This is a genomic window from uncultured Tissierella sp. (assembly GCF_902479755.1).
GTDB classification, from domain to species: Bacteria; Bacillota; Clostridia; order Tissierellales; family Tissierellaceae; genus Tissierella; species Tissierella carlieri.
In genome coordinates this window covers 1-57,671 of the sequence record NZ_CABSQO010000010.1, presented here as the reverse complement: position 1 = coordinate 57,671, position 57,671 = coordinate 1, and the positions used below count along the sequence as shown (strand labels likewise).

Genomic DNA, 57,671 nt, shown 5'->3' with positions numbered 1-57,671 from the left:
GGTTCATTTATTTTTATCAGTGCAATTTTAAGGCAATTAATCCTAATTATGAGATTGATGCTCCTACAATTTTGAAAAAAATTGCAACGATTCAATATGATAAAATAATATTACTTCATAACTATTTAATAAACCAGGGTTATAAGGCTATTTGCAAATATCCCAATATTAGCTATCAAGGCAGCAGAAAATCTAAATCTACTCCCCTACTTGTTATAAGCTTTGATCCAAGAGCAAAGGAAACATTTGGATTTAGTCTTAAATTAGCAAGTATAAATAGACTAATCCCGCATATTTATAATCAGCCAGACTTTCTTCAAGAAGATTTTAATAATCGTACCCGCTTATGCACGGGGTGTGGGTGGTGCAACAGCAGAGACGGTATGAATCCTTCAGTTTTTGAGTATAAAGGAGAAACGAAAACCTTATGCTGTTGGTATTCTTTTATTATACATCATCATTTAGATGACGAATTATTTAGAGTCATCAAACAGTATTCTATTTTGCACCAGATGCTAGCAAGCTAGGTTAAAGTATGTATTAGATAAAATTTATAGGGGATATAAATTAGGGTGGATAGCAGTAAGTATCTACCTTATTTTACTTATAGATTTTAAGTTAAACGACAAATATATTGTTGTAAGTTCATAGAATGGGGTATATTGGAAGTAAATGAGAGCATTACTTATTTAGGAGAGATATTATGGGGCAAAATAGTAATATTGATTTTTTAAAAGATGAGGAAAAACTAAAGCTAATTGCAGCGATTGAACAAGCGGCTGTAACTATTATAATGACAGATATAGATGGAAATATTCAATACTGTAATCCGGCTTTTGAACAGATATCAGGATATTCGTTAAAAGAAGTAATTGGAAAAAACCCAAGAATTCTCAAAAGTGGACTAACCCCTAGCAATGTATTTGAAGATATGTGGAATACCATAACTAAAGGAAAAGATTGGAAGGGAGATCTGATTAATAAGAAAAAAGATGGCACAATCTATTATGAAGAGGCTAGAATCACACCTATAACTGACAGTAATGGGAAAATAGTTAATTTTTTAGGAGTAAAACAAGATGTTTCTAGAAGAAAATATTTGGAGGAAAAGTTAAAACAAACATCAATAAGAGATTCATTAACTAACATATATAATAGAGGATATGCATTTGAAAGATTAGGTCAAAGTATAGAACTATTTAAGAAAAAGGAGGAAAATTTTTCTTTAGCATTAGTTGATATAGATTTTTTTAAAAACATAAATGATACTTATGGTCATCAAGCAGGAGACTTTGTGTTAAAAGAATTTGCAGAAATACTTGCTTCAAGTATTAGAACCTATGATGTATTAGGACGTTATGGAGGAGAGGAATTTATCCTAATATTACAGGGAATAGGCAAATCATCCTCAGTAAAGGTGATTAAAAGAGTTTCAGAAAGAATAAAGGAATCTCTTTTTAATTATGAGGATAAAAAAGTAGAGATTACATTTAGCTGTGGAATTGTCGATGCTTCTGAAATTGGGAAAGAAACCATATCATTGCAAAATATGATTTATGAAGCAGATAGGAGATTATATGAAGCTAAAAATACAGGAAGAAATAAGATAATAGTAGATTGATAAGGGATAAATGATCCTCTGATATAGCAAGAGACTCAATCCATGATGAGGACTGAGGATATAAATATTAATTAATCGTATACTATTGTTATATAAATGATGAAAGGTTGAAATGATATGAAGAATAGGATATTGTTGATAATATTAGCGATTACAATTGTTTTAATTGGATGTACTCCAAAAAATTCAGTAAATGTAGATTTAGAAGAAAAGATAAAGGAAAAAGATACAAAAATATCTGAGCTAGAAGATAAAATTAATGAACTTGAATCTCAACTGAACAATGTAAATCAACCTATGTCCAATAATAATCTGCTATCAATAGTAGTAGATGTGATGGATTCTATTAAAAACAAGGATATGGATAGGTTATCATCCTATGTTCATCCTACAAAAGGGCTCAGATTTAGTCCCTATGGTCACATAGATACTGAATCAAGTCAAGTGTTTACAGTGGAAGAAGTAAAAAATCTTAAAGAAGATAATAAGGCATATTTATGGGGACATTATGATGGGTCAGGGGAACCCATTAAATTGAATTTTAATGATTATTATAAAAGATTTGTTTATGATAAAGACTTTGCAAATCCTCAAATCATAGGAAATGATATATCCATAGGAGAGGGTAATACTGTGGATAATATAAAAGATGTTTATCCCAATAGTCATTTTGTAGAATTCTATTTTAAAGGATTCGATCCCCAATATGCTGGCATTGATTGGAGAAGTTTAAAATTAGTATTTGAAGAGGAAAATGGAAAGATGTATCTAATAGCTATAGCTCATGGTGAATGGACTATATAAAATAAGGAGGATAGTTAAACTATCCTCTCTATTTATTTTTGTGATGGTTGAGATGATAATATTTTGCTTTTTAAGAAGGAATTTCACTTGATATGTAGAATACATAGTATAATATGAGATTATAGAAAATGAATCAATACATTAACAATCAAATAATATATAGACTTAGGAGAATAAGATGAAAAATTTAAACATTAATCAATATATAAGGAGCATTGAATTAAATTCTAATAAAATATCTTCTTTTGTAGAGTATCCTTTCTGCCTTCCTGCTATTAGAAGTTTATCTATTTTAGATTTTCATCCTAAGGTTACGTTTATAGTAGGAGAGAATGGAACAGGAAAATCAACGATTTTAGAGGCAGTTGCAGTGGCCTATGGTTTTAATCCTGAGGGAGGAACAAGAAATTTTAATTTTTCGTCAAATGATACTCACTCAGAGTTATATGAATACCTTAAGTTAATAAGAGGAGCTAAGATTCCCAAGGATGGATTTTTTTTAAGAGCTGAAAGTTTCTATAATGTTGCAACAAATATTGATGAATTAGAAAGAGAGTGTCCAGGGCTTTTAAATTATTATGGTGGAAAATCCTTACATAATCAATCACATGGTGAATCCTTTTTCTCCTTATTTATGAATAGATTTAGGGGTGAAGGATTATACATATTGGATGAGCCTGAAGCTGCATTATCTCCCTCGAGACAAATGTCCATGATTAGTAGAATGCATCAATTAGTTCAGCAGGGATGCCAGTTTATTATTGCAACTCATTCTCCAATAATAATGGCATATCCAGATTCAGTTATTTATGAAATAAAACATGGATTTAATAAGGTGAAATATGAAGAAACAGAGCACTATCAAATTATGAAAGCCTTTCTAAATAATACAGAAAAAATGTTAAATGTTTTAATAGAATAATTTTATACAGGGAGGGTTATTTTATGGAGAAAAAATGGATTGCTATATTGGGTAGTCCTAGGCGTGGTAAGAATACAGAAGGTCTAATGGATTACTACATAAAGGAGTTGGAAAAAAGAGGAAGAAAGGTCGATAAAGTAATACTAAGTGAAATTGAGCAAAATAGCTGTAACGGGTGTGAGTATTGTATTAGGAACAATACTTGTCATCATAAGGATGAAATATCTTCAATAATTGATAAAATTAAAGATGTAGAAGGAATAATTCTAGGTTCACCTTCTTACAACTATAATGTCACTTCGTATATGAAGATATTTCTTGATAGACTCTTCTCATTATTTGATTTTGGAAATGGTAGCTGGAGCAGTCAGTTAGATTCAAAAGGAATAAAGTCAATTGTAATCGGTGTTTGTGCTGGTCCAGATTCTTTAAGTATGGGTTTTACAATTGAAGCAATGAAAAGAGTCATGATGGATCATGGTGTTGAGATATTAATAGAAGAAAGTTATTTTGGAACAAAAAGAAATCCAGTAGATAGAAATGAAGAAATTAGAAGCGAGATTATGAGAAAGTTTGACGAGGTATTTTTATCATAAGTTAATTATTTTGTAGTATAATAAAATTATAGCTATGTTAGATTAGCATATAAATTTTATTTATTTGGAGGAATAGGAATGCAAATAGGTTTTTTTGACTCTGGTGTCGGAGGGATTACTGTATTATATGATACACTAAAAATGTTACCTAATGAAAATTATATATATTACGCAGATACATCAAATGTTCCTTATGGACCAAAACCGAAGGATGAAGTTAAAAAATATATATTTAATGCTATAGAATTTATAATAGAACAAGGAGTTAAGGCAATAGTTATTGCTTGTAATACTGCTACAAGTGTAGCTATTGAAGAGTTAAGGGCGAAGTATAGTATTCCAATTATTGGAATGGAGCCTGCTGTAAAACCTGCTGTTGAAAGAAATAGAAATACAAATAAACGAGTATTAGTGACTGCAACGGCTTTAACCTTAAAGGAAGAAAAACTTCAAAATCTTATTACTAAATTAGATAATGACCATATTGTTGATTTATTACCACTTCCAGGATTAGTTCAATTTGCAGAGGGATTTGAGTTTAATGAAGAAATAGTATTACCATATCTTGAAGAACAGTTACTTAAATATGATTTGAATAACTATGAAACTATAGTTTTGGGCTGTACCCATTTCTCTTTCTATAAAGATATATTTAGAAAAATACTTCCAGCAGATATTGATATAATTGATGGAAATATTGGTACAGTAAAACATTTAAAAAGAATTTTAGAAAGAATGGATGCTATAAATGAAGGGGATGGTAATATCATTTTCTATAATTCGGGGCTGAAGGTGGAGAATAAAGAAAAATTAGCTAACTATGGAGAATTATTTAAAAGACTAGATATTATAAACAAATGCGATTAACTTTTTAAATATAGATAAGGATGGTAAACATAGAATGGAATTTCAGATTATCAAAGCTTCAAAAGAGTATAAGAATATTGTAGGAAATTTAATGCAATTTTATTTCTATGATTTCTCTGAATTTGTAAAATGTGATGTTGAAGATAATGGCTTATATAGGGCCTATGAATACTTAGATGATTATTGGAATGAAGAAAATCATCGTTTTCCATATCTGGTTAAGCAAGATGGGAAGTATATAGGCTTTGTATTAGTAAGACTTATCGAATCAGAAGAAGAAAATTATTTTTCAATTGCAGAATTTTTTATTATGAAGAAATATAGAAGAAAAGGAATTGGACAAGCTGTAGCTAATAAAATATTTGATTTACATAGAGGTCAGTGGGAAGTATTTCAAATAGAGACAAATAAACCAGCTCAAGCATTTTGGCATAAAACAATTGATGAGTATACTAAGGGACAATTTAAGGAAAGAAGTGAGAATGGAAAAAAGGTACAGGAATTTGTTAACTAATTTTATATAAGGGGAATTGGGAATGGAAAAATATTTAAATTTTAAAACAACTGGTGATTTTAAGAAAGATATAGAATCATATTTTTTGATGCATGATAAATTAGATAAATATGAGCATACCCTCGATGTAGTTAGAGAGCTCCATAATATTGAAAAACAATTTGGGCCAATAGAACAAGGAAGTGAGATTGCTTGTTATTGTCATGATTTGGGAAGAGTAGTAGACAATGATGAAATAATAGAATTTTGTATGGAAAATAATATTGAAATTACTGATGAGGAAAAGCAGATGCCTTCAATTTTACATCAGAAAATATCAAGCATTATAGCAGAAACTGTATTTAAAATAAGGGATGAAAATATATTAAATGCAATTAGGTATCATGCAACATCAAGGAGACAACCAAGTAATATGGAAATAGAAGTGTTGTTAGCTGATAAGTTAAGTTGGAAAGAAGAAGGATATGAAAAACTTGTAAATGAGATTAGAGAAACTCTGAAGTATTCAAGGGAAAAAGCAATATTACATTACTTAACAGACCTGGAGCTAAACAAAGAAACATTACCTTTATATCACAAGGATTCAAGGGAGGCCTATGAGTACTTTAGTCAGAAATTTTTATAAGAGGTGTAGAATGAAAATATTATATGGAACAACTAACGCTGCAAAACTTGAAAGCATGAGAAAAACATTGAAAGAATTAGATATAGAAGTAATAGGATTGAATTCAATAGCTATTAAAAATGATTATATAGATGAAACAGGAAATAATCCATTAGAAAATGCTAGAATTAAAGCTTTAGAATACTATAGAAAAATTAAGATGCCAGTTTTCTCCTGTGACTCTGGTTTATATATAAAAGGGATTAGAGAAGAACAGCAGCCAGGAGTATATGTAAGAAGAGTAAATGGGAAAGAGTTAACCGATGAAGAGATGATAGAATACTATGGTGGTATTGCAAGAGAAAATGGGGGACAAGTATTTGCTAGATATGAAAATGCAATTTGCCTTGTATTAGATGAGGAACATATATACGAATATCAAGGTAATGAGATATCATCCGATGAGTTTATAATTGTAGACAAGCCTCATCCAAGAAGAAACCAAGGATTTCCACTTGACTCTCTTTCAGTAGAAAAAAACAGTAAGAAATACTATCTAGATATGGATAGAAAAGAAAAGGGAGATAAAATTGGAGATGGATTTAGGAACTTTTTTAGGAAGTGTTTATTAGGATATAAGGACTAATTTTAGGAGGAATATAATGACTAAAGTTATAGGAGCTTGTGGTTGTATATGTAGTGAATGTATGATGTTTGAAAAGGAATGTATGGGATGCCATTCTATAGAGGGGAAGGCTTGCTGGTTACATGAAGTGGGACTTGATATCTGTGATTTCTATGAATGTAGTGTAATAGATAGAAAACTAAGACATTGTGGAGAATGTGAAGAAATACCTTGTGAAAGATTTTGGAAGAATAAAAACCCAAAATGGACAGAGGAGCAACACAGAGAGATTGTAGAAAGTAGAGTTGCTTTACTTAAAGAGCTGGCAAGTAGTAAAGATTATTCTATTAAGCTTATAGATAATGAAGAATTAAAATCCAATATTACTGATTCCGTACTTAGACATTTGCCAGACTGGTTTGGGATAGAAGAAGCTATTATGGAATACGTAGATAAAGTAAAAGAAACAGTTTTCTATGTAGCTTTTGATGATGATAGACCAATAGGACTCTTAAGCTTAAAATTCAACAATAAGTGTACTTCAGAAATATATGTGATGGGTATTTTAAAAGAATATCATAATAAAGGAATAGGAAAAAAATTAGTTGAAAGAGCAGTGAGTTATTCTTTAGAAAATGGCTATAAATTTTTAATGGTTAAAACACTCGGGGAAACTCATCCTGATAAGAACTATAAAAAGACCAGAGAATTCTATGGAAAAGTAGGATTTTATCCTATAGAGGAAATTAAAGAAATTTGGGGAGAACATAATCCATGTTTATTAATGGTAAGGAGTCTATAATGGTTCATTAGTATGAAACAAGTTAGTAGAAGGGAAAGACTTATATGATAGGGGCAACTATGGGTATTTTGGGGATTATATTGACAATGTTTCCAGCTGCTACTCGTGAGTTGGAGTTTACCAATCTAGTTAATAAAAGATATAAAAATTATCATTTTAAAGAAATAATTGAAAAGAATGATATAGTTTTTGACTATATTCTTCGCCAAGGTCCATGTACAACTAGAAATGCTATAGCTATTTTAAAACACCTTGGTTATCCTGTAGAGATACATGAAAAAGCTATGATGGTGGGAGCAGAAAGGTATTTGATAAAACAAAATTGGATGTATATAGATTTTATGGAGGCTTAGATAAAATGGAGATATGGGACATATTAGATGAGAATGGAAATAAAACGGGTAGAACTATTATTAGAGGAGAAAAATTAGAAGTAGATGAATACCATTTGGTGGTTCATATATGGATTATTAATAGCAATGGAGAGATATTGATTCAAAAAAGACCAGAGCATTTAGAATTTGCTCCTGGAGTATGGGCAACAACGGGAGGGTCTGCAGTCCAAGGAGAAGATAGTATTACAGCTGCCTGCAGAGAAACAAAAGAGGAACTAGGCATAGAAATTAATGGTAGTTCTATGCTAGAACCTCTGAGACATAAACGTAAAAATGATTTTACTGATATTTGGGTTGTGAAACAAGATATTGAGTTAAGAGATATCATATTACAGAAAGAAGAGGTGGATGATGTTAAATGGGTTAGTAGAAAAGAATTGAGACAAATGATAGATGAGGGTAGTTTTTTTAGATATAGTAACAACTATTTTAAGCTGCTTTCACAATATATAAGGATATAGTCCAGCTAAGAATTGTCAATAAGTAATTTAAAATGCTTGATATACCAGTTGTGCTAAAAAAGGGGTTGATAACTTGAATACTAGAATTAAAATCAGTAAAGAAAATAAAGAAGAAATGAGAAACCGTATAATGAATTACTTTTCAGAAGAAAGAGATGAAGATTTGGGAGATTTAGCTTCTGAGTTATTACTAGATTTTTTTATAGAAGAATTAGGTCCTTATATATATAATCAAAGCATAGAAGATGCCTATGTATATATGAAAGATAAAGTAGATGATTTATTTGCACTTCAAATTATAAGAAGATAACTAAAATGACCCTTAGTGATGAAAGGAGTTGAATTATAATAATTTAAAAAAGGAGTTAATATTCTGTTTTAAAATAGTATACTAGGAAAACTGTTAAAAAAGTATTGATCATTTTATTATGACAATAAAAATAAAAATAATTAATAGATTAAATATTTTTGAATAAGAGGTGAGAATGATAATAAAAGAATTAGAAATATCTAAAATAGACAAGGTTATGAAGATTTGGCTTGAAGAGAATATGAAAACTCATGATTTTGTTTCCCCAAATTATTGGAAGGAAAATTATAATTTTGTAAAAAATATTTTGCCAGAATCTAATGTTCTTATTTATGAGGAAGAGGATGAAGTAAAGGGATTTATAGGTATTATGGATAAATCTTATATTGCAGGATTGTTTGTTTCAGAAGAATATCAGTCAGAAGGAATAGGAAGCCAATTGATTGAAAGATGCAAGGAATATTATCCGATCCTAAAATTGGACGTTTATGCTAAGAATTTGAAAGCTATAAATTTTTATAAGAAGCATGGATTTAAAATAGAAGAAGAGAAAGAAAATCAAGATACTAAAGAAATCGAGTATTCAATGATATGGAAATTATAAAAATAGTGTTAAAAGCAGGAGATAGAAAGACGAGTTTCGATACAAAACAAATCGAAAACCCTAATACAGCAAGAATTTTTACCCTCTATTTCGTGACTGCAGTGAGCCAAAGTGGCCTATTGCGGAGCTGTTTTATAGCAGCAAAACAGCTCCACTCCCACAAACAGCCTTATCCAGACGCAAGTTCGCTATTCGCCTGCTGCAATGCTCTATGCCCCTGTCACCATAAATCTCAGCTAAGCAAAAAGATTATTCAAAATTTACTATTATTTTTTCCATTTCACGGAAGGGAATCATACTGCCGATAACACTGTTACTATCTCCTGTTATGTCAGTTTCTTTACCAGTTTTTTCGTCAGTCACTCTAATGCCTACAGCTCTTATACCAGTTTCTGCTTCATATTCGCTATACACCTGATACTGATAGTCCCCATTGCTAAAATTAAGATGGTCGAAATCCAAGCCTGCATTTTCAAGTCCTCCGCCTCTTAAATAGTAGGAATAGTTAAAATAGCTAAAGGAATTCTCCCTGTCTTCCGGAAGTTCTAATTCTATGTTATCCCTTGTACCAAATCGGTAAACAATGTAGCTTTCATCTTCTGCTGTGCAGATTGACATTATTTTTTTAGAATCAGCAACCTGAAAACCGAACAACACCTTCTCACCTTCTGCCGAAAAATCCTCCTGCTTAATCAATTCTTTTCCTTCGGCTATTGTACTGTTGCTTTCAAATTCTTCTGTATTTTTTGTATGCTTGAAATCCGTAGGTATCTCCGATTCCTTTTTATCTTTACACCTTGTAAAAAATAGGCACATTAATAACAAGAGCACTATTAATCCTGCCAACTTCTTAATAACCTTCATAAACAACTCTCCTCTCGTAAAAATAGTATATTTACAAACATTCCCATAACTTCCTCTGTGAGTTTGTTTAAAAACAGAAATTTGTTCCTTGATAGTATCGATGCTCAACCTATTTTGAGCTTCGCTTAATATAAATTTGCTTAGTATCAGCCTTCAGTGTTATCAGAAAGATTATACTACATTACTTGCTATACTTCCACACAATTCTGTAAACCTTGTAATGGGTACATATTTCATAAAATCAAGAGGGTAGCGTCATCTGTGTTGACATTGGATGCATTGCCAACAAGCATAAGAGGAGTATAACAAGAAACAAATCGACATGGAGAAAAAACTTTATTTAAGCCACTTTAAGCAATTTGTTATGAACATATATAAGGACTTATAAAGCATTTTTTCTCTATTTAATCAATAAAAAACAGCAAAGTCTATTATAATAGGAGAATGCAAAAAATTGAATGATAAAAGTAGAAATTAATAATACTTGAACCAGAAGGTATAAAAGTATCGTATGCTAATAAGCAATCACTCTTTAAAGAGTGATTGCTTATTAGTTAAAATAAAATTATTGGTATTAGTAAATATATTTTATTATAGGAAGGATTTTGGATAAACATGTAGAATAAATAATATTAGGGATAGTTATTATTAAAAATAGAATAACAAAATCAATTGAAAGGTAGAACTATTATGCATTTAAAATCTGTAGAATATATAAAACCTAAGAATACAAATAAATATCCTTTTAATATTCCACTATTTAAGGATTTTGATATATTAGAATTTAGAACTCCTGTAACAATTTTTGTAGGAGAAAATGGTACAGGTAAATCTACTTTAATAGAAGGGATTGCAGCAGGGGTTGGATCTATAACTATCGGAGATGATTCAATTGATTATGATAAATCTTTGAAGGCAGCTAGGGAGTTATCTAAAAGTTTAAAACTAATATGGAATATAAAAACTAAAAAGGGATTTTTTTTAAGGGCAGAGGATTTTATATCATATACTAAAAGAATAGCGGAGATAAGAAATGAGTTAGAAGAAGAATTAAAGGAAATTGATAATACATATGACGATAGATCAGAGTTATCTAAGAGTTTAGCTAAAATGCCCTATAATAATTCCCTATATGAATTAAAGAAGAAATATGGAGAAGGATTAGAAACTAAATCTCATGGAGAAAGTTTTTTAGAATTATTTAATTCAAGATTTGTGCCTAATGGATTATATATATTAGATGAACCAGAGACACCTCTATCTCCCATGAAGCAACTTGCATTTATATCTATGATAAAGGAAATGGTAGAAAAAAATGCTCAGTTTATTATAGCTACTCATTCTCCAATATTAATGGCTATTCCAGAGGCTGCAATCATATCCTTTGATGAGTATCCTATTAAAGAAGTAAATTATAATGATTTGGAGCATGTGAATTTAACCAAAGATTTCTTAAACAATCCAGGGCAGTATTTAAGACATTTATAACATTAGTAAAGGAGAATTATTATGGAGTTAGAGGTTACGATTAGAGAAGTTATATAGATTTTTATGAGAAGTATAAAATTATCTATCATAAATGTAGGAGTTGGCAAATGAAAACAATAATATCAGAAGAAATGATCTTAGATGATCTAATAAAAACATTTCAGCGTTTATTTGATTTGAATGTATTGGAGTCTACACCAGTAAAAAGAGGATGGTTAAATTTAAAGTGGAAAATTACGACGGACTCAGGACAGTTTTTACTTAAGCAATATAATGAAGAAAGATATAAAATGTATAAAAGAGAGAATCTATTGTTTGCATTCACTCAGCAGGTTAGATTGTATAATAAGGGTATCCGGTGTCCAAATTTGTTATCACATAATGAAGATATTTTACTTGAATCCGATAATGGTGAACGATTTATGGCGATGGAGTTTTGTAAAGGGAAAGTGATTTCACCAGGTAAAGCTAATGTTCATCAAATGTATGATTTAGGTAAAGAAACAGGAAAAATGCATGGATTATTAAATGATGGAACACTAGGTATTAAAGATAATCCCAAATTTATTCCTCCATGCCGTAAGGAGCGTTTAGAACATTGGAATTCAATGTGGGAACAAGCAAAGGAAACTGATAAAATTCAGTTACTTACTTATATAGAGGTCCAACGCAAGGCAACAGAAGATTTAAATATAAAAATATTTGAGTATCTTCAATCAGGATGGGCTCATCGTGACCTCTGGGTTGATAATCTTTTATTTGATAATAACGGATTAACAGCGATTTTAGACTTTGATCGATTAAATTATGATTATCCCCAACTTGATGTTGCTCGTGCTGTTATGTCATGTGCTCTAGACGATAATTTTGATGTATCCCTTGCTTCAGCATTTATTGAAGGCTACAGTGAGGAATGTAACGTAAGTGAGGGGTATTTAACAAATGCATTACAGTTGTTATGGTATATGGAAAGTACATGGTGGACAAATGCTTACATGGATCAGCATAGTTTGCCACCTGCTAGATTCGCAAAAGAAATGATTTGGCTTGCTGAAAACCAAAAAAATTTATCGGATTTATTAGGAAATATTTAATATACATCAAAACTAATAAAACGCTAATTTTGGAAGGAGTGATCGACATGAAACGTCGGGTAATACGAAACAAGGTGATTTATATTTAAAATGAAGCAGTAAATAATATTTTCTCGGTTAAGTTGGCTGATGTTATTTTACTGTTTCAAGGCTAGATAAAACCAATTAAAATTTATTTGAAAGAGGTAGAATAACATGTTAAAACTAAAGTATCTTTTTGATAATAGAGATTTGGCAGAAATGATCTTAGAGAATTGGGAATACGATTTATCTTCGCTTAAACTCTTTGACTACTATAGAATTTCATCAAATGCGATTTATCCATTTCAATATAATGGTAAAACTCGATTACTGAGATTTTCTCCTGTAGATGAAAAAGACAAGAATAATATAATGGGAGAATTAGAATTCATTAATTATTTAAAATCAAGGGAATATCCTGTTTTATGCACTGTGCCTTCAAAGGATAATAAAGAATTAGTAGAAGTGAAGACCCCCTGGGGAAAGTATTTTGGAGTTGTTTTTGATAGAGTTGCGGGGATTCAATTAGGAGAAATAGAATACACACAAGAAATATGCAGAAAACATGGTGAATATTTAGGTAAATTGCATAGACTGTCTTCGGGATATAAGCCTGATAAAAGATTGCGTTGGTCATACGAAGATGTCCTTGAGTGGATTGAAAGGGAATTAGAAAATTTTCCTAATGAAGCTTTAGCCAAACAAGAGGTTAAGATAGTAAGGGATTATTTATCAGAAATACCTAAAGATAGCTATAATTTTGGCTTAATCCACTATGACTTTGAGTTGGATAATGTGTTTTATGACCAATCAACAGATAAATTAAATGTAATTGACTTTGATGATGCCATGTATCACTGGTATGCTATGGATATAGAAAGAGCACTAGATAATATAATGAGTGAAACATCTTGTGAGAATCATTCAATGCTGAGGGAAAACTTTATAATAGGATATAGACAAGAGTTTAATGTTTCCGACGAAATGCTACTGTATATGCCTATGCTAAGAAGATTTGCAAATTTATATGGATATACTAGAGTCCTAGTATCATCCAAGGAAGTTTGGGATAATGAGCCTAAATGGATGCTGGACTTAAGAGCTAGATTAAAGAGTATTATGAAACAAGATTCTATATTTTTTGGGAAACCAATAGAGTAGTAGAGTTTTAGAGGCTGACATCTTGTCAGCCTCTAAAATTAAGATACATTAGTAGCCGGAAAAATATACATTCTCTATTTGTTATGAATTTAAGATTGTAAAAGGAGAGAAGTACATGAGAAAAGAAAATGAAGTAATGAAACAGATATTAGATTTTGCTAACAGTGAAGATAGGGTTAGAGCTGTTATGTTGAATGGTTCGAGAGTTAACCCTAATGCACCTAAGGATATAATGCAGGATTACGATATAGTATTCTTTATAACAGATATTGAAGATTTAAGTTATAAAATAGATCAAAGTTGGATTAGTGCATTTGGAGAGCTTGTTATTATGCAGCAGAATGATTTTGAGGATGGGGCATATATCTTTTTGATGCAATTTAAAGATGGAATAAGAATAGACCTTAGTTTTCAAGATATTAGAAGAATTGAAGAATCGGTTAGAGAAGATACTCTTAGCAAAATACTATTAAATAAAGATGATATTGAACTTAAATTACCTAGACCCAATGATAGCAGTCACTATGTACTAAAGCCTTCAAAAAAAGAATTCGATGAATTATTAAATGAAGCATGGTGGATTCAAACCTATGTTGCTAAAGGAATATGGAGGGATGAATTGCCTCTTGCTAAATATATGTTTGATGTTATTTTAATGGACTGTATAAGAAAATTATTGTCGTGGTATATTGGAGAAAACCATAAATGGAATGTAAATGTAGGAAAATGCGGAAAATGGTTCAAAGGATACTTATCTGATGAGATTTATAATGATTTTATTTCAATATATCCAACTATAGATTATGAACAAATGTGGCAATCACTGTTTAGAGCAGGTAAATTTATTAGGAGAATAGGTGAACCATTAGCTGAACCTCTAGGATATTCCTATCCTATTAAAGATGATATTAATGTAACGGAATACATTACAAAGATTAAGGAGCTGCCAAAGGATGCTAAAGAATTTAGATAAAAATGAAAGGAGAATATAAAATGATATTAAGGTATTTGAAACAACAGATGTTACTTCCCATAAAAGAATATATTATTAATCAACGTGTGAATATTAGAGGGATAGATGTTTTGATTTTGAGTTTCACTATAGAAAGAGATAAAAATAGTTTATGGATGATGTATGAAAATCAGGAGTTATATAGAGATAGATCTGACGATGAATATATAGTAGAGTTTAGGACAAATCGAGAAAAACTATTAAGAGGTATTAATGCTAGTAGTAAATATAAAGATTTACATATAAGACAAATGGAAATACAAGGACATATTGTTAATTTTAGTTCATCAAGTAGCAGTTCAATCTATAATATGGATTCAGAAGGAATAATGCGATTACAGCATTTTGTTGAAAGTGGTTCGATTTCAGATGAGTGGGATGATGTAAATTTAGAAAATCTTGTAATCGCTCAATATAAACAAATGGATGAGGAAACTGCTCCTAATATAGATAATACTAAGGAATTAGACATTAAATTATATGTTGATCGAGGCACAAGAGAAATACCAATACAACATCCATTTAAAATACAGTTCGGCAAACAAGAAATGGGAACAAAAATCGTATATTATGATGAAGAACTTGGCAAAGAGAATTACTTTTTTATAAATGAAATCTATTCTTTTGATGTATATGAGGATATCAAAAAGAAGGTTGAGAAAATTGAAGAGGTAGAAATGCGAGAAAGAAACCTTAAGATTTTTATAGAAGGACTAGAAAGAATTTATCCAAGGGATAAAAATTTAGCTGTTATAAAATATGAAGCAGCAGATAGTACCCAACTTAATTTTCATATGAAAGAGCATCTAGAAGCGGAGCCAATATATAGTGACTCTGCCATAGGAATTATATGGGGATCCAAAGAGGATGAAATTGGAATCAATGGGTATAAGCTACGGGAATGTGTACTTCAACCTATAGATAAGGACTTCAGCGGTGAATTGGAGATTGAACTGTTTTCTCGGATTCTTGAAATACCAGAGGAAACTGTAGAAAGTATAGGATAGGAGCAAGTTTAGATATGAAAAAGATATTTATTATATTGTTAATCTTAGTGTTACCTATTAGTTGTAAACCTATAGAAGATGATACCAAATTATCACCAGTTACAGACAATTTGCCTAAAAAAGAAAAAACCTATATTAATGTGGCAGGCGAAACCATAGAGGAAAGATATCTAACTTTAGAAGGATATAAGAGGATAGAAACAGAAGAAAATAGTTTTGGAGAATTTTTAAGGGCCCAGAGATTGAAACCTTATGGTGAAAAGGTTTTATACTATGATGGCAGAGAGAAAAATAAGAAAGATGTTTATGATAGTGTTTTAGATGTAGAAATAGGAGATAGGGACCTTCATCAGTGTGCAGATGCTATAATGCTTTTAAGAGGTGAATACCTTTACTCAATAGGCAAATATGAGGATATTAGCTTTAACTTCGTATCAGGATTTAAAGCAGAATATAAAAAGTGGATGGAAGGGTATAGGATTAAGATTGAAGGCAACCATGTAAGTTATTATAAAGCAACAGAACCATCCAATACCTATGAAGACTTTAGAAAATATATGGATATGGTAATGGCTTATGCAGGAACTTTATCCTTAGAAAAAGAATTAGAGCCTATTAATATAGAGAAAATAAAAATAGGGGATGTGTTTATTATTGGAGGGAGCCCAGGTCATGCTGTTATAGTTATGGATATGGCTATAAGTGATGAAGGTGATAAAATATTTATTCTTGCTCAATCCTATATGCCGGCGCAGCAAACTCAAATACTTATTAATCCTATGGATAAAAGTATAAGTCCTTGGTATTCACTAAATGACAAAGAGAAACTGATTACTCCTGAGTGGACATTTGAGTTGGATCAATTGAGAAGATTTTTAAATTGAGAAATAGGAAATTAAATAAAGATTTTTTACATCTTTTCATAATTTTATCACAACAATCCCATATTTTTATGATATGATGGATGAAAAGCAATTTTTCAATATATCAATGATTTGAAGAGATATATTAAGAGGCATTTTTTTATTAATTAAACATGGAGGGGTTAAAATATGTTAGGGAAGTTGAGGAACAGAAAAGTTTACAAGTACATAATGATAACAGCTATTATGGTGTTAGTCATAAGTATGGTAGGCTGTAAAAATGAAAAGCTAGTAGATGAGGAGATAGTAGCGAAAGTAGATGGTGAAGCTATAACTAAGAATGAATTATATGATTTAATGGTTGAACAATATGGTACTCAGGCTTTGGATTCATTGATTGGCGAGAAGATTGTTAATGCAGAGCTTGAAAAACAGAAAATTGAAGTTAGTGAGGAAGATATTGAAACTGAACTCAATAAGATTAAACAATACTATGAGAGTGACCAAGCATTTACTGAAGCTATGGCATATTATGGTTACACTTTAGACGATATAAAGAAGGATGTAACTATGAATATTCAAATTAAGAGACTTCTTGGGCCTAATATTACAATAGGAGAAGAAGACATTTCAAGTTATTTTGAACAAAATAAAACTTCATTTGATCAAAAAGAGGAAGTACGAGCACGTCATATACTTGTTAAAACAGAAGATCAAGCAAAAGAAATTAAAGAAAAAATTTCAGCAGGAGAAGACTTTGCTCAATTAGCAAAGGAACATTCTACAGATGAAATGACCAAAGAGTCTGGAGGAGATTTAGGCTTTTTTGGTAAAGGTAAAATGGTAAAGGAATTTGAAGAAGAAGCCTTTGGACTAAGGATAGGTGAAATCAGTAATCCAGTTAAAACTGATTACGGCTATCATATAATAAAAGTAGAGGAAAAGAAGGAAGCAAAAGAAGCAACACTAGAAGAACACAAGGATGAAATAAAGGATATTCTCGTAGAAGCGAAGCTACCTGAGGTATATCAAAACTGGTATCAAGAGAAATATGACGAATATAAAATAGAGAATTATCTTATAGAAGAATAATGATATATTAATGCAGTATGCATAGAAAAATTAATAGCATATGATGAACAATAATTAGAAAGTCTTTCCTTTAAGAAAGGTTTTCTAATTATTTATATAGCTTATCACTTGAATTCAAAATTAATCTATGATACAATTTATTCAATTATATTAGAGGGGTGTGTCAATGAGCAAAATTCTTGCTAAATAAGAAATTTTAATATGCACAAAAATACATTCTTAGGAATGCTTTATTTTAGTGCGTAATTTAGCGAGAACTCTCTTTCAAATATTTATTGACATTTGAGGATGATTTTATCATCTTTTTTTGTACTCTTTTTAGGCTTAATTATGCTGAGGGATTTTCTCTCAGCATTTTTTGTTGGGGGTGAGTGATATGATCAATTTATGGAAGAAAGATAAGTAATTTTTAAGTCAGAATATTTATTAAACGAGGTGGATAGTTTATGAGTAAAAAGAAAACAGCAGTATTATTATATGATGATTTTAGTAACTATGAGTTTAGTGTAATGTTATCAATGTTTTTTCAAGCTGGTAAACCCTATACAACATTTAGTTTAACTAAGGAACCAGTAAAGAGTGAAGAAGGGCTAAATGTAGTTTGCGATGCATTAGTTGAGGATTTAAATATAGAAGAGTTTGATTCTTTGGTATTAACAGGATGCATGGATCTTGAACCCATTATTAATGAAGAGAGAATATATTCGTTTTTGAAGCAATTTGACCTACCTAGAATTAAAATTGCCAGTATCTCCAGCACTCCATTTTTACTTGCAAGGGCAGGTTTATTGAAGAATAAGCGTTATTTGGCTGGGATGTTAAAGGAAGAATTATTAAAACATGGTCATACCACCATAGAAGAATTAGAGGGGATGGTGGATATAGCAGAGTATAGAGAATCTTATGAAGAGATTGGACATTTTATAAAAGATGGGAATATAATTACCTCTGTAGGTGCATTCTTTAGAGAATGGGCAATTGAGTTTGGAAATATGTTAGAATTAGATTTTGAACCAGGATGGTATGGTGATTTTAAGAAAGAATAATGCTGTAATTATAGGCCACTCCTACTAATTAATGTGTAGGAGTGGTCTATTTAACTTATGCCACATTTTGTAGTTATTTTTCCGTAATTATGAATATTAGAATTTGTCGAATATTAGCACAATTAATTCATTGACAAAATCAACTTATTTAAATAAGATTAACATAAATCAATAAGATTAAAAGATAAAAGTATTAAGTATGTATGAGTTTTATAGAAGTTATTTGAAAGGAGGAGATTCTATTGATTTTTTAATTTAGTAAGTCATAATTTTCTTAATACTTTAAAGAAAATGTATGATTTGTCTAGATAATAACTTATTTAATAAGTAGAAAAATTGGTAGAATGAATGATTTGTATTTAAAGAAAGGGGTTAAAAAAATGAAAAGAAAAATGTTATCATTAATTATGGGATTGATTGTTTTTCTTAGTACTTCTTCTATTGTTTCAGCAGGAGAAATATCTAATTTTCAAATGAATAAAGAAGCACTTCTTTCGACTATTAATATGTCGGAAGAGATTAGTAATGCATTAAATGGTATAACTGATGAATCAGTACCGGAAGATATAATGAACCAAGTTGATGTTGGTGTTCAAGTTGTTCCAAAAGATTTATCACGTAGTGAGTTAATGGGTGTTGATGCTAGTGATATATTTGACATCAGCTATACTGTTAAAAATGTAGGTAATATTGTATCAGAAAATGGTGATATAGGTACTATGTACTCATTGACAGCTGTTGCAAGAGGGACTCAAAAAGAAGAGTATGAACCACATACAGAAGATAATGTGGATTGTTACATTACATTAGTATGGATTGACAACTTTGGTGTAAATAATGAGCTTGTAGAGGTTTGGGGTGGATGGTGGCCCAATGGTAGAACATTATATGATAGACAAGTTTGGTATGGGGAGATGAATCGTGTTGGTGAATTTATAGAAGGAAAATATTCCATAAAATATCCGACTTCAAATACTTTTGACTATAGTCCAGGATATACTGGATTTAGTTTTAAAGCTTATTCAATTGTAAATTCAGTTGGTTATCCTAATAATATTATATGTTATGTTAAAACTAGTATGTTTTCATAACTAATAGTTATGTATGGATAGTGTTGATAGTCCCAAGGCAACTATTAAGGTCAGTTGCCTTGGTTTTAATATGAGAAAATTAATTTAATATAATAACTGCATTTATTATTAATTGGTATAAACTATTAGGGGGGAGTTTATGACTAGAAAAGAAGTTATTAAATTATTTATTTCTACCTTCCTGTTATTTGTAATAGGATTTATTTTGGTTATGCTTAGATTAGTCACTACTAAAATTGTAATAAGAAGTATGAAAGACACTCTTTTTTATATTGCTACACAAGTTATTATTATGATTTTATCAGGGATTATATTATATTTTATCACTAATTGGAAATCCCTAAGGGTTAAAAGACCACTTCTATATGGGAGAAAGCATCCTGAATATATAAGGTATATAAAGTGGCGAGGACTGTCCATTGTAGTATTTACATTAATAGCTTTATATTATAGTGAAAATGGATTTACACATCGAGGTCTCATATCTCCAATATTAGCAATGATTGATAATAGTTTTTTTCCTCAGCAATCTAATTTTTTTACTTTAAAATTTTATTTTGTTTCAGGAGACGTAGGTACTACTTTATTTACTCTTATTATGATAGCAACATATATTTTTCTTGAATTTCTTTTCACTGATAAAGTAACAACTGATAAGGTGATAGATGAATAATAAATCAAAATATATTATATATCGGGTTATAACTTGATTAATTGAATAGTTTATAAATTTATTGAACAATAATATATCAGGCATTATTAATGCCTGATATATTATTGTTTATGCCACATTCTGTATGAGTTTTTCCCTATATATATCAATCAATTCTTTTTCCGTCACATTTATACTTGGCTTATCAAATACTATATCACCTTTATCTAGCATTATTATTCTATCTGAATATTCTATGGCATCTTTCATATTGTGAGAAATTATTATTGTTGTCATGGAATATTTGTTTATTAATTCTTTAGTTTTCTGCATTACTACATTTGATGTTTTAGGGTCTAAGGCAGCGGTATGTTCGTCAAGTAAAAGTAAATCTGGATGCTTCATAGCTGCCATTACCAGAGATAAAGATTGTCTTTGACCGCCAGATAAAAATTTTACCTTTGTATTTAACTTGTTTTCAAGACCCAAATCCAAATCCTTTAATAGTTCCACATATTTACCTATATTATTCTTTTTTATAAGCTTTCTCAAAGTAAATTTTTCTCCCTTTTTATCTGCTAGGGACATATTTTCCAGTATAGTAAGGGAAGGGGAGACTCCCATAGATGGATTTTGATATACTCTCCCTATATAAGTTGCTCGTTGTTCTTCTCTTAAGCCTGCTATGTCTTTCTCATTCAGTAAAATTTGTCCTTTATCTGCTAATATACTTCCACCAATGATATTAAGGAGAGTAGATTTTCCACAGCCATTAGAACCAATAATTGCTGTACATTTATTTTCCTCAATTTCTAAATTAAAATTTCTAAAGATATTTATTTCATTATCTGTATTCTTGTTAAAACTCTTTGATAGGTTTACTATTTTTAACATTTTTTCTCCCTCCTTGTTTTTTCATGAATCCTAAAAAATCAGCTGCAAAGTTATTGTAGGATAGAAAAACTATTACAATTATTGCATTTATAGCTCTAAGGTCATTAGGGTTTAAACCTAGGTCTATAGCAATTCCGCCGATAAGTTTATAGATAATTGCCCCTAATATAGCCCTTGTTGTATTTTTTATTCTATTAGAATTCTTTTTAATAGTATCTCCTATTATGATTGAAGCAAGAGCTACTACTATAATAGAATTACCCATGGTTATATCTGCAAAACCTTGGATTTGAGCCATTAAAGCACCACTTAAAGCTACCAATCCATTAGCTAACATTAGCCCTATTACCTTATATTTATTACTATTTTCTCCTAGAGATTTCACTAAAGATTCATTATCACCAGTTGCTATTAGTAAATATCCCGTTTCAGTTTTTAGAAACTGATCTAGTATGATTTTTATTAACAATACAGTTACAGCTAATACTATTAAGGATGAACCTAAATCAAAAACTGAACCATATTTAAACAGCGGAAAATTGGATTTTCCATTTATTTTTAAATTTACAGAATATAGTATAGTCATGGTCAATATTCCTGATAATAATGGCTTTATTCTTAGTTTTGTAAAGAGAGTTGCAGTAAAGAGTCCTGCTAAGGTTCCAAAGAAAAATGCCATTAAAGTACTAATGATTGGATTAACACCCATAGATATAAATTTAGCAAATACAAAGGCTCCAAAAGGAAAAGTCCCTTCTACGGAAAGATCTGCTATATCTAATATTTTATAAGTTAAGAATACTCCCATAGCTAAAATTGCAAATATTAGCCCTTGTTCTAGAGAAGTAATTATTAGGGAATTCATATATATCACCTCATTGTTTAATCATTTTTTATTGCGTCCTTAAATACATTATTATTTTCATCAAGTCCTAAGGAATTTAATGTTTCTTTGTTGAATACTTTCTTAGTATTAGCTGCAGTCTGGGATGGAATATCAGAAGGTGTTTTTCCATCAACTAAAATCTCTTTAGCCATTTTTGCAGTTTGTTTACCTAGTTCATAGTAGCTAATTCCATCGGTAACAAGAATACCGCCACTTACATGAGAATCTTCAGCAGCTACAGTAATTAATTTGTTAGATGTGGCTTTCTCAGAAACTATATTAATTGCAGATGCAACCATATTGTCTGTTATTGTATATATTCCATCTACTTTTTTAACTATAGAATCTACGGCTTGAGAGATATCGGATATACTAGATATTCCAACCTCTACTATTTCAAGTCCCATAGAAGGTGCTAATTCTTTCGCCATTTCAATTTGAATTTGTGAATTTGGCTCGCTAGTATTAAAGACAATTCCAATTTTTTTGATATTGCTATCTAAATCTTTAAATAGTTGCAGCTGTCTATCCATTGGACTGGCATCTGATGTTCCAGTTACGTTGCCATCAGGTTTTTCCATTGAATCTACCAACTCTGCTTTTACAGGGTCTGTTACTGCACTAAATAATATAGGAATATCTGAAGTAGCTTGTTTGGCAGACTGAACCGCTTGTGTAGCTATAGCATATATTAAATCTACTTTATCTTTTACAAATTTTTGAGATATACTAACAGTAGTTGGAATATCTCCCTGTGCATTTTGATAGTCTATTTCTGCATTGATACCAAGTTCTTTTAATCCATCTTCAAATCCTTTCCTAGCATCATCAAGTGCTGGATGATCTGCCAACTGACTAATTCCAATTTTATATACTTTTCCACTAGAAACATTACTTGGTTTACTTACATTTGCATTACAACCTGATAAAACCATAATACTTGCTACTGCTAAAGATACTAATTTACTAACCTTAGATTTTTTCATTTTATTATCCTCCCTTAAAATAATCTTGCCAGATTGAATGCAATTGGATAATTGGGCAAGTAACTTCACGCAGTTTCGAAACTCAAATCTATTCACTCGCTTTACTCGTATAGATTTGGCTCTCATTGCGTTTGACCTACTAAAGCTCACTTCGTTCGCCAAGTTAGGTCATAAAAAAAATCTTTCAATCTCTATAAACATAGCTTTTAGCTATACTTATAGGGACGAAAGATTATATATCCGCGCGGTACCACCCTAATTATGACAAAGTCATCACTCAATCAGACCTAACAGTCTTATCCCCTATAACGATGGGCATTCGGATTCACCTACTGGAAGTTTCTTTTAGTGAATCAGCTCAGGAGTGTATATTACATATCTTGTTATTGTTGGTTTTCACCCTTCCCAACTCTCTTTGAATAATCAATGATATCTTTCTCTCCATCAGAGCATTTTTAATATTAGATAAGATAATAATACTTTATTTTAGTAATGTCAATACTTTTTTGAAAAAATGTTTTAAAAATTTCTGATGGTTTGATATAAAGTCTGATAGAGACTAGTGGTTTAAGTATAGCCAAAAATATTTAGTTTTTGTTAAGGAAGATTATTCTCCTACTTTTACAGCATCTTTAAATAGTAGAAGATTTGAATTTAATTCTAATTCTTCTAAGGTGCTTATATTTACAGTTGTTACAGTTTTTTCTGCTACACCGACTGGTATAGTAGAAACATCTTTTTTATCTACAAGTATTTCTTTAGCCATTTTAGCTGTTTGCTTACCTAGTTCATAATAACTAAGTCCATTTGTTACTAATAATCCGCCTTTTACCTGTGTTTCCTCTGCACAAATAGATATGATTTTTTTATCTACAAGTTTCTTTGATACCAATTCAACAGAAGAGGCTATTAGATTATCACTTAGACCATAGACAGCATCGACTTTATTCAATAATGAATCTATAGCTTGAGGAAGTTCATTTACATTGCTTACTCCAACTGTAACTATTTCTAGACCTTCAGCTGGTGCTAATCTTTTTACTTCTTCTATTTGAATTTCAGAATTTGCTTCAGATGTATTATATAGTATACCTATGGTCTTTATATTAGGATCGATTTCTTTAAACATCTTCAATTGAGAAGCTGTAGGTGCCATATCTGATGTTCCAGTTACATTACCGCCAACATTTTTCCAATCTGCTACTATTTCTGATTTTACAGGGTCTGTTACTGCACTAAATAATATAGGAATCTCTGAAGTAGCTTGTTTGGCAGATTGAGCCGCTGGTGTAGCTATAGCATATATTAAATCTACTTTATCTTTTACAAACTTTTGAGATATACTAACAGTAGTTGGAATATCTCCCTGTGCATTTTGATAGTCTATTTCTGCATTGATACCAAGTTCTTTTAATCCATCTTCAAATCCTTTCCTAGCATCGTCAAGTGCTGGATGATCTGCTAACTGACTAATCCCAATTTTATATACTCCTTCACCAGAAACATTACTTGGTTTACTTACATTTGCATTACAACCTGATAGAAACATCACACTTACTAATACTAAAGATACTAATTTACTAACTTTAGATTTTTTCATTTTATTATCCTCCTTGAAATATAATCAATAGATTTTATAGGATAATTAGCATAGATTGAATGCCATGGAATAATTGGGCAATAAAAAAATCTTTCAATCCTTATAAATATAGCTTTTAGCTATACTTATAGGGACGAAAGATTATATCCGCGGTACCACCCTAATTATGACGAAGTCATCACTCAATCAGACCTAACAGTCCTATCCCCTATAACGATGGGCCTTCGGATTCGTCTACTTGAAAGTTTCGTTTAACGAATCAGCTTAGGAGTGAATATTACATATCTTCTTAATGTTGGCTCTCACCTTTTCCAACTCTCTGTAATTAAGTTAGGATATCTTTCTCTCCATCAAAGCATTTTTAATATTAAGAAATATCATAATACTTTAGTCTGATAATGTCAAGAGTTTTTTTATTAAAATTTTTTTGTCAATAATATAATGCCTTTACATAAGATGTATTTGATTTGAAATGATAAAATGTAAAAAATAGACCTAGATTTGCAAATAATCAGGAGATGTAGTATAATGATGAAGTTAGATTAATTGTTAGAATGTAGTTAAAGTATTTAAAATAATTTTTATAATAATCTTATCCTTATTTTAAAGTTATGATGGTGATTTAGATATAACCATTTACTTTATACCTATATGCCCCGAAAGGGGATTATATTTATTTAATCTTGAATTTTCCCTATGGATTATTTAAATGAATACGAATAATTAATTACTAACTAATATACGATTTGTATATTAGTTTTTTGTGATATAAAATTTAAAAAGGAGGTGTTTAAATGACAACAAATGTTATGTTTGCACTTGTGGGCTTGTTTTTGGTAACTGCTTTTACAAATGTTTTAGCAACACTAAAAACAATATTGATGTCAAAAAAAATTATGAATCCAGTTTATTTGCTGGTTTTTGCTGATGCTATGATTTTTGCAACTATTGTTAGTAAGGTAACTAGTTCTGATGGGATTCAATTTACAATATCATATGCTTTAGGAAGAACAGCTGGAGTTTTTATAGGTGGTAAAATTGAAGATAGGTTAGCCCTTGGTATTTTAGAAGTAGATTTATTTTTGAATAACAAAAATAAGATTATGGAAATAGCAAATAAACTTAGAGAAACAGGATATACAGTCAATACTTTTCTTGTTGGAGGGAATAATGAGGAAAAGAGATATCAAATGGAAGTCATTATCAAAAGAAAAGAATTTAAAATATTTGAAGATATTATAGCAGAATTTAATGTGGTAAATCCAACCTTAAAAGTTAAAACTATAAGTAAAGTAGACGGCAAAATTACAACCACAAGATTTAAAGAGGCTTAAATACTTTATTAAAGGTATATGATGGAATTAGGAAACAACTCAGCTGCATTTAGAGGAATAATTACAGCTGAATTAATTCCACAAATTTAATGATTGAGGGAATTTTTATTTCTATACTGATTAGGCGAAAGTCCCATATAATTTTTAAATGCTCTGCTAAAATAATGCTGGCTGCTATAGCCTACCATATTTGCAATATCATTTATAGTATAGTCCTTATCTTTATCTAATAGAAGTTTTATTGCCATATTGATTCTTAGGTTATTAAGATAATCAGTGAAACGAACTCCTGTTTTTTGTTTGATTATTCTGGTAAGATATGATTGACTTATATGTAAATTTTCAGCTATAAGATTTAAGGTTAGATCATTTTGAGTAAAGTTTTCTTTTATGTAGTTAATTGCTTGACTTCCAATACATTTATAGTTTGTATTATCTATTTCTGTTTCTTTTAATTTATTTAACTCCCACATTCTTTCGCAGTAGGAGTCCATAGCTTTAATAATAATATTTTTAAAATCTCTATACTGTATAGGTTTAAGCAAATAACTAAATACTCCAAGTTCTAAAGCTTTCTGTGCATATTCAAATTGATCATATCCTGATATAATTATTATTTTAGAATTAGGATCCAGTTCCTTAATTTTTTCTATTACTTCAAGACCATTTATAAAAGGCATATTAATATCCATTAAAATAATTTCTGGTTGATACATATGGATTAAATGCAGAGCTTCTTCACCGTCTTGTGCTGTTCCTACAACAGATAAATTTAAATCGTAAGATTCTATTAATTTTTTTAAACCATTACGTATTATTTCCTCATCATCAGCAATTACTACTCTAAACATTGGAATCCCTCACTTATCTTTGGTATCTTTAATGAGACTTTAGTTCCCTCTTCAAATTTACTATCAATATTAATACTATATTTATCTTTAAATGTAAGTTTCAAACGTTCGTTGATATTATACAATCCATAATGCTCTGATTCAATAGACTGGTAGAGATTTTTTCTAATTGTAGCAAGTTTTTCATAATTCATACCTAAGCCATTATCTATAACTTCAATAAGTATATAGTCATCTTGAGATAGTATATTTATATTGATAATACCTTTTTTCCTTTTCAACTTTAATCCATGGTAAATAGAGTTTTCAATTAAAGGCTGTATTATCATCTTAGGGACTAGATATTGTGAAATTAGTTCATCTAAATCAATAGTATAACTAATCTTATCTTTATAACGTGTTTCTTGGATTTTCAGATAGTTATGTACATGTTCTATTTCATCAGCAATTGTAATAAATTCTTTTCCATCACTTAGTGATATTCTAAAAAATATGGACAATGAGTTAATCATATCTGCAAGATCAAAGGCATTATACTCTAAAGCCTTCCATTGAATTGTATCTAGTGTGTTATATAAAAAATGAGGATTTATCTGTGATTGCAATACTCTCAATTCAGCATTTCTCTTTTGAGCTTGTACTTGATATACCTGATTTATTAGTTTCCTAATATCACTAAGCATTTGATTAAACACTTTACCTAATATAGATATTTCATCATTATTTTTAGTTTCATAATAGGAATTTAGATTCCCATTAGATACTTCTACCATATGATTTTTTAATTTATGTATTGGTTTTACAATAGTTCCAGAGATGATAATTGCAAGTAAAATAGCAAGTGATAATAAAATTATTCCTAAAGCAACAACTAAGTTGATAATATTATTAGTTTGGGTATGAATATAGCTATTTTCAATTAGAGTACATAAGATCCAATCTTCTGTATAAGGGATAGAAGAGAAAAACAAAGTGGAATCTTTGTTGGAGATATTTTTCAAGCTAATAGTTCCTAAATTTTCTTCCTTAGATTTTTTAATTATTTTATCTAATCCTTCTATGGAAATATAATTATTTGTCAAATTATCTTTTGAAATAGAATATATATCCATATCTTTATTCATAATCCAAGAAAATCCATTATAAACATCAATGCCGCTTGCTATTTCAGAGATTTTTTCTAAATTAACAGCACCATTAATAAATCCTATTTTTTCATTTTCATCATTTACAATTGGATAGCAAATGATAAAAATAGGAGTATTATCAGATTTAGAAATGATTGGCTTAGATATAACATACTCTATATCTGACGACATTAGTTTATTGAAATAATCTCGATTATACACATGAATGGTAATATTATCATTTATCCATCCATATCCATCAATAGTTCCTATTGCAAAAGTCTCATTTAAATTTCCGTATTGCTTACTTAGAACTTTGTTTAAACGTGTTAAATAAGGTTTTAAAGAGACTAAATTAAACTCCCTAGTTGAAGCATATTCATGAATAATTCTTATTTCGCTTATTCGTTGATTTAACCAGGAACCAATTTCATTTGATTTTGAATCGATGAGTTGCAAAGTTTGATACTCCAATTGCTCCATATTTAAAGATTTTACCTTTGTTTCCAATATAAATAATAGAGGGGAAAAGGTAAGTATTATACATAAAACAAAAACTGTGATAATTTTTAGACGTAAAGACATAGTTTTTCACCTGAATTTTGATTTTTAAGCTTAATAATTATTATATAGGATTTTTCTGTACTTTTAAATACTGTATTTAAAAGTACAAAAATAGACATATAAGTGTAAATACTAAAACAAATAGTTATGTTAAACTAATAACGATATAAGCAATAAATTAACAAAAATAGGAGGGACAAAATTTGAAAAAGTTTTTAGTATTTTTTCTAGTAATAACTATGGTAGTAGGTTTAGCAGGGTGTAATAAGACGGAAAAAGTAGACACTAATGAATCTACGACATCTATAAAAGATGGTGTGTATGAAGGGGTTGGCACTGGTAAAGGTGGAGAAATAAAAGTTGAAGTAACAATTGCAGATGATACTATTACTGCTATAAAGGTAGTGAGCCACAATGAAACACCAGGATTCGATACTGCAATGGAAACTTTAACAGAAAGTATTATATCAAAAAATAGCCTTGAAGTAGATGGGGTTTCAGGATGTACCTTTACTTCTAACGGATTTATAGAGGCGGTAACTAAAGCATTAACTGCAGCAGGAGCAACTCCAGAAATGTTGAAAAAGATTGATGTTACATCTTCAAGTGGAGTAAAGGAAGAAGTTACGGAAACTCATGATATCGTAGTAATTGGAGCTGGTGGAGCAGGTCTTTCAGCAGCTATAGAGGCTAAGGCTGCAGGAGCAGATGTAATTGTTTTAGAAAAAATGCCTATGGCTGGTGGAAATACATTGATATCAGGTGCTGAATATGCTGCACCAAACAATTGGTTACAGAAAGAGGAAGGTATTGAAGATAGTATAGAGCTTCATATAGAAGATACTTTAAAAGGTGGGGACAATAAGGCTAATGAGGAACTAGTTAGAGTTTTAGCTGAGAATGCTCTTGCAGGTGCTGAGTGGCTAAGAGATGAAGTTGGAGTAGTATGGGAAGATGAATTGATGTTTTTCGGTGGACATTCAGTTAAGAGAAGTTTAGTTCCAGCAGGAGCTAGTGGAAGAGAAATCATATCTAAGCAACTTGCAAAAGCCGAAGAAATGAATATTCCTGTTCTTTTAAATACTAAAGCAACAGCTTTAATTACAGATGAGAATGGAAAAGTTATAGGAGTAGAAGCAGAAGGGGAAAATAAAAATTATACTTTTAATACTAACAAAGCAGTAATCATTGCATCAGGAGGATTTGGTTCTAATGTAGAGATGAGAGTTAAGTATAATCCTGATATAGACGAAACAATTCTATCAACTAACTCAACAGGTAGTACAGGTGATGGTATTATAATGGCTGAAAAAATAGGAGCATCTTTAGTAGGTATGGAATATATTCAAACATATCCAATATGTGACCCACTAACTGGAACATTACTTTACTATGATGATGCAAGATTATATGGACATACAATTATTGTAAATAAAGAAGGAAAGCGTTTTGTAGAAGAATTAGGCAGACGTGATGTAATGTCTATGGCTATCAAGGCTCAAACAGGTCATGTGTGTTATGAATTACTTGATCAAAAAGGATTTGAAGCAAGTAAATTGCAAGAAAATCATGGACCAGAACTTGATTACTTATATAAAAATGATTTATTAGTAAAAGCTGATACTATAAAAGAAGCTGCTGATTTTTTCGGAATTGACGCAGTAGAATTACAAAAAACTGTTGATAAATATAATGGATATGTAGCAGATGGAAAAGACCCAGAATTCAATAAAAGAAGTTTACCTTCAACTGTAGAAGTTGGTCCATTCTATATCTTAAAAGCTACTCCAGCTGTTCATCATACAATGGGTGGTATAAAAATAAATACGAATGCTCAAGTATTAGATACAGAAGGAAATGTAATAGAAGGATTATATGCAGCAGGTGAGGTCACAGGAGGAATCCAAGGTGCCAATAGATTAGGTAGTAATGCACTTGCGGACATTACGGTATTCGGTAGAATTGCCGGACAAAACGCAGCTAAATAGGGTTCAAATATAAAGCACAATAAAGGCTCTTCAAGTTTTTGAAGAGTCTTTTTGATTTTGGGAAGTAATCTCCATAAAAATATAAAGCCGACATATATTTTTCATAGAATTTTAAGTACAAGATTTTTTGATAAGATTGTAATTTTTGAGGATAGAAAAATAATTGAATATGAAGTCATAGTAAACTTATAAAGAATAATAATACTCTTTATGTTCAAAGTGTATAATACGCAGGATTAATATTATATAACTTAGTTAAAAAGATTACTATAATAGGGCAGTAGTTTTTTGCCTCGAATTAATAAAAAGATATTGACATTTTAGTAACACTGGCATAATATATAATTAATATCAAAATGATATCAAAAATATATTAAGGGGGTTTTAAAATGTCAAATACAATTAACAAAAATGAAAGCAAACTGCATAATGAAGAAATCATACCTAGATCAATGAATGGTATGGGGATCCTCCTTTTAAACATTATATTTATAATTGCTGGTATTGCTGCACTTGTCTATGGAATTAATTTGGTTGATTATGGATACGATAAAGGAATATTGCTAATAATTGCAGGAATTTCCTATTCTTTTATAATAGGTCCTATCATGTTTTCTGGATTGAAAGTGTTGAAACCTAATGAAGCAATAGTTCTTACTCTCTTTGGTAAGTATTATGGTACACTTAGAGGTGAAGGATTCTTCTTTGTTAATCCATTTGTTAGTGCTATTAATCCTAGTTCTAAGGGAACAACTACAGGAAAATTAGGTGTTGAACAAACTAAATTAGGTAGTGCAGAAGTCACATTACCTGCTAGAACCAATAAAAAAATTTCTCTTAAGACTATGACGCTAAATAATGAGAAACAAAAGATCAATGACCAGCTAGGAAATCCTATAGTCATAGGAATTGTTGTAATTTGGAGAGTTGTTAATACTGCAAAGGCTGTTTTTAATGTTGATAACTATACAGAATTTTTATCCATACAGACTGATGCTGCCCTTAGAAATATTGTTAGGGTATATCCCTATGATGTATCCAATGAAGATAATGAAAAGTCCTTAAGGGGTAGCAGCCAAGAAGTAGCGGATAAGCTAAAGACTGAGATTCAAGCTAATGTAGAAGTAGCAGGTTTGGAAATCTTAGAAGCAAGAATCACCCATTTAGCTTATGCTCCAGAAATAGCATCTGTAATGCTTCAAAGACAGCAAGCTTCAGCAATAATAGATGCAAGGCAGATGATAGTTGAGGGAGCAGTAGGTATGGTAGAGATGGCTCTTGCTAAATTAAACGAAAATGATATTGTTCATTTAGATGAGGAGCGTAAAGCTGCTATGGTTAGTAACCTGCTTGTTGTATTATGTGGAAATAAGGATGCACAGCCTATTGTAAATAGTGGCTCCTTATATTAAAATAAATTGAAGGGAGGGATGTTGTAGATGGAGAATAAAGATAATGGAAAAAAACAGATACTTTTGAGACTATCCTCATCCCTTTGGCAGGAACTGGCTGCTTGGGCAGAAGATGATTTTCGCTCAATCAATGGGCAAATAGAATACCTTTTAACAGATTGTGTGAAGCAGAGGAGAAAAGGAAAAAATAAAACAGATGAGTAGTGGGTTAGGAGAGAATTATATGGATAAAATAATTGTATTTGGAAGCAAATATTGACCGGATTGTGAACCAGCGAAAGAGTATCTTTCAAGTCATAATATTAAGTTCTTATATTTAGATATTTCAGAAGGAATGTTGAATTTAAAAAGATTTTTGAAGTATAGGGATAACTATGAAGAATTTAAAGAGATTAAGGAATCTGGAAAAATAGGATTACCTTGTATAGTTGTAAACGGCGGAGAGCAAATTATTTTTGATTATAATGAATTAGAGGTACAGAAAAGTTGATGTTTTTACATCAGCTTTTTGTACTTTAATATTACCATTTTAATGATATAATATCTTTACAGTGAACTAATGATGAACCATAGGGGAGGGATAATATGAAGGAAACGATTTATATTACGGGGCATAAAAATCCTGATTCAGATTCCATATGTGCAGCTTTAGCCTATGCAGAGTATAAAAATGGCAATGGGGATGTTAATGCTATTCCTGTAAGGCTTGGAAAGATAAATAGAGAAACAAAATTCATTCTAGAATATTTTGGAGTTGATGCACCTATTCTTTTAGAAACAGTAAGATTAAGTGTGGAGGATTTAGACTTTGACAAAATAGCTTCCATTAGTCCAGATATATCACTACGTATGGCATTAGAATTGATGAAGAAAAACAATTTGAATAGTCTTCCTGTGATAGATGGAAATGAGCAATTAGCAGGTATTGTAACAATATCAGATATAATAGGGGCTTATATAGATGTATGGGATAATGGTATTTTAGGAAAATCAGATACTTCTATAGATAATATTATAGATACTCTGTCTGCTAAAATCATTACAATAGCAGATAAAACTAAGCCACTTACAGGAAAACTTTTAGTTTTGGCGATGGAACCTAAATCTGTAGGAAAATACATAGAAGAAAATGACATAGTCATATGTGGTGATAGAAAAGATGCTCAAGAACTTGCAATTAATAGTAATATTTCTTTAATGATTGTAACAGGAGATGTTAAAGTAGATGAAGAAATTATTAATCTAGGAAAAGAAAAGGGTATAACCATAATATCCACACCTCACGATACCTTTACAACCTCTAGACTAATAACTCAATCTGTACCCATTAGCCATGTAATGTCTACAGACAATCTAGTGACATTTACACTTGATGACTTAGTAGATAATGTAAAAGAGCAGATGTCTCAAACTAGATATAGATCTTATCCAGTAATAGATGATGATAATAACAATAAAGTGGTAGGTTTAATATCTAGATACCATTTAATATCAAGTATGAAGAAAAAGGTAATACTAGTTGATCATAATGAGCGTAGTCAATCAGTGGATGGTTTAGAGGAATGTGAAATATTAGAAATTATAGACCACCATAGAGTGGCAGATGTATTTACGGGAAATCCAATATATTTTAGAAATGAACCTGTAGGTAGTACATCTACAATAATAGCATCAATATTATTTGAAAATGGCAGAAGGCCTTCAAAAAAAATGGCAGGAGTATTGGCAGCAGCTATAATTTCCGATACTTTATTATTTAGATCTCCTACATCAACTAATGTAGATAGAATGATATTGGAAAGACTAGCAAGAATTGCAGACTTAGATGTAGAAAAATTCGCTATGGAAATGTTTAAGGCTGGAACTTCCTTAGTTGGAAAAACACCACAAGAATTACTTAGCCAAGATTTTAAAACCTTTACTATAGATGAAGATAAGATAGGAATTGCCCAAGTATATACTATGGACCCAGATAGCTTAAAGGATATGAAATCCGACTTAATATCATTAATGGAAGAAAGAGCAGAAGAACGAGGGTACTCTATATTTATACTAATGCTAACAGATATATTTAAAGAGGCTTCAGAAATGGTAGTAGTAGGACATAATAAAGAATTAGTGGCAAAGGCATTTGGAAAGAATCTTGTAAATAACTCATTCTATGCACCAGGAGTCCTTTCAAGGAAAAAGCAAGTAGTTCCTCCTATTACAAATACCTTAACAAATATTAAAGAATTGTAAAATTATATAAAGACAATGAAGGGCTATAATAATCAGCTGATTATTATAGCCTTTTTTCGTAGAATTCATTATTACTTGAAGACAATATTTATTGGGGTGAATTCGTGAGTAAGGAACAATGAAAGAATATTTTGGGAAAAGAAGGAATTTGGAAAGCAATGTAGAATAGTATATGGTAGGAAATGGTAAAGGGGAATGGTATTAAGAAGTAAATTTGCCATAGGTCGACTAGAGATTGGAGCTGATATTAGATGCAGCAAGTTCAAAGACTACAGAAATATAGATTCATGTAATTAAGGAAAGAAGATAAAATATTGTAAACCTGATTAATACAATAGTTAGAAGGGATAAAAGAACGTAGTCTAAAGTAAATATTAGCGATATACGTCGTTAATGCAATGGTTAGTGAAAATAATGATATCAGGCAGTTCTTTGGGGGCATATTTGATAGAAAACTAGATGCTGTGAAATAGTAAAATGCGAATTCAAGAAGAAAGGGGTACAAAATGGAAAGAATTTTAATACTTGGAGCAAGTGGATTAGTAGGGAAGGCTTTATCAAAAGAACTAGATAAGAAATATGATGTTTATGGTACATATAACAATAATAAAATAGTTTCGATAAATTCGATTTATTATGATATGAGTGAAGTTAATAAGATAATTAATATTCTTAATAGTGTTAAGCCTTCAAGAATAGTGTACTGTTTAACAGGGAATTTTAAGACTCAAATAGAACTTCTCAATGAACTTATAAGATACTTAATACCTATTAACGGAAAACTTTATTTCTGTTCTACTGCAAATGTTTTTGATGGCGATACAACTATACCACATCCCAAAACTCATGAACCAATTGCTAAAAGTGATTACGGTAAATTTAAAATAGAGTGCGAAAAAATATTAAGAAAAGATTTAAACGGCAATGGCATAATTTTTAGACTTCCAATGATATGGGGCAAAGACTCACCTAGACTAAATAGTCTTGTAACATCATTAAAGAATAATGAAAAAGTTGATGTTTACACAAATCTATATCTTAATAATAATACAGATGAAATGTTAGCAAAACAGATATATTATATAATTGAAAATGATTTAGAAGGAATATTTCATCTTGGTAGCAGTGAGGTTATTAATCATTATGAATTTATAAAAAAGGTTATTGTCAAATTAGGATATAAAGATACAAAATTTAATGAAGAAACACTTCCAGGAGAAAAATACTATTTAGCTGTTTTGCCAACTATTAAAGAGTTGGCTACAGATTTTATTTTTTCAAATGAGCATGTTATTAATCATATAACAGAGTAGGAAGTTCACATCAATTATTTAATATAGAGAAGTGCAGGGTGAAAAGCGTCATCACTTCCCATAACAATGTATTTGCGCAAGGGTATTTGGGTGCAATCTTAGGGTGTTGTACACCACATCTCTTCACTGGGAGCAAAGCTCAACCAAGGGGGTTATCTTTAATTTATTGAAAAATAAAGTAGAAATATTATGTAGGTTGTACCAATATAGACGTGGATATGTACAAGGCTTTACTATACCTTTGGGAGATCTTTTAACTTGTGATACAAGCGTATAGTGCAAGGAAAATATTATTTATAAAGCATGAAAGAGATGTTTTTTCGTATTTTTTGCTTTTGAGATAAATTAATCAACAAAAATAATTTATATTACGAGGTGAGCCTATGAAAAATACAAGATTTTTTATGTTTGCTGTCGCATTAATCATGCTGTTGGCATTGGTTGCTTGTTCATATAGTACCACATCGATGGATACAGCCAGGCCTTTAGAACAATCAACGGGGCAGATTTACCTGTATGGAGAACAGCATGGTGTTGAAAAAATATTGGAAAAGGAATTAGAGTTATGGAATAAATACTATCATAAGGATAATATGAGACATTTATTTGTTGAACTTCCCTACTATTCTGCAGAGTTTTTAAACTTGTGGATGCAGTCGGATAGCGACAATATTCTGGAGGAATTATATAAGGATTGGGAAGGTACAGAGTCACAAAACCCTTATATTAAGGAATTTTATAAGAAAATAAAAAGCGAATGTCCCGAAACTATTTTCCACGGTACGGATGTGGGTCACCAGCACCATACTATTGGACAACGATTTTTGAAGTATCTTGAAGAAAATAATTTGGAAAGCTCCAATAAACATTTATTGGCACAAGAAGCGATTGAACAAGGCAAATATTTTTATAAACACTCTGATCATGTATACCGCGAAAACAAGATGGTGGAGAACTTTATCCGCGAATTTGACAAACTAAAGGGGGAGAAGATTATGGGGATTTACGGTGAAACCCATACGTATTTTGACGCTATGGACTATATGACTAATTCTGCTCCCTGTATGGCAAATCAACTAAGGCAACGTTACGGCGACGCCATCTATTCAGAGGACTTAGCTTGGTTAGCGAAAGAGATTGAACCGTTCAGGGTGGATACAATCACAGTCAACGAAAAAGATTACGAGGCGTCTTATTTCGGAAAACAAGATTTGTCAGGATTCAAAGATTACGCATGCCGGGAATTTTGGCGCTTGGAAAATGCTTATGAACATTTTAAGGATAAGAAGAAAACAGGCTATGTGCTACCTTATGACAATTACCCAATGCTGATAGAAACAGGACAAGTTTTTGTTATAGACTATACAAAAACAGACAGTTCTATAGAAAGGGTATACTATCGCTCCGACGGGTATATCCGGAATGGTCAGCCGTCAACGGAAGAGTTTACGATGAAATAGCCGTAAATTCAAATGTATATAAAGCGCTCCCGAATAAAAAGTGACTTAAATCCGATCTTTTAGCTTAGGACTTGCAAAGTCGGCATTTTAAAAACAGTGTGGTATATAAATTATTTGCATAAGATTTAGGCAAATAGTAATTTTAACCACAGATTATTTGATTTTATAATATAAGATGAATTATGTATAGTAAGAACATTTAACTTTGAGAGGAGAAAAAAATGTTAATTGCTTATAAGGATATTATTTTACGTGATTATAAAGAAGGAGACATTGTTGATGACATTCGATGGATGACAGAAGAAATAGCTTGGCATGAATGGGATGCACCTTGGGAAGCAGAAGAAAATTTTAAGAATTTCAATGCAGATAGGTACTATGAAAAAGCAATGAAAAAATTGCAAGACAAGGAAGATGATAATGAATTTCGTTGGAAATTTGAAATTGATACGAAAGATGGGATTCATATAGGAGGCGTGAATTCTTATCTTAACGATATAGAATATAATTGGAAGCCTGCCTCACAAGGTGGATGTTTACATACTCTTGGAATTGATATATGTGAGTCAGCATACTGGTACAAGGGTTATGGTACACAAGCTTTTACTGCTTTCATAGACTATCATTTCTCTAAAGGAATTACTGATATTTATACAGAGACATGGTCCGGAAATTATCCTATGATTGCCATGGCAGAAAAAATTGGCTTTGAAGTATGTAATTATGAAGAAAAGTTGCGAGAGCTGCGAGGTCAGTTATATGATGGTCTTACGTTTAAACTTAATTTGGAAAAGTTTAATAAATTCCATAATAGATATAATCAAAATCAATATTTGTAGTTAAGACGCATTCTTTATAAATTGTGAAGCTAATAATGATTTCTAAGGTTTAAGGGAGCGATGTCTTATCTCACTCTGAATAACGGGGCACCCCACTTCGTATAACAATGCATTCAAGTATGCTTTAGCAATGTTAGGATTGAGCCTTTGAAGTAGTCAAAGCACATTCCTTCGATAGCTAGGTTTGGATAAGACTCAGGAACGTCTTATGTGAAACGTTATGCGGAATTCATGAAAAGCTATATAGAGCCTTGAAAATTAATTAAATCAATATGAACCTAAAATTTAATAATGAGTTTATTATATATGATAAGGATGGAGAAAATGAAAAAGACTAAATTAATTATGTTTGAGGGTATACCAGGTTCAGGCAAAACAACCACATCTCAATTGCTATATACATATCTTAAAGAAGTTGGTGTAAATTCAGAAGTTTATATTGAAGGTAGTGAACATCCAATTGATTTGCCTTTTTATGCTTATCTTACGAAGAATGAATACAATAATTTACTAATAAGATTCCCTCAACAAGCAGAATGGATTCGATTAAACTCTATTATAGAAAATGATTATATCTTAACACCTTATAAAGTACCTGAGCCAAAACCATGGAGTGATGAATTAGCTGAGTATTTATCTTTTAAAGAATTTTGTTATTCAAATAAGGCTATTGTCCCATTTAATACATATAAGAAGGCATTTTATACACGTTTTGAACAGTATGTTACAAGAATGTCTAATACGGATGCAGTAACAATTTTCGAGAGTGTCTTATTTCAGCACCAAATTCATGATATCAATAGATTGTATCCTCAAATCACAGAAGATGAAATCATCGAATACATAAGAAATCTTGCAGCTATAATTAGCCCATTAAATCCAGTTTTATTGTATATATCCCAAAATAGTGTTGAAGAATCATTGAAACACACGGCTATTATTCGGTCAAAACCAAAATGGTCAAATACTGAAACAGTGGAATATTACATAAAACGAAAAAATTTGGAACTTAGAATAGTCAAGCTCCTACCTTTTCGTTCTTATATTTTGAATAATACAGATAGAGATTGGAATAAGATGTTTGATAGTATTAAAAGCATTCTCGATTGCGAAATCAAAGATGTCATGAACTCCGTATAACACCGTATCTAACGCATAAGGTACAAGTCTTCCTTGGTCTGCCCGAGTGCGCAATCTTGAGAGATATGCACCATATCCCTTTGCCTGGAGCAAGCTCTATCGAGGGGGTCTAGTTTTTGCCCAGTTCAGGAATATCGCAAACAGGAAATGTTATCTGCCATGTTGGGATACGACAATTAAAAGTTTCAGTAGGATAAGCAGGAAGATTAAATTATTGGAGTTGAGATTTATGGGATCAAGGATAATTCATTATTGTGTGGGCAATGAGATACTGAAAAGAGTGAAGCTTGATGAACATCAATTCATGTTAGGTAATCTAGCACCAGATGCATATAGTCCGGAACTTGGTGGATATTTAGTATCTCATTTTCGTATACCTGAAGAGATAATGAAGTTTGAATGTGTTGATTTAGAGAGGTTCAAAAGTAAGTATAAATATCAAATAACCAACGATTTTGTGCTAGGTTATTACTGTCACTTAATAACTGATAATCTGTGGCTAAAGGATGCATATAAGAAGTATGGGCATCTTGGGTTGGATGAACGTAACCAAGCTATGAAGTTAGTATATAAAGGCTATTGGGTGTTGAATACAAAGCTCATGGATAAGTTTAGCTTGAATCTAGTTAATTTTTAGACTATTGAATATATTCTTATAGAAGAAATTGATGTCACTTTTGTAAATGAGCTTGTTGAAAGCCTCGGCAATGATTTCAGTAAGAAGAGTGGTATCGGAGAATTGAAAGAGTTGAATTATGATAAGATTTTACAGTTTATCAATGATGCAGCGAATGAATGTATCAGAGAAATCTGTATGCTAAGAGATATATAGATAATAAGTGGTAGTAGAAGATTTTTAGCAAGTGATGCATTCGAAGCCTTAAACTTAGTTCTCTTATATTAACATAGTCTAATATTGTATTCATGCTGTGGCTAAAGTGTTAAAGAGATTTCAGGAACAGTTTTTGAATTGTATAAATCAAGAGAAAAAGAAATACAAAGTAAATATCAAAGATATTTGGTATTAGAATATCATAAATTATACTAGGAGGTTTATAATGAGTAATGATTTAGCATTATCTATAGTAAAAAACAAAGCTGATGTAGCGGCATTTTGGAAGTTGTTTGATAGTTATATTAATGAATTATCTGTAAATGTATCTTTAGGAGATGACTTCGATTTAGATTATTTTTATTCGGATGAATATAGAGATGCAATTGAGAAACTGAGAATAAGAGATAAAAATCCATTAAGAATACTCTTCATAAATAAAGAAGAAATTATCATTGGTTTTTTAATGTATGTTACCTATTTTGATGAAGATGGGAAATGCTTTTTAATGGAATACTATATCCAGCCAAATTACCGAAATCTAGGTTATGGAAAATCAGCTTATTTAAAGGCAGAAAAATATATTAATGATGAAGGGGCTTTATATGTTGAACTGACCCCGACAAATGAGTTAAATGAAAGATTTTGGGGTGGTGTTGGATTTAAGAAATCAGAAGATATGGATGAGGATAATAAATATTATTATAGAAAATTATTATAAAGATACTATTGAACGAAAAAGAATATATTATATTATTCTTAAATAAAGAAGGGGTTTTTTTAATGATCTTATTAAAGCATGCTGAAAAATTAATAGATATAATTGAAAGTAACTTATATTTGCAAAAAATAATTACAGTATTATATGAACTTAAAATTGAAGATTTTTATATTGGTGCAGGAGCTATCACTCAAACTGTATGGAACATACTAACTAATCGACCAGTAGATTATGGTATAGATGATATTGATGTAGTTTATTATAATCCTCAAAATATAGAAGAAAAATATGAAAGAAAAGTTATGGAATATTTAAATCAAGAATTACAGGAATTTCCTTTTTGGTTAGATGTTAAGAATCAAGCTAGGGTTCATTTATGGTATAGGGATAAGTTTGGATATAATATTGAACCATATAAATCTATAGAAGATGCAATAGATACTTGGCCAACCACGGCTACCTCTTTGGGAGTAAGGAAGTTATCTGAAAAAGATTGGGAAGTTTATGCACCTTTTGGGCTGAAGGATATTTTTCATATGAAGATTGTTGCTAATAATAGACAAATAACAAAAGAGATATATAATAAAAAAATTAAGAAATGGCTTCAAAAATGGCCTGAATTAGATGTAATTCAGTGGGATAATAGGTTAATTCCATTTGTTGATAATAAAAAAATATATATAAGAAAGTAAGGGAATAGCCATGGACGATTTATCAGCTTATATTAGTGTATAGATATTTCAAGAGTAACTTGTATTCAATATCAATTATCTGGTTTACCATCATGTATAATACAACTATTTAATATTTATAGTGGACATGTAGTCGTTGAAGTCTTTAGAAAAAGTATATGGGGAAGTTGTAGATCCAACAAATGAGCATCTATATGGAACTCCTGCTTCAGCATGAGATATTATGAATAAAAAAATGGGATTTTAGTAAAAAAAAGATAGAGGAAATTATCAAATGTGAATAGGAGGAATTATCTATGGGAGAGTTATCAACATTACTGAACATTGGCAACAAAGTTGAACAACAATTAAATGAAGTAGGTATAAGAACAATTAATCAGTTGATTGAAATTGGCAGTAGGCAAGCCTGGCTGAGAATAAAAAGAATTGATGACTCTGCATGTATAAATAGGTTATATGCTTTAGAAGGTGCAATACAGGGAATTCGATGGCATGACCTTTCAGAAGTTGTCAAGGAGGAGCTAAGGGAGTTTTTTAATACCTATAAAAAACTGGAGAAGTAATAATGCTTGAATTAAGATGTGACGTCTGCTGCAATATGCGATTAATAAAGATTGTTTTAGGAGGGGATTAGTGATTATAAATGATATTTATGAGTAATGTCCAACATATACAAATGATATTATTAAATTAAGACAGACAATATTAGATGATGCAAAGGAATTGCTTAAATGCTATTCCGATGAAAAAGCAGTACCTTTTTTCAACTCCGATAATTGTAATGGTGATAATTTTCATTATATGTCGATAGAAAGAATGAAACAGGCAATCGATCTTTGGGATTATTCTTATAAAAATAAATATTTTGTAAGATGGACAGTTGTCTTAAATGCTACACAAGGAAAAATTGGGACTATTGAAATGTTTCATAGGATTGCAGATGATGAATTTAATCACTATGGAGTTTTGAGAATAGACTTACAGAGCAACTATGAGAAGCAAAAATATATTGATGCTATTTTGGAAATTGCTGATGCAAACTTCTTTAAAGCCTTTAATGTTGAATTTATCATTACAAAAGCTATTCCAGATGCAGTTGAGTGTATTGCATCACTAGAACGAAAAGGTTATTTGCCATTAAATAGAAAGCTTGAGATACATGATCATTATTTTATAAGAGAAAAAAGGTGAAGTAAATAATACATATTTAATAATATTAAGGAGATATGCAACATGAAAATATTAATGATCAATGGTAGTCCGCATAAAGGGAATACATGGCGTTTAACGGAGAAAGTAAAAGAATTAATGGAAACTTTCGACAACACAGTAATATTTGAGGAAATACATTTAAGTGAATTGGATATTCCATTCTGTACAGGTTGTAGTGTGTGTTTTAGGAAAGGACATATTTTTTGTCCTCATAATCAGTATATTCAGCCTATTATGGATAAGATTGCAGGCTGTGATGGTATAATTTTTGCTGTTTCCTGTTTTCAAGGTGCTGTTCCTGCTCTTACCAAAAATTTTACAGATCATTTAGCTTTTCTACTTCATCGACCAAGATACTTTGATAAAAAGGCTTTAATTATATCAACTACAGGTGGTGTTTCTGCAAATAGTGTTACACAATCTCTTGCTAGTACTTTATCTGGATGGGGATTTAACAAATGTTATCAATTGCCGATTGTTGCATTGAGTTGGAATGATTATAAACCATCGGAAAAGCATATAAAAAAGGCATATAAAATATCGAAGGAATTTTATATAGATTTAAAATCAAAAAAACTTCATTCTCCCAAAATTGGAGTTTTAATTCCTTTTAACTTATTTCAAGCCATGTGTGAAGAGTATGCATCTGGAACAGAATATGCTACAAAAGACGGAGTTTTTTGGAAACAGTATGTTGGTATGAGATATGCTCCAGGAATTCCGTTACCGATATATAAAAGGGTACTTGGAAAACTTATCTATCAAATTGAGAAATACCTTTCACAAAAGATGATTGTTACATATAAAAAATGAATATATTTTTATAATAAAAATCATTAAGGATATTATTTTTTCATTATAAGGAGTGAATTATATTGTATGAAAGTGTTCTTGATTTATTCATTCGACGTAGAAGTATCCGCTCATATCTTGATAAACCTATAGAAAAAGAAAAGATAGATACGATTTTAAAAGCTGCATTTGCCGCACCTTCCACATGTAATAATCAACCGTGGGAAATGATAGTTGTAACTGAAAAGAGTATTATGGATGAAATAAGAGCAAAGTTTAGCTTTGCAAATTATAATGCTCCATGTGCTATTATTGTATGTGCAAATACTCATTTATGTAGAAATATAAAAGGTATGTATATTTTTGATTGTAGTGCAGCGATGCAAAATATATTGCTATGTGCAACGGCACTAGATTTGGGGTCATTATGGGTTGGGGTCTATGGAGAGCAATCTATAAAAAAGATATCTGATATTGTAGGGCTGCCTAAGCATGTTGTACCTTGTGGAATTGCATACATTGGATATGCCAATGAAGTAAAAGGACCCAGAGAACAGTTTAATGATAAAAGAGTATATGAACAAGTATATGATATAAATAGAAAGCATAGAGCTAGACCTAAAAATATGAAAAAGTTGACTTGATGTATGAATGAAAGATGTCATTTTCCTTGGCGGTTCGTTCTATGTCATCTAACAGCGTATTTCCGATACTTTGCTATAATGATGGTGTTTTGAGATCCGCTGACAATGTAGGAACCAGTTGAAAGATCATCCTTGTTAATAAGCGATGATTTATTAATTGATTTAGGCTCTGATATTACTACTTCAGCAGCTATGTATAACATTGATTTGACAAAGATAAAGTATATTTTACAAACACATGAACATTCTGACCATTTTGATGCAGGCCACTTAATAACACGACTTAAAGAATATGCAACGGAAAATGTAGGAAATATCAGCTTGTTTGCGTCTAAAGAAACTATTCGTACTCTAGATATGTGGCTTAGGGCTGAAGAATCAAGAGTTGATTTATTTGATTCAAATTGGTTGAATAGGTTATGCATGGATATTAAATATCTAAGACACGGAGAGAATGTGAAGATAGAGAATTATTTAGTTACTCCTCTAGAATATTTACATGATATAAGAGATAATTCTTTGATATTTATTATTAATTATAATAATGTAAATATAATGTATGAACTGATTGCTTGAAGATATCTGATAGAGCATGGAAAATTTTGAAATCATTTAGACTTGATTTGGTTATATTGGACCAGACATATGGAGAAGGTAAGGATGCAGGTGGACACCTGGATTCAGGACAAGTAATTGGTATTATTTCGAAAATGAAGGTGGAAAAAATAATAGATGAAAGTAGCTTAGTTTATGCAACGCACATATCACATGAAGGGAATAGTATACATGATGTTATGGAAAAGGTTGCAATAAATAATGGTTATCATATTGCATATGATGATTTAGAAATAAATATATAGATTACCTTTATACTGATTTTTATCATATTAAAAATTGAATTAATAAGGAATATTTTTATTTTATGTAATAATAATCAGTTTACGTAGAGTTAATTGTAAATTTAATAGTGTGGGACTTTAATTAACATTGCATTCAAGTTTGTTGTAGCTGTAGTGAGGCAAGCTTTAGGAGAAGCTATAAAATATCATATCAACCAGTTGACATAGCTATGGAAATCTAATATAAGAGTTATGAAGTGCGTTTCAGAATCCTTATAGTTCTAGCTGATATTTTGGATACACCACGTCAGATAAAATGACTAGTAACAGCTCTTATGTTTGCAAGGGGGAATAAAGGTGTGGAAAATAAGAGAGTCAGAGCATTATATTTTTAATTATCATGAAAATTCTTATGCTGAACAAGACATAGCAAAAATTATTGAGATACAAGAAAATTGTTATGAATATATATGTGAAGTTTTAAATGTTAAATTAAATAAGAAGCTAAATTATTTTCTTTGTAATTCACCAGTGGAGGTAGGTGAACTGTATGGAGATAATGAACCATGTAACGGTTTCACAAGAATGCCTAATAAAATTTATGCGGTTTATAATGAGGATATTAAATGTATTGGATATCATGAAGATGCCCATATGATTTCATATAATACTTTATCAAGACCACCTCAAAATTTTATTCGAGAAGGTTTGGCAATGTTTTTTGATAAAAGCTGGTGGGGGATATCCAATTTTGCTTGGATAGCTTATTTCTTAAAAAAGAATAAGTTGCCTAGACTTTACGATTTAATAGAGAGTTCAGATTTTTATAAACATAGTTATATCATTACATATCCTTTATCAGGGGTGTTTACTGATTATATCATATCTATTTTTGGAATTGAAACATACAAAGAATTTTATAAAAATTTAAATGAAGACTTTAATTATTGTTTCAAAAAGTCGTTTGGAATGTCCTTGAATCAAGCAGAATTAAACTTTATTAAGTATTTAAATAATATTAACATTAGTAATGATATTTTAAAAATAATTGATATAAAACTAGAGAGGGAGGATTTTAAGTGAGATGCAAAAGTCATTTCATCTAACAGAGACTTAATGACATCGAAAAGAAATGATATAGGTTAATTATAAAAAACATTAATATAATTTAATTAGGAGGAAATAACGTGTATAGCAGTAATAACTCTTGGAAAGAGCTGCAGCCATTGCTACCAGATAAAAATCAAATTGATATTAATTCTACTCCATTTGAAAAGTATGTGAATATAGATAGTATGGAAATCCATATTGATGAATATGATAATAACTCAGAAATTACAGTGATCATATTTCATGGTGTTGGAGGTAATGGGCGTCTGCTATCATTTTTTGCAATACCTTTAGTTAGAGCTGGATATAACGTAATATGTCCTGACCTACCAGGATATGGATTTAGCAAATATAGTAAGCAAGTAACTTATTCAGATTGGATTAATGTTGGAAGCAAAATAATTGAGATTGAATTATCTAAATCAAAAAAAGTTTTTATAATTGGATTAAGTGCAGGTGGGATGTTAGCATACAATGTAGCATGTAAACATCAGAATATCTCAGGACTTATTGTTACTAATATACTTGATAATCGAGAAGAGAAAGTAAGAATATATTCGGCAAAAAATAAATTTCATGCTAAATATGGTATAAGATTCCTAAATTTACTTCCATCTTTTTTAAGAACTCTTAAAATTCCTATTAGAATGGTTACAAATATGAATGCACTTGTTAATGATAAAGAAATTTTGAATGTTTTACTGAAAGATAAGTATGGTGCAGGAAGTAGTATAAGTATTAATTTTCTACTATCTTTGATGAATAGTAAACCTTTAATTGAGCCAGACAACTTTAAAAATGTACCAGTACTTATGGTACATCCAGGAAATGATTTATGGACCCCTCTGGAAATAAGCGAAATGTTTTTTAATAAAATTACATCAAATAAACGCAAAGTAATTTTAGATAATGCAGGTCATTTCCCAATAGAGGAGCCAGGTCTAACTCAAATGGAAAATGCAATATATAACTTTATAAAGGAATTATCGTCAACACAAGATTAGGTATATATAATATGTTACACTCACCTCTTAGGGAAAGTCTATGGTGGACAGAGAGTGTTGGAAATGACAGGAATGTTATATATCATCTAAGTATATATTTGCTAGATAGAATACTTGATAAACGGGAGAAGAAAAAATGATTTTAAGGACAAAAAATTTGAGTATAAGAGAAATAACAGAAGAAGATATTAATGGAGTCATAGAAGTATATAATTCAAATCAGGATTTTCTCATGTTTCATATTGGAAGGCAAGAAGTAAATATCCAATGGTTAATTCAAGAACAAAAAGAAATGAAAACGATAGACTTTAAGATATTAGTAGTTAAAGAAAATGAAAGTAATGCCATAATTGGATTTATAGATATTGGCTTTATGGAAGAATGTTATTTGTCTTTACTTATGGTGCATAATGAGTTTAGGTGTAAAGGATATGGAAAAGAAATATATGATGCATTAGAGGGCTATCTAAGAGAGAATAATTTTAGAAGGATTAGAATTGATGTTGCATATGGTTACAGTGAGGAAGTACTACAATTCTGGGAGAACAGGGGATTTGAAGGAATAAAGAAAATCAAATTACAATGGATGGATATATTATTTGATGCTATAGTAATGGAGAAGGATTTGAATTAGAATTGATAAATTACTATTATTAATTTATGTTGCATGTTATGGATATCGTATAACAAAGTATTTACGTAAAGGGTACTAATTGTCAGAGGTGATAACAATATACCTCAGTAGGTTTGGGAATTGAAGCAAGATCTTTAAACACCTCTTCACTGAGGAACAAGCACCACTTGCAAAGAAGGTCTTGAGTGTCCACTAGGCTATTGCTTTTTATTTTGCTTAGTTAAATTATGTAATAATAGTACAAGGGAGGACATTATGTTAATTAATGAGCAACCAAAAAGGAATCAAAAATTAAATATAGCAATTGATCTAGGTTTGATTTTTATATTTTTACCATTATCGCTTTCACTGTTTATTTTATTTGGAAATTATATTAACAATAATTCGAATTTTATTTCAGTAGTGCTTTTATCAATAATAGAATTTTGTTCTGCAGGTCTTGGAGTTTTTATAGTTATGTTAATAAGAAAAGAGGCTTTTTCTGATTATGGTATAAAAAAAGAGAATATAAAAAAATCAATATTATTTACATTGAGCTTTATAGGAATAATGGTTTTATTAAAGTCAATTGATGCCGGAGGAGTGGTTTATTTTCCAATGAGAAATCATACCAGTATCAAATACTCATTAAACCTATCGTTCCCATTTAATTTGATTGGAATAATGTTAACTTTTCTAATTTGGGGCATAATTGAAGGAATTTACTATGTTGTAATTATTAAAAAAATTGATGATCTTCTTCCAAATACTTTAAATCCATGGCTTTCTTTAGCCCCTATAATTTTTTGTTTATATAATTTTATGATACATTATTTAATAAGAAGATTTATTGAAGGAAGAACTTATGAATTTAGTCTTATAGATACGATAACAGGTCTTTTGTTAGCTTACGCTATGACTATGCCTAGAAAACTAACTAATAACTCATGGGGAAGTCTAATATATCAAACGCTACAAAATGGAATAGGGAAGTTATAATAAATACATTTGTGTATTTAGAGAGAAATATTAATAAAAAATATAAGATTCTAGTAGATTAGGAGTGAGTGTTATGAAAAAATATTATCATGCATATGAAGAACGATATAAGAAAATTCATGGGGAAGGCTTATTGTGGTTTTCTAAAGAGCCAACTCCAGAACTAATTAGTTGGATAGAGTATTATGATATTTCTGTAGATGATGAGATATGTGAGGTTGGCTGTGGAGAAGGAAGAGATGCTTTATATCTTGCAGAACAAGGGCATAAAATTACAGGTGTAGATATTTCACAAGAAGCTATAAAAAAATGTGAGGAGTTATCAAAAGAAAGAAAAATTAATGTAAACTGGATAGTTTCTGATGCATTACAACTAAATAAAAAACTCAAAAAGCATTATGATTGGATTTATTCAGTGGGAACGTTACATATGTTAGTAGAGGATGAAGATAGAAAAAGATTTTTAAATACAATAAATTCTCTACTTAACCCTAAAGGAAAATTATTATTGATTAGTATGGGTGATGGAGAAATAGAAAGAAAAACAGAAATAGAAACTGCTTTTGATCTGCAAGAGAGAAGTCATATGAAGTCAGGCAAAACATTTGAGGTTGCAAGCACTTCATATAGAGCTATCAATTGGAAAAATCACAGAGAGGAATTGGAAGATGCAGGATTTATTGTTGAGAAGATAATGAATACTGAAAATGGAGAATATAGTAAATGTATGACTGTTTATCTAACTAAAGATTAGTTATTGAGGCTATACATAATAGTATAAAAATTTGTAGATTTTTATATCTGGGGAGGAAAGAATGATGGAAAGATTTTCAATGCTTGTGGCAGTGCATCTATTTTTAATTAAAGAGGATAAAATATTATTATCCAGAAGGTTTAATACTGGGTATGGAGATGGATGCTATAGTGTTGTGGCAGGTCATGTTGAAGGAAATGAGACTGTTATTAAAGCTATGCAAAGAGAAGCAAAAGAGGAAGTTAATATTACTATAGAAGATAATCAATTGAAAATAGTACAAGTTATGCATAGAAAATGTGTAGGACACGAACGAATCGATTATTTTTTCCTTTGCAATAAATGGAACGGTAATATAATAAATAATGAGCCAAGTAAATGTGATGATTTATCATGGTTTAGTATACATGAATTGCCAGTAAATATGGTTGATTATGTAAACTATGCAATAAATAACTATCTCAATAATGTTTCATTTTCTCTATTCGGTTGGTAATTACATTCGAAATTACCATAAGAGTTAATATTGGAATAGTATAAATCGGAAACATTATGTGACATTGATGAGGTAGTTTTTATTGACCAATAAATGATTATAAAAAGAGTACAGTTAAGATGAATGGTGAAAAGATTGAGCTTATAGATAGAGCAAAGTTAGTATCTTACTATATCATTTTACATATCTTAAAGTATTTGTGAAGCACTGCGAATAAAGTAGATTACTCGTTGCAAACTGAATCGGAGAGGTGGTTTTATGTATACAAAATTGGAAAAGAGTGGGAGCGACTATCTAGTGAAAGTCGCTTTCCAAGTTATTATTGGAGCTATTCTGTTTTTTGTTTCTTTTGGGACATTAAAGAATCATCAGGGGTGGATTTATTTTGCTGTTTATACAATTTCGACTATATTAGGAATACTCTATTTATCAAAACGTAATCCTGAGGTCTTAAATGAAAGAGCAAAGGAAAGAAATAATACTGAACAATGGGATAAGATATTGCTTAAGTTATATATATCACTGGCGTTTTTTATAATTTATATTGTTGCTGGTTTTGATATAAGATTCGGTTTGTCTAGTGTACCTATATTTTGTATGTATCCTGCTTTGGCAATTATAATTCTATCTTCTTTTCTTGCAGTATGGGCTATGAAAGAAAATGCGAATTTTGAGGCTACATCACGCATACAAAATGATCGAATACAGAATATTTGCGATTCAGGCCCATATAAGGCTATTCGTCATCCAGGTTACTTGGCTATAATACTATGGGCTATGGCGATACCTTTTGTATTTGGATCAGTATATGTGATGATTCCATCATTTCTTATATCTATTATCATAGTGATTAGAACATATTTGGAAGATAAGATGTTGAAAGAAAAATTAATCGGTTATGTTGAATATTGTAATAGAACAAAATATAGGCTTCTTCCATATATATGGTAGATTGAAAAGAATTTTTCTGTAGCATGGAGTTCATCACATAATACTATATTTTCATAAAGGTACACTAGGGGGATTCAAGGACGTTGTAAATACCTGGACGCTATATGTCATCTCTAGACTAAATTCATGTGTAAATTGAGTGAAACTATTATAGGAAAATTTTAGAATTAAAGGGGGAAGTAATAAAATGGATTTTTACAGAGCTAGAGAAAATGACTTTAAGTATATAAAGTACAAGAAGAGTTTAATTCATAATACTACTTTAATTGCATGTGAAGAGGATAATGTTATTGGAGTATTAGAATATGAGATAAACACTATAGAAGAAGCCGATAAAGATCTGGCTAATAGAATGGTAACTCCAGAAGAGTATGAAAGGCTATGGATTAATAAATGTCAAACATACTTAAAGAGTATGAGTAGCTAAATACTAGGCTTAACGAAACGACATATAACAGAGGTTTATCGGTATCGGAAGGAAATAATCTAGGAAAAATTCTACACTGCTAAACCTCGCGACGTTAGCTGAAATTTTTAGCAATGTGTATTGACTATAAAAACAATGTTTGGAGGAAAAGATGACAAAGAGTTCAAAAGTAATTTTCTTTGATATGGGTAACACATTATTACATTTTCATTTTGGAAAAACTGACGAAGAAAAAGATATTATTGGAATAAAACATCTAACAAATTTTCTTAAGCAATATAATCGTCAAGTGGAGTTTAATGATGTAAAAAAACATTTCTTTGATGAATGGCAAAAGGTTATGCCTTTAAGAAAAATTAATCATACAGAATATGCAGTAGAAGACTATTTAAATGGCTTTTTAAAAAAATATGATATAGAATTAGACTTAGATATGTGTATAAAAGCATTAGACATTTTTTATACAGAATATAGGAATGACGTTTGGACTGAAGAAAACATTCATCATACATTAGAAAATATCAAACAAAAAGGATATAGGATTGGTGTTATTTCAAATTCAAGACTTTATGATGAGGTCATGATCAATTGTTTTAAGAAAGTTGGACTAGCTAAGTATATAGACGTGTTTACATTTAGTTACTATTTAAAAATATCCAAACCCCAAAAACAAGTATTTGAAATTGCTCTTGATAGGATGAAAGTTAATCCAGAAGATGCCATAATGGTAGGAGATAATCTTAAAAGTGACATAGAGCCAGCACAAAAATTAGGTTTAACTGGAATATGGTTCAATAAGAATCTTACTTTAAATGATACTGATATTAAGCCTGATAATGAAATATTTAAATTGAAAGAATTGATAGATTTGTTGTAATTCAAGTTTTATTTTAGACTTCAGCTAACCTTATATCTGCTTAAAGGTGCATGAGGACATATTCTTAGGTGTTAAGTTAATTAATAAAAAGTAGTTAAAAAATATGAAATAAAAATAGTTTATATTTTGTGAGGATGATTTTTATGAACATAATACTAAAAACGAGAACATTAGATCATGTTACTGTTTTTTGGAATAAGACTCAAGATGAAGAAATAAAAAGATTATTCCCTATTGTAAGTAAGTCCCTAGAGGAATCAATAATATTATTTGAGGAATCTCTTAAGGAAAATGCATCAAGCTATGGAAAAGTAATTTATTTTGAAGGAAAGTATATTGGAGATATTTGGTGTTACAGTATAGATGAAAATAGTGAGAAAATGGCTATGCTAAGTATTCTCATCTTTGAAAAAGAACTATGGGGAAGAGGGATAGCGACAGAGGTTACAAAAATTTTTGTCAAAGAGGTTTTTAGTAAGTTTGATATAGAAAAAATAGGAGCATTTACGTATTCCAATAATTATGGCTCGATAAGCTTAATGGTAAAGGTTGGATTCATTGAAATAGAAAAGTTTGTTGAAGACGGAATTGAATCAAAATACTTTGAAATAAGAAAAGCTTTATAAATTATCTTTGAAGCAATATTGTATTGGCAAGATACTTCTACAGACATAGAAATCTAGCTTGCTTTGACTAAATTGAGGACGAGATTCTAGGCAAGCCAAAGCAAGTGCCTCAGTTAGCCAAGACGGTGTCATATCTATTAAAGATAGGAGTTATCTAAGTTAGTAGACAAACCATGTGTAAAGATGAGGCATGTTTGGAATGCTGAAACTGTTATTTGAAAAAATCTCCTCGATAAACAGACGATACTAGATATTTAAAAAATTATATAAGAGGTGTGAGTTTTGAAAGAATATAAAGTAATTTGCATAGATATGTTTCAAACATTAGTAAATATAGAATCTAGAGTTGAATATATCTGGAAAAGGATACTAGAAGAAGATTATAATGAAGAATTAAGGGATAAATATGTACAAACTGTTAGAACCAAAATAGTTGATAAGTTTCATGTTAGTGAAAGTACTAGTATTAAATTTAAAAGTCTAAAGGAAATATTTTTTGAGAGTTTTAAGGACATTTTTGAAGAAAACCAAGTGAAATATTGCCCAAGCTATGCAACAAGAGTTTTTATGGAAGAACATGATAGAGCAGATTTATATCATGATAGTAAAGAATTTATTAATAGAGCTAATAAAAAATATAAAGTGTGTTTAGTAAGTGATGCTGATACTGAAATGATTGAAAATCAAATTAAAAATTTTGATTTTGACAAGATATTTATATCAGAAGACATACAATCTTATAAAGGAGAACCAAATTATAAGATTTTCAAAGAAGTCATAAATCATTACAATATAGAGCCACGAAAAATAATACATATAGGAGATTCTTCATCTGATATTATAGGTGCTAATAGAGCAGGTATAGATACATGTTGGATAAATAGACATAATTATAGAAAAAGATTCCATATAAAGCCAGATTATGAAACTGAGTCTTTAAATGAGTTATTTCCAATACTTAATATATAATCATTTTGATTTTGTTAATGCTCTGAAGATAGGAGATTACCCCATAAAGGTTCGATGACGCTAAGCCTTATGACGTTATAAGAAATTATAGTATCGTGATTATTTTTTAGGTATTGTTTGATTAAAAGAAAACGTTGTAAAGATGGCGAATATATTTTTAAATGTTATTCCACGATGTAATGGAATTATTCTAAATAAATTAGAATTAGAATATTGCAAAATGATGATAGGAGAGAAGATTATATGTTTAGAATTTTAGCAATAGGAATAGAAACCTTTTCTGGTATTTTGGTTGTGTTTTTTGTGTTAGCTTTATTTCAAATATTGATTGAAAAAAATAAAGTTTCTATTGGACACAAGATTGTAACTTTTATATATACCTTTTTTGTAGTTGCTATATTTGCAGCCACTGGAGTACCTTCTTTTAATTCATTGCATTTCGATGCTACAATTAATTATGTTCCTTTTTATGATGTTGTGGGGAACTTTATTCAGTATTTACTGAACTTAATTCTATTTGTACCCTTTGGCTTCTTGCTTCCAGCATTGTGGACAAAGTATCAAACATCTAAGAGAACGATATTTACTGGATTTGGTCTTTCATTGCTAATTGAAATTTCCCAACTGTTCTGTTATCGTACAACGGATGTAGATGACTTGATTATGAACACTTTGGGCACATCGCTTGGTTTTATGCTTTTCAAGATTTTTTCAAAGAAAAAACCTGAGCTAATAAAAGAAATTTGTTTAACGGAAGATGTTTCAAACGATAGAATAATTAAATTTGAAGAAACTATTCTTTTCGTAATAATAATATTGGTTATGTTTTTTATCCAGCCGGCAATTGCAAGTAAAATTTGGAGTATTATACTGTAGGAGATTATGAGTATAATTTGTAGTTCTACTTAAGATACATTTTCTATTTTGTGTGAAGGGAAATAGGGGGAAAAAATATGAATATTTATATCAATGAACTATCAGATAATCTATTTTTAATTACTGCAAAAATGATTACGGGATTAATGAATTATCATAGGAAACTAAATAATGCTCCTAAAGAATACTGGCAGACTGATGAACAATCTCAAGAAACTCTAAGGAATTGGATTGAAGAAGGGACAGTATATAATATATTTTTAGATGATGAACCTGTAGGATTCTTTTATGTTAGATTTGGTGGTCAAAATGTAGCATGGCTAGAAGATTTGTTTATATTAGAACAACATAGAGATAAAGGCATTGGGAAATATGCTATGCAGAAATTAGATGAATTAATGATTGAAAAGAATGTGGTGGCCATATTTGTAGATGTCATACCAAGAAATACTGGAGCAATAAAGTTATATAGGGATTTTGGATTTAATCATCTAAATTTAATACAGCTTAGAAAAAACTATGATAAAATATTGGACAAAGATGAAGATGTAGAAATATTAGGATTTAATTTTAAAAAATATTAGAACATCTCATCTAGAAGCAAATATGGTTTGTGGTGAACTTTATTTAGTAATAGAAAGTGTCATCACGTTATGGAGATGTTATAGGACATAAAGGAGTGAAGTAAATGCAAGTAACCTTAAACTTGACAGATCAAAGTACTAAATTTATTATAAATAACTTATATCCATTATATTTACACGATTTATCTGAGATATGGGAATGGAAACCAAATAAATACGGAGTTTTTGAAGATGGCGAAATTTTCACTTTGAATGAGCAAAACAAAGTTTTTGATATATGGTGGTCTAAACAATCAATATTATTCCCATACCTAATAAAAGTAGATGACATTCCAGCAGGTTTTGCTTTAGTGGCAACACCTCCTTATACACCACACGATAGTGATTTTTACGTAAATGAATTTTTTATTTTACGAAGTTATAGGGGAAAGGGAGTAGCAGAAAAAGCAGCAATTAAAGTATTTAATAATCATCTTGGTACTTGGGAATTGCAGACAAACCCTAATGGAGGCAATAAAAGAGCGCAAACTTTTTGGAGAAAAACCATTGAAAATTATACAGAGGGAAACTATCAGGAGGAAGTTTCAGAAACAGAAGATGATGGAAATAGATTAATTTTTAGATTTAATAATAGCAGAAATACTTTAAAATGAAAGCCTATTTAATATAGAAGAGGCTTGTGAGTATGGGAATGTTAATGTCAACCCCAGCATAGTATTAGTGTGTTATCTGAGGATAGAGAAAAAGAGAGAAGAGTCTATATTTCATGATTGTTAAATTATATTAAGTAAAATATTTTATATAACAGGAAGGATTGAAGGTAATGGATATATTCCAAAAGTTATTAATAGATATTGAAAAAGAAAATAAAGCAATAAGCTATTTTATTAAACCTGAGGAAGGTAAAAAAATCGAAGTTGTTCTATCAGGAAAAATCGTTGTTCCAGTTCCTGAAAATGAACGAGATCATAAAATTTATAAACTACTTGAAGAAAATTGTGATGTGATTTTTTGTACCACTCAGACATTGGATGATTTTCAATTCTACCCTGTGCCTAAGTTTTCAATTTTTGCTGTTGATAGTAAAGGGAATTATTTTGGTACAATCGGAGGTACAAGTAATATAGTAGATGATGACTATCCAGTTGGATATGTAAACCATGAGGGGAAGTATGGCAAAATTTCGGATAGTCTGAAGGACTTTTTAGAGCTTATTACTTTTTATCCGTATTGGCGAGACATCATTAGGTACGAACAGATAGAAATACCTTATGATATACATACTATGGAAGCAAAAGAAACAGAGAAAGATTTCCAATATTTTGCACGCCAATCTGAGACTGCAAAGATACTTAAACTTTCTAAGAACCCCAAATCTATTGAATTATTAATATCAAATATCAGAAATACATCAAACTTTCTAGTGTATAGTTCAAAAGATGAGGCTAAAAAAACAAATATATTTTGGGATAGACATAGCCTTGATTAAATGAAAAGATTAGGAGAACATAGTGGTCTGGCAAAATATGGCCGTAATAATATTACTTATGTTGATGATTTGGGAAGAAATTTTTAATATGCATCATATTTTTCAGATATAATGTGCGAGGAAGATACTTGGGGTGAAGTGGAAAATGCTTATCAATTAATGAGGTTCCTGGCGAATTCCTAAATTGGATTCCTGTTATAGCACACCAGGGTATGAGACCATTCAAAGAAATTTGAAGACTTTATTTGAATTATAAAATTCACTTATTATTAGATGTAAATTATGACTATAATGTGAAACTATGAGATATAGTTAAGGCATCTGATTTATAGAGTTATATTCAATGGGAGTTATCTGCATTAAAGATGAAGGGAAGGATATTATATGAAATGTCCATGTTGTGGAGAAGAAATGAAACGAGGATTTATATATGGTGATAGGTATTCCCTTAAATGGATTCCAGAAGAGAAAGATAAAGGAGTTATATTTCAATGGTTTGCAAGGGGGATAAAACTCTCGGATGCATCTATGAATAATAGTGTGGAATCATTTTGCTGTAAAAATTGTAAGAAAATTATTATTGATGTGGAAAACAAAATTGATCAAAGAAAATAAGTATAATTTGTAATATTATTTGAGACGGAATCTTTATATTATGTGAAAAGTCAAAGAAAAAAAGATGTTACTAAGGATCAAAACTTTAACATAAATGTTTAGTCACTTTATTTGTTTGAAAATAAGTTTCTGAAAATTATTTATAGAGAGGCAACATTAGAGCGAGTTTAATCTATAAAGTCCTTTCAAGGAGAAAGTAAGTAGTGCTACTAATTACAAATACGCTAACAAGTATTTAAAAATTGAAAATGATATAAGGACAATGAAAAGCTATAATAATCATCTGACTATTATAGCCTTTTTGTATTGTACATTACTTAGTATAAGATTATTAAAGAATATCTGTAAGCGGTCAATAATCCCATGGATTTAAATGCATTAAGAATCATGAGATAATA

General features: G+C 30.3%; 66 protein-coding genes and 2 other annotated features (1 of these 68 running past the window's edge). Of the genes, 59 read left to right on the top strand and 7 right to left on the bottom strand.

Annotated elements, in window-relative coordinates; genetic code table 11:
- The 14 genes from RDK80_RS07340 to RDK80_RS07275 all read left to right on the top strand — a co-directional run.
- A protein-coding gene (locus tag RDK80_RS07340; RefSeq protein ID WP_308523915.1) for a hypothetical protein crosses the window boundary here: on the top strand, positions 1-527 show its final stretch. Its footprint begins 568 nt before the window's first position; only the last 527 of its 1,095 coding nucleotides appear in the window; the start codon falls outside the window, past its left edge; the stop codon is at positions 525-527.
- A 176-nt stretch (positions 528-703) separates the two neighbouring features.
- A complete protein-coding gene (locus tag RDK80_RS07335) occupies positions 704-1,621 on the top strand; it encodes a diguanylate cyclase (RefSeq protein ID WP_308523914.1) in 918 nt (305 codons plus the stop codon).
- 117 nt (positions 1,622-1,738) lie between these two features.
- Positions 1,739-2,425 (top strand): hypothetical protein, encoded by a 687-nt coding sequence (locus RDK80_RS07330; protein ID WP_308523913.1) that lies wholly within the window; start codon positions 1,739-1,741, stop codon positions 2,423-2,425.
- Positions 2,426-2,603: 178 nt separating this feature from the next.
- Positions 2,604-3,347 (top strand): AAA family ATPase, encoded by a 744-nt coding sequence (locus tag RDK80_RS07325; RefSeq protein WP_094898962.1) that lies wholly within the window; start codon positions 2,604-2,606, stop codon positions 3,345-3,347.
- A gap of 23 nt (positions 3,348-3,370) precedes the next feature.
- Positions 3,371-3,943, top strand: coding sequence for a flavodoxin family protein (locus tag RDK80_RS07320; protein WP_308523912.1), 573 nt, complete (start codon positions 3,371-3,373; stop codon positions 3,941-3,943).
- A gap of 78 nt (positions 3,944-4,021) precedes the next feature.
- Positions 4,022-4,810: a glutamate racemase gene (gene murI / locus RDK80_RS07315; RefSeq protein WP_094898964.1), complete on the top strand. Its 789-nt coding sequence runs from the start codon at positions 4,022-4,024 to the stop codon at positions 4,808-4,810.
- Between the two features lie 34 nt (positions 4,811-4,844).
- A complete protein-coding gene (locus RDK80_RS07310; RefSeq protein WP_094898965.1) occupies positions 4,845-5,324 on the top strand; it encodes a GNAT family N-acetyltransferase in 480 nt (159 codons plus the stop codon).
- 22 nt (positions 5,325-5,346) lie between these two features.
- On the top strand, positions 5,347-5,949 hold the full coding sequence (locus RDK80_RS07305) for an HD domain-containing protein (RefSeq protein ID WP_308523911.1): 603 nt from the start codon (positions 5,347-5,349) through the stop codon (positions 5,947-5,949).
- Positions 5,950-5,959: 10 nt separating this feature from the next.
- Entirely contained in the window at positions 5,960-6,574 is a 615-nt protein-coding gene (locus RDK80_RS07300; RefSeq protein ID WP_308523910.1) for a non-canonical purine NTP pyrophosphatase, read from the top strand.
- A gap of 16 nt (positions 6,575-6,590) precedes the next feature.
- The gene (locus tag RDK80_RS07295; RefSeq protein WP_308523909.1) at positions 6,591-7,355 is read left to right on the top strand and encodes a GNAT family N-acetyltransferase; all 765 of its coding nucleotides are present in this window, start codon (positions 6,591-6,593) and stop codon (positions 7,353-7,355) included.
- A 44-nt stretch (positions 7,356-7,399) separates the two neighbouring features.
- Positions 7,400-7,708, top strand: a complete 309-nt coding sequence (locus RDK80_RS07290; protein WP_308523908.1) for a hypothetical protein — start codon at positions 7,400-7,402, stop codon at positions 7,706-7,708.
- Positions 7,709-7,713: 5 nt separating this feature from the next.
- Positions 7,714-8,211, top strand: a complete 498-nt coding sequence (locus tag RDK80_RS07285; RefSeq protein WP_308523907.1) for an NUDIX domain-containing protein — start codon at positions 7,714-7,716, stop codon at positions 8,209-8,211.
- Positions 8,212-8,284: 73 nt separating this feature from the next.
- Complete coding sequence (locus RDK80_RS07280) at positions 8,285-8,521, top strand: DUF2164 domain-containing protein (protein WP_094898971.1); 237 nt, start codon at positions 8,285-8,287, stop codon at positions 8,519-8,521.
- A 175-nt stretch (positions 8,522-8,696) separates the two neighbouring features.
- Positions 8,697-9,125 carry an N-acetyltransferase gene (locus RDK80_RS07275; RefSeq protein ID WP_235601196.1) on the top strand — a complete coding sequence of 143 codons (429 nt, stop codon included), beginning with the start codon at positions 8,697-8,699 and terminating at the stop codon, positions 9,123-9,125.
- A 249-nt stretch (positions 9,126-9,374) separates the two neighbouring features.
- Here RDK80_RS07275 and RDK80_RS07270 read toward each other — a convergent pair whose 3' ends face one another.
- Positions 9,375-10,097 (bottom strand): hypothetical protein, encoded by a 723-nt coding sequence (locus RDK80_RS07270; protein WP_308523906.1) that lies wholly within the window; start codon positions 10,095-10,097, stop codon positions 9,375-9,377.
- Between the two features lie 582 nt (positions 10,098-10,679).
- On the opposite strand from RDK80_RS07270, the gene RDK80_RS07265 reads away from it, so the two are divergent.
- From RDK80_RS07265 to RDK80_RS07220, 10 genes are all read left to right on the top strand, one after another.
- Positions 10,680-11,477, top strand: coding sequence for an AAA family ATPase (locus tag RDK80_RS07265; RefSeq protein ID WP_308523905.1), 798 nt, complete (start codon positions 10,680-10,682; stop codon positions 11,475-11,477).
- Positions 11,478-11,584: 107 nt separating this feature from the next.
- Entirely contained in the window at positions 11,585-12,571 is a 987-nt protein-coding gene (locus RDK80_RS07260) for a phosphotransferase (protein WP_308523904.1), read from the top strand.
- 195 nt (positions 12,572-12,766) lie between these two features.
- Positions 12,767-13,753, top strand: coding sequence for a phosphotransferase (locus tag RDK80_RS07255; protein ID WP_308523903.1), 987 nt, complete (start codon positions 12,767-12,769; stop codon positions 13,751-13,753).
- A 115-nt stretch (positions 13,754-13,868) separates the two neighbouring features.
- Positions 13,869-14,726, top strand: a complete 858-nt coding sequence (locus tag RDK80_RS07250) for an aminoglycoside 6-adenylyltransferase (protein ID WP_308523902.1) — start codon at positions 13,869-13,871, stop codon at positions 14,724-14,726.
- A 20-nt stretch (positions 14,727-14,746) separates the two neighbouring features.
- Positions 14,747-15,772, top strand: a complete 1,026-nt coding sequence (locus RDK80_RS07245; RefSeq protein WP_308523901.1) for a hypothetical protein — start codon at positions 14,747-14,749, stop codon at positions 15,770-15,772.
- A 14-nt stretch (positions 15,773-15,786) separates the two neighbouring features.
- Positions 15,787-16,656 carry a DUF4846 domain-containing protein gene (locus RDK80_RS07240; protein WP_308523900.1) on the top strand — a complete coding sequence of 290 codons (870 nt, stop codon included), beginning with the start codon at positions 15,787-15,789 and terminating at the stop codon, positions 16,654-16,656.
- Positions 16,657-16,824: 168 nt separating this feature from the next.
- Positions 16,825-17,727, top strand: a complete 903-nt coding sequence (locus tag RDK80_RS07235; RefSeq protein ID WP_308523899.1) for a peptidylprolyl isomerase — start codon at positions 16,825-16,827, stop codon at positions 17,725-17,727.
- Between the two features lie 446 nt (positions 17,728-18,173).
- Complete coding sequence (locus tag RDK80_RS07230) at positions 18,174-18,773, top strand: DJ-1/PfpI family protein (RefSeq protein WP_308523898.1); 600 nt, start codon at positions 18,174-18,176, stop codon at positions 18,771-18,773.
- A 380-nt stretch (positions 18,774-19,153) separates the two neighbouring features.
- A complete protein-coding gene (locus RDK80_RS07225; RefSeq protein WP_308523897.1) occupies positions 19,154-19,864 on the top strand; it encodes a hypothetical protein in 711 nt (236 codons plus the stop codon).
- Between the two features lie 139 nt (positions 19,865-20,003).
- The gene (locus RDK80_RS07220) at positions 20,004-20,537 is read left to right on the top strand and encodes a hypothetical protein (protein WP_308523896.1); all 534 of its coding nucleotides are present in this window, start codon (positions 20,004-20,006) and stop codon (positions 20,535-20,537) included.
- A 108-nt stretch (positions 20,538-20,645) separates the two neighbouring features.
- On the opposite strand, the gene RDK80_RS07215 is transcribed toward RDK80_RS07220, so the two are convergent.
- The 4 genes from RDK80_RS07215 to RDK80_RS07200 form a co-directional block, all read right to left on the bottom strand.
- Entirely contained in the window at positions 20,646-21,410 is a 765-nt protein-coding gene (locus tag RDK80_RS07215) for an ATP-binding cassette domain-containing protein (RefSeq protein WP_308523895.1), read from the bottom strand.
- The gene (locus RDK80_RS07210; protein ID WP_308523894.1) at positions 21,376-22,275 is read right to left on the bottom strand and encodes an ABC transporter permease; all 900 of its coding nucleotides are present in this window, start codon (positions 22,273-22,275) and stop codon (positions 21,376-21,378) included. Before RDK80_RS07210 ends, RDK80_RS07215 begins: the two co-directional genes overlap by 35 nt.
- A 17-nt stretch (positions 22,276-22,292) precedes the next feature.
- Positions 22,293-23,282 carry an ABC transporter substrate-binding protein gene (locus RDK80_RS07205; RefSeq protein ID WP_308523893.1) on the bottom strand — a complete coding sequence of 330 codons (990 nt, stop codon included), beginning with the start codon at positions 23,280-23,282 and terminating at the stop codon, positions 22,293-22,295.
- Between the two features lie 217 nt (positions 23,283-23,499).
- Positions 23,500-23,739 (bottom strand) — a binding site (T-box leader).
- A gap of 150 nt (positions 23,740-23,889) precedes the next feature.
- Positions 23,890-24,882 (bottom strand): ABC transporter substrate-binding protein, encoded by a 993-nt coding sequence (locus tag RDK80_RS07200; RefSeq protein ID WP_308523892.1) that lies wholly within the window; start codon positions 24,880-24,882, stop codon positions 23,890-23,892.
- 126 nt (positions 24,883-25,008) lie between these two features.
- Positions 25,009-25,245, bottom strand: a binding site (T-box leader).
- Between the two features lie 431 nt (positions 25,246-25,676).
- Here RDK80_RS07200 and RDK80_RS07195 point away from each other — a divergent pair.
- Complete coding sequence (locus RDK80_RS07195) at positions 25,677-26,216, top strand: DUF5698 domain-containing protein (protein ID WP_308523891.1); 540 nt, start codon at positions 25,677-25,679, stop codon at positions 26,214-26,216.
- A gap of 86 nt (positions 26,217-26,302) precedes the next feature.
- Here the strand turns inward: RDK80_RS07195 and RDK80_RS07190 are convergent, their stop codons facing one another.
- Together RDK80_RS07190 and RDK80_RS07185 are read right to left on the bottom strand one after the other, a co-directional pair.
- Entirely contained in the window at positions 26,303-27,067 is a 765-nt protein-coding gene (locus RDK80_RS07190; protein ID WP_308523890.1) for a response regulator, read from the bottom strand.
- Positions 27,055-28,677: a sensor histidine kinase gene (locus tag RDK80_RS07185; RefSeq protein WP_308523932.1), complete on the bottom strand. Its 1,623-nt coding sequence runs from the start codon at positions 28,675-28,677 to the stop codon at positions 27,055-27,057. The genes RDK80_RS07190 and RDK80_RS07185 overlap by 13 nt, the downstream gene beginning before the upstream one ends.
- Before the next feature lie 284 nt (positions 28,678-28,961).
- On the opposite strand from RDK80_RS07185, the gene RDK80_RS07180 reads away from it, so the two are divergent.
- From RDK80_RS07180 to RDK80_RS07015, 34 genes are all read left to right on the top strand, one after another.
- Positions 28,962-30,746: a flavocytochrome c gene (locus RDK80_RS07180; protein WP_308523889.1), complete on the top strand. Its 1,785-nt coding sequence runs from the start codon at positions 28,962-28,964 to the stop codon at positions 30,744-30,746.
- Between the two features lie 389 nt (positions 30,747-31,135).
- Positions 31,136-32,158, top strand: a complete 1,023-nt coding sequence (locus RDK80_RS07175) for an SPFH domain-containing protein (RefSeq protein WP_308523888.1) — start codon at positions 31,136-31,138, stop codon at positions 32,156-32,158.
- Positions 32,159-32,185: 27 nt separating this feature from the next.
- The gene (locus RDK80_RS07170) at positions 32,186-32,362 is read left to right on the top strand and encodes a PTS ascorbate transporter subunit IIC (RefSeq protein ID WP_216563131.1); all 177 of its coding nucleotides are present in this window, start codon (positions 32,186-32,188) and stop codon (positions 32,360-32,362) included.
- A gap of 130 nt (positions 32,363-32,492) precedes the next feature.
- Complete coding sequence (locus RDK80_RS07165; protein WP_308523887.1) at positions 32,493-32,648, top strand: hypothetical protein; 156 nt, start codon at positions 32,493-32,495, stop codon at positions 32,646-32,648.
- A gap of 95 nt (positions 32,649-32,743) precedes the next feature.
- Positions 32,744-34,399: a putative manganese-dependent inorganic diphosphatase gene (locus RDK80_RS07160; protein WP_216563132.1), complete on the top strand. Its 1,656-nt coding sequence runs from the start codon at positions 32,744-32,746 to the stop codon at positions 34,397-34,399.
- Positions 34,400-34,905: 506 nt separating this feature from the next.
- The gene (locus RDK80_RS07155) at positions 34,906-35,712 is read left to right on the top strand and encodes a sugar nucleotide-binding protein (RefSeq protein WP_308523886.1); all 807 of its coding nucleotides are present in this window, start codon (positions 34,906-34,908) and stop codon (positions 35,710-35,712) included.
- Positions 35,713-36,095: 383 nt separating this feature from the next.
- Positions 36,096-37,172 (top strand): hypothetical protein, encoded by a 1,077-nt coding sequence (locus RDK80_RS07150; RefSeq protein WP_308523885.1) that lies wholly within the window; start codon positions 36,096-36,098, stop codon positions 37,170-37,172.
- Between the two features lie 221 nt (positions 37,173-37,393).
- Positions 37,394-38,011: a GNAT family protein gene (locus RDK80_RS07145; protein WP_308523884.1), complete on the top strand. Its 618-nt coding sequence runs from the start codon at positions 37,394-37,396 to the stop codon at positions 38,009-38,011.
- Positions 38,012-38,317: 306 nt separating this feature from the next.
- Entirely contained in the window at positions 38,318-39,151 is an 834-nt protein-coding gene (locus RDK80_RS07140; protein WP_308523883.1) for a hypothetical protein, read from the top strand.
- Between the two features lie 229 nt (positions 39,152-39,380).
- Positions 39,381-39,788 (top strand): hypothetical protein, encoded by a 408-nt coding sequence (locus tag RDK80_RS07135; protein ID WP_308523882.1) that lies wholly within the window; start codon positions 39,381-39,383, stop codon positions 39,786-39,788.
- Between the two features lie 421 nt (positions 39,789-40,209).
- Positions 40,210-40,704, top strand: a complete 495-nt coding sequence (locus RDK80_RS07130) for a GNAT family N-acetyltransferase (protein WP_308523881.1) — start codon at positions 40,210-40,212, stop codon at positions 40,702-40,704.
- Positions 40,705-40,766: 62 nt separating this feature from the next.
- The gene (locus tag RDK80_RS07125) at positions 40,767-41,396 is read left to right on the top strand and encodes a nucleotidyltransferase family protein (protein WP_308523880.1); all 630 of its coding nucleotides are present in this window, start codon (positions 40,767-40,769) and stop codon (positions 41,394-41,396) included.
- A gap of 296 nt (positions 41,397-41,692) precedes the next feature.
- Complete coding sequence (locus tag RDK80_RS07120; protein WP_308523879.1) at positions 41,693-41,959, top strand: TfoX/Sxy family protein; 267 nt, start codon at positions 41,693-41,695, stop codon at positions 41,957-41,959.
- A gap of 238 nt (positions 41,960-42,197) precedes the next feature.
- On the top strand, positions 42,198-42,587 hold the full coding sequence (locus RDK80_RS07115; RefSeq protein ID WP_308523878.1) for a hypothetical protein: 390 nt from the start codon (positions 42,198-42,200) through the stop codon (positions 42,585-42,587).
- Positions 42,588-42,629: 42 nt separating this feature from the next.
- The gene (locus tag RDK80_RS07110; RefSeq protein ID WP_308523877.1) at positions 42,630-43,421 is read left to right on the top strand and encodes an NAD(P)H-dependent oxidoreductase; all 792 of its coding nucleotides are present in this window, start codon (positions 42,630-42,632) and stop codon (positions 43,419-43,421) included.
- Positions 43,422-43,483: 62 nt separating this feature from the next.
- Positions 43,484-44,044: a nitroreductase family protein gene (locus RDK80_RS07105; RefSeq protein WP_308523876.1), complete on the top strand. Its 561-nt coding sequence runs from the start codon at positions 43,484-43,486 to the stop codon at positions 44,042-44,044.
- 132 nt (positions 44,045-44,176) lie between these two features.
- Positions 44,177-44,620, top strand: coding sequence for an MBL fold metallo-hydrolase (locus RDK80_RS07100; RefSeq protein ID WP_094898999.1), 444 nt, complete (start codon positions 44,177-44,179; stop codon positions 44,618-44,620).
- 26 nt (positions 44,621-44,646) lie between these two features.
- Entirely contained in the window at positions 44,647-44,904 is a 258-nt protein-coding gene (locus RDK80_RS07095) for a hypothetical protein (protein ID WP_308523875.1), read from the top strand.
- A gap of 336 nt (positions 44,905-45,240) precedes the next feature.
- Positions 45,241-45,966: a hypothetical protein gene (locus RDK80_RS07090; protein ID WP_308523874.1), complete on the top strand. Its 726-nt coding sequence runs from the start codon at positions 45,241-45,243 to the stop codon at positions 45,964-45,966.
- Between the two features lie 104 nt (positions 45,967-46,070).
- Positions 46,071-46,997 carry an alpha/beta hydrolase gene (locus tag RDK80_RS07085; RefSeq protein WP_308523873.1) on the top strand — a complete coding sequence of 309 codons (927 nt, stop codon included), beginning with the start codon at positions 46,071-46,073 and terminating at the stop codon, positions 46,995-46,997.
- Between the two features lie 136 nt (positions 46,998-47,133).
- Positions 47,134-47,631 carry a GNAT family N-acetyltransferase gene (locus RDK80_RS07080; protein ID WP_308523872.1) on the top strand — a complete coding sequence of 166 codons (498 nt, stop codon included), beginning with the start codon at positions 47,134-47,136 and terminating at the stop codon, positions 47,629-47,631.
- Positions 47,632-47,886: 255 nt separating this feature from the next.
- The gene (locus RDK80_RS07075; protein ID WP_308523871.1) at positions 47,887-48,609 is read left to right on the top strand and encodes a hypothetical protein; all 723 of its coding nucleotides are present in this window, start codon (positions 47,887-47,889) and stop codon (positions 48,607-48,609) included.
- Positions 48,610-48,682: 73 nt separating this feature from the next.
- Entirely contained in the window at positions 48,683-49,363 is a 681-nt protein-coding gene (locus RDK80_RS07070; protein ID WP_216563153.1) for a class I SAM-dependent methyltransferase, read from the top strand.
- Positions 49,364-49,427: 64 nt separating this feature from the next.
- Positions 49,428-49,859 (top strand): NUDIX domain-containing protein, encoded by a 432-nt coding sequence (locus RDK80_RS07065; RefSeq protein ID WP_308523870.1) that lies wholly within the window; start codon positions 49,428-49,430, stop codon positions 49,857-49,859.
- Positions 49,860-50,117: 258 nt separating this feature from the next.
- The gene (locus tag RDK80_RS07060; protein ID WP_308523869.1) at positions 50,118-50,810 is read left to right on the top strand and encodes an isoprenylcysteine carboxylmethyltransferase family protein; all 693 of its coding nucleotides are present in this window, start codon (positions 50,118-50,120) and stop codon (positions 50,808-50,810) included.
- A gap of 187 nt (positions 50,811-50,997) precedes the next feature.
- Complete coding sequence (locus RDK80_RS07055; RefSeq protein ID WP_308523868.1) at positions 50,998-51,237, top strand: hypothetical protein; 240 nt, start codon at positions 50,998-51,000, stop codon at positions 51,235-51,237.
- A 151-nt stretch (positions 51,238-51,388) separates the two neighbouring features.
- Complete coding sequence (locus RDK80_RS07050; RefSeq protein WP_256311543.1) at positions 51,389-52,114, top strand: HAD-IIIA family hydrolase; 726 nt, start codon at positions 51,389-51,391, stop codon at positions 52,112-52,114.
- 143 nt (positions 52,115-52,257) lie between these two features.
- The gene (locus tag RDK80_RS07045; protein ID WP_308523867.1) at positions 52,258-52,740 is read left to right on the top strand and encodes a GNAT family N-acetyltransferase; all 483 of its coding nucleotides are present in this window, start codon (positions 52,258-52,260) and stop codon (positions 52,738-52,740) included.
- A 282-nt stretch (positions 52,741-53,022) separates the two neighbouring features.
- A complete protein-coding gene (locus tag RDK80_RS07040; RefSeq protein WP_308523866.1) occupies positions 53,023-53,709 on the top strand; it encodes an HAD family hydrolase in 687 nt (228 codons plus the stop codon).
- Between the two features lie 243 nt (positions 53,710-53,952).
- Entirely contained in the window at positions 53,953-54,585 is a 633-nt protein-coding gene (locus RDK80_RS07035; protein ID WP_308523865.1) for a VanZ family protein, read from the top strand.
- Between the two features lie 77 nt (positions 54,586-54,662).
- On the top strand, positions 54,663-55,169 hold the full coding sequence (locus RDK80_RS07030; RefSeq protein ID WP_094899016.1) for a GNAT family N-acetyltransferase: 507 nt from the start codon (positions 54,663-54,665) through the stop codon (positions 55,167-55,169).
- A gap of 104 nt (positions 55,170-55,273) precedes the next feature.
- Positions 55,274-55,822, top strand: a complete 549-nt coding sequence (locus RDK80_RS07025; protein ID WP_308523864.1) for a hypothetical protein — start codon at positions 55,274-55,276, stop codon at positions 55,820-55,822.
- 170 nt (positions 55,823-55,992) lie between these two features.
- A complete protein-coding gene (locus RDK80_RS07020) occupies positions 55,993-56,658 on the top strand; it encodes a hypothetical protein (RefSeq protein WP_308523863.1) in 666 nt (221 codons plus the stop codon).
- A gap of 384 nt (positions 56,659-57,042) precedes the next feature.
- Positions 57,043-57,273, top strand: coding sequence for a PF20097 family protein (locus RDK80_RS07015; protein WP_308523862.1), 231 nt, complete (start codon positions 57,043-57,045; stop codon positions 57,271-57,273).
- Positions 57,274-57,671: the final 398 nt, after the last annotated feature.

Bases quoted from the DNA above. Each gene is read 5' to 3' on its own strand.
- RDK80_RS07335 (WP_308523914.1), top strand. From the start codon at position 704: ATGGGGCAAAATAGTAATATTGATTTTTTAAAAGATGAGGAAAAACTA.
- RDK80_RS07330 (WP_308523913.1), top strand. From the start codon at position 1,739: ATGAAGAATAGGATATTGTTGATAATATTAGCGATTACAATTGTTTTA.
- RDK80_RS07325 (WP_094898962.1), top strand. From the start codon at position 2,604: ATGAAAAATTTAAACATTAATCAATATATAAGGAGCATTGAATTAAAT.
- RDK80_RS07320 (WP_308523912.1), top strand. From the start codon at position 3,371: ATGGAGAAAAAATGGATTGCTATATTGGGTAGTCCTAGGCGTGGTAAG.
- murI (WP_094898964.1), top strand. From the start codon at position 4,022: ATGCAAATAGGTTTTTTTGACTCTGGTGTCGGAGGGATTACTGTATTA.
- RDK80_RS07310 (WP_094898965.1), top strand. From the start codon at position 4,845: ATGGAATTTCAGATTATCAAAGCTTCAAAAGAGTATAAGAATATTGTA.
- RDK80_RS07305 (WP_308523911.1), top strand. From the start codon at position 5,347: ATGGAAAAATATTTAAATTTTAAAACAACTGGTGATTTTAAGAAAGAT.
- RDK80_RS07300 (WP_308523910.1), top strand. From the start codon at position 5,960: ATGAAAATATTATATGGAACAACTAACGCTGCAAAACTTGAAAGCATG.
- RDK80_RS07295 (WP_308523909.1), top strand. From the start codon at position 6,591: ATGACTAAAGTTATAGGAGCTTGTGGTTGTATATGTAGTGAATGTATG.
- RDK80_RS07290 (WP_308523908.1), top strand. From the start codon at position 7,400: ATGATAGGGGCAACTATGGGTATTTTGGGGATTATATTGACAATGTTT.
- RDK80_RS07285 (WP_308523907.1), top strand. From the start codon at position 7,714: ATGGAGATATGGGACATATTAGATGAGAATGGAAATAAAACGGGTAGA.
- RDK80_RS07275 (WP_235601196.1), top strand. From the start codon at position 8,697: ATGATAATAAAAGAATTAGAAATATCTAAAATAGACAAGGTTATGAAG.
- RDK80_RS07265 (WP_308523905.1), top strand. From the start codon at position 10,680: ATGCATTTAAAATCTGTAGAATATATAAAACCTAAGAATACAAATAAA.
- RDK80_RS07260 (WP_308523904.1), top strand. From the start codon at position 11,585: ATGAAAACAATAATATCAGAAGAAATGATCTTAGATGATCTAATAAAA.
- RDK80_RS07255 (WP_308523903.1), top strand. From the start codon at position 12,767: ATGTTAAAACTAAAGTATCTTTTTGATAATAGAGATTTGGCAGAAATG.
- RDK80_RS07250 (WP_308523902.1), top strand. From the start codon at position 13,869: ATGAGAAAAGAAAATGAAGTAATGAAACAGATATTAGATTTTGCTAAC.
- RDK80_RS07245 (WP_308523901.1), top strand. From the start codon at position 14,747: ATGATATTAAGGTATTTGAAACAACAGATGTTACTTCCCATAAAAGAA.
- RDK80_RS07240 (WP_308523900.1), top strand. From the start codon at position 15,787: ATGAAAAAGATATTTATTATATTGTTAATCTTAGTGTTACCTATTAGT.
- RDK80_RS07235 (WP_308523899.1), top strand. From the start codon at position 16,825: ATGTTAGGGAAGTTGAGGAACAGAAAAGTTTACAAGTACATAATGATA.
- RDK80_RS07230 (WP_308523898.1), top strand. From the start codon at position 18,174: ATGAGTAAAAAGAAAACAGCAGTATTATTATATGATGATTTTAGTAAC.
- RDK80_RS07225 (WP_308523897.1), top strand. From the start codon at position 19,154: ATGAAAAGAAAAATGTTATCATTAATTATGGGATTGATTGTTTTTCTT.
- RDK80_RS07220 (WP_308523896.1), top strand. From the start codon at position 20,004: ATGACTAGAAAAGAAGTTATTAAATTATTTATTTCTACCTTCCTGTTA.
- RDK80_RS07215 (WP_308523895.1), bottom strand. From the start codon at position 21,410: ATGTTAAAAATAGTAAACCTATCAAAGAGTTTTAACAAGAATACAGAT.
- RDK80_RS07210 (WP_308523894.1), bottom strand. From the start codon at position 22,275: ATGAATTCCCTAATAATTACTTCTCTAGAACAAGGGCTAATATTTGCA.
- RDK80_RS07205 (WP_308523893.1), bottom strand. From the start codon at position 23,282: ATGAAAAAATCTAAGGTTAGTAAATTAGTATCTTTAGCAGTAGCAAGT.
- RDK80_RS07200 (WP_308523892.1), bottom strand. From the start codon at position 24,882: ATGAAAAAATCTAAAGTTAGTAAATTAGTATCTTTAGTATTAGTAAGT.
- RDK80_RS07195 (WP_308523891.1), top strand. From the start codon at position 25,677: ATGACAACAAATGTTATGTTTGCACTTGTGGGCTTGTTTTTGGTAACT.
- RDK80_RS07190 (WP_308523890.1), bottom strand. From the start codon at position 27,067: ATGTTTAGAGTAGTAATTGCTGATGATGAGGAAATAATACGTAATGGT.
- RDK80_RS07185 (WP_308523932.1), bottom strand. From the start codon at position 28,677: ATGGAGCAATTGGAGTATCAAACTTTGCAACTCATCGATTCAAAATCA.
- RDK80_RS07175 (WP_308523888.1), top strand. From the start codon at position 31,136: ATGTCAAATACAATTAACAAAAATGAAAGCAAACTGCATAATGAAGAA.
- RDK80_RS07170 (WP_216563131.1), top strand. From the start codon at position 32,186: ATGGAGAATAAAGATAATGGAAAAAAACAGATACTTTTGAGACTATCC.
- RDK80_RS07165 (WP_308523887.1), top strand. From the start codon at position 32,493: ATGTTGAATTTAAAAAGATTTTTGAAGTATAGGGATAACTATGAAGAA.
- RDK80_RS07160 (WP_216563132.1), top strand. From the start codon at position 32,744: ATGAAGGAAACGATTTATATTACGGGGCATAAAAATCCTGATTCAGAT.
- RDK80_RS07155 (WP_308523886.1), top strand. From the start codon at position 34,906: ATGGAAAGAATTTTAATACTTGGAGCAAGTGGATTAGTAGGGAAGGCT.
- RDK80_RS07150 (WP_308523885.1), top strand. From the start codon at position 36,096: ATGAAAAATACAAGATTTTTTATGTTTGCTGTCGCATTAATCATGCTG.
- RDK80_RS07145 (WP_308523884.1), top strand. From the start codon at position 37,394: ATGTTAATTGCTTATAAGGATATTATTTTACGTGATTATAAAGAAGGA.
- RDK80_RS07140 (WP_308523883.1), top strand. From the start codon at position 38,318: ATGATAAGGATGGAGAAAATGAAAAAGACTAAATTAATTATGTTTGAG.
- RDK80_RS07135 (WP_308523882.1), top strand. From the start codon at position 39,381: ATGGGATCAAGGATAATTCATTATTGTGTGGGCAATGAGATACTGAAA.
- RDK80_RS07130 (WP_308523881.1), top strand. From the start codon at position 40,210: ATGAGTAATGATTTAGCATTATCTATAGTAAAAAACAAAGCTGATGTA.
- RDK80_RS07125 (WP_308523880.1), top strand. From the start codon at position 40,767: ATGATCTTATTAAAGCATGCTGAAAAATTAATAGATATAATTGAAAGT.
- RDK80_RS07120 (WP_308523879.1), top strand. From the start codon at position 41,693: ATGGGAGAGTTATCAACATTACTGAACATTGGCAACAAAGTTGAACAA.
- RDK80_RS07115 (WP_308523878.1), top strand. From the start codon at position 42,198: ATGTCGATAGAAAGAATGAAACAGGCAATCGATCTTTGGGATTATTCT.
- RDK80_RS07110 (WP_308523877.1), top strand. From the start codon at position 42,630: ATGAAAATATTAATGATCAATGGTAGTCCGCATAAAGGGAATACATGG.
- RDK80_RS07080 (WP_308523872.1), top strand. From the start codon at position 47,134: ATGATTTTAAGGACAAAAAATTTGAGTATAAGAGAAATAACAGAAGAA.
- RDK80_RS07075 (WP_308523871.1), top strand. From the start codon at position 47,887: ATGTTAATTAATGAGCAACCAAAAAGGAATCAAAAATTAAATATAGCA.
- RDK80_RS07070 (WP_216563153.1), top strand. From the start codon at position 48,683: ATGAAAAAATATTATCATGCATATGAAGAACGATATAAGAAAATTCAT.
- RDK80_RS07065 (WP_308523870.1), top strand. From the start codon at position 49,428: ATGGAAAGATTTTCAATGCTTGTGGCAGTGCATCTATTTTTAATTAAA.
- RDK80_RS07060 (WP_308523869.1), top strand. From the start codon at position 50,118: ATGTATACAAAATTGGAAAAGAGTGGGAGCGACTATCTAGTGAAAGTC.
- RDK80_RS07055 (WP_308523868.1), top strand. From the start codon at position 50,998: ATGGATTTTTACAGAGCTAGAGAAAATGACTTTAAGTATATAAAGTAC.
- RDK80_RS07050 (WP_256311543.1), top strand. From the start codon at position 51,389: ATGACAAAGAGTTCAAAAGTAATTTTCTTTGATATGGGTAACACATTA.
- RDK80_RS07045 (WP_308523867.1), top strand. From the start codon at position 52,258: ATGAACATAATACTAAAAACGAGAACATTAGATCATGTTACTGTTTTT.
- RDK80_RS07035 (WP_308523865.1), top strand. From the start codon at position 53,953: ATGTTTAGAATTTTAGCAATAGGAATAGAAACCTTTTCTGGTATTTTG.
- RDK80_RS07030 (WP_094899016.1), top strand. From the start codon at position 54,663: ATGAATATTTATATCAATGAACTATCAGATAATCTATTTTTAATTACT.
- RDK80_RS07025 (WP_308523864.1), top strand. From the start codon at position 55,274: ATGCAAGTAACCTTAAACTTGACAGATCAAAGTACTAAATTTATTATA.
- RDK80_RS07020 (WP_308523863.1), top strand. From the start codon at position 55,993: ATGGATATATTCCAAAAGTTATTAATAGATATTGAAAAAGAAAATAAA.
- RDK80_RS07015 (WP_308523862.1), top strand. From the start codon at position 57,043: ATGAAATGTCCATGTTGTGGAGAAGAAATGAAACGAGGATTTATATAT.